The sequence below is a fragment of the Microbacterium sp. WCS2018Hpa-9 genome (assembly GCF_031843745.1).
Lineage (GTDB): Bacteria > Actinomycetota > Actinomycetes > Actinomycetales > Microbacteriaceae > Microbacterium.
Genome location: NZ_JAVTIY010000004.1, coordinates 281,327 through 338,030 on the forward strand (window position 1 = coordinate 281,327; position 56,704 = coordinate 338,030).

A 56,704-nucleotide genomic window follows, 5' to 3' on the forward strand; every position below is an offset into this window, starting at 1 on the left:
GGATGCGGGAGCCGACGGCCTGCTCGTGCTGCCCCCGTATCTCGTCAGCGGCACGCAGGCAGGGCTCTCGGCGTACGTCGAACAGATCGCCGACGCCGCCGGTCTGCCGGTGATCGTCTACCACCGCGGCAGCGCGCAGTACTCCGTCGAGACCGTCCGTCGTCTCGTCGCGAATCCGAGGGTCGTCGGCTTCAAAGACGGCACCGGCGACATCGGCGCGATGCAGCTGATCGTGCGCGCGGTCGCCGAGGAGGGGCGCGAGGACTTCGCCTTCTTCAACGGGCTGCTGACCGCCGAGCTCACGCAGGGGGCCTACCGCGGCATCGGCGTTCCGCTCTACTCGTCGGCGGCGTTCGCGATGGCACCGGACATCGCGAACGCCTACTACCGTGCCTACGCGAGCGAGGACGAAGACCGCCGGCTGGCTCTGCTCGACGGCTTCTATCGCCCCCTCGTCGCGCTGCGCGACGAGACCCCTGGCTTCGGCGTCTCCCTCATCAAGGCAGGGCTGCGCCTCTCCGGCTTCGCGGTCGGATCTGTTCGCCCACCGCTCGTCGACCCGACGCCCGCTCAGGAGGCGCGCCTCGCCGAGATCCTCGCGGCAGGACGCGCACTGCTGTGACCACCGTCCGGAGTCTCACGACGCGACTGCAGCGAGTGCCGCTGACGCGTCCGTGGGCTGCCGACGTCACCTCCGTCGGCGTGATCGCGACCCACGTCGTCCGCTCCGACGGAGGCGAGGGCTGGGGCTTCTCCTGGAGCCCGCAGATCGGCGCCCCTGCGGTTCAGGCGCTGCTCGAGCACGACATCGCCCCCGCATCCGTGGGCCGATCCGCAGTCCCCGGCGAGGCCTGGCAGGGCCTGTGGGAGCACCTGCACGAAGCGGGCGGTGGCGGCATCACGACGATCGCACTGGCAGGACTCGACCTCGCCCTGTGGGATGCCGAGGCGCGCGACGCCGACACCTCGGTGTCGCGCCTGATCGGCCGCCGCCGCGAGCGCGTGCGCGGCTATGGATCGGGCGTGAACCTGCACTACTCGCTCGACGACCTGCTCGCCCAGGTGCAGCGCTGGATCGACGCGGGGTTCGACGCCGTGAAGATCAAGGTGGGCAAGCCCGATCTCGCGGAGGACATCGAGCGCGTCGCCGCGGTGCGCGAGCTGCTCGGACCCGACCGCGGGCTGATGATCGACGCGAACCAGCGGTGGGGTCTCGACCGCGCGACGACGTCGATCGACGCACTGTCGCCCTTCGACCTCGCCTGGATCGAAGAGCCGCTGCGAGCCGACGACCTCGCCGGCCACACCGAGCTCGCCGATCGCATCGATGTGCCCATCGCGGTCGGCGAGAACCTGCACACGGTGCACCGGTTCGGAGACTTCCTCCGCGCAGGCGCCGCGCAGATCGTGCAGCCCAACATCGTGCGCGTCGGCGGAATCACCCCGTTCCTCCGCATCGCCGAGCTCGCCGCCTCGCACGGTGCCGCGCTGCACCCTCACCTGCTGCCCGAGCTCTCTGGCCAGCTCGCCCTGACGTTGCCCCAGACCGCCTCAGAACCACTGGTCGAGGATGTCGAGGATGCCGGATTCGGCGCGCTCGGAGCTCTCGCCGATCCCTCGCCGGTGACCATCGCCGGCGGCGTCCTCACCGAGAACGAGCACCACGGTCTCGGCATCCGCTTCGCCCCTCTTCTCGGAGCCGTGTCCGCGCTCCCCGCTGGAAAGGATCACTCGTGACCACCTCCCCCGAAGACCTCGACACGATCGTCCGTGACGCCGCCGATGCTGCCCCGGTCTGGCGTCGCTCGTCAGCCGCAGACCGGGCGGGCTGGTTGCGCGCCGCGGCCGATGCGCTCGACGCCCACGTCACCGAGCTCGTCGCGATCGCCGACGAGGAGACGAGGCTGGGCGCGGCCCGCCTCACCGGCGAGGTCGCCCGCACCAGCGGCCAGCTGCGGCTCTTCGCGACCGTCGTCGAGGAGGGCTCGTACCTCGAGCTCACGATCGACGACGCCGATGCGACGGCCACTCCCCCTCGCCCCGAGCTGCGCCGCATGCTCACCGCGCTGGGCCCCGTCGCCGTCTTCTCGGCCTCGAACTTCCCGTTCGCGTTCTCGGTCGCCGGCGGCGACACGGCGTCGGCACTCGCGGCCGGCAACCCCGTCGTCGTGAAGGCGCATTCGGGTCACCCTCGCCTGTCGGTCCGCACGGCCGAGCTGGTGGCCGCCGCCCTCGAAGAGGCCGGCGCTCCCGCAGGATCCCTCGCGCTCGTCGAGGGCCGGGAGGCGGGCAACGCGCTCGTGCAGCATCCGCTCATCCGCGCCGCCGGATTCACCGGTTCGGTGTCGGGTGGCCGTGCGCTGTTCGATCTCGCCTCCGGTCGCCCCGACCCGATTCCGTTCTACGGCGAACTCGGAAGCATCAACCCGGTCGTGATCACCGAAGCCGCTGCCGCCGCTCGCACCGAGTCGCTCGCCCAGGGGCTGGTCGGATCCTTCACCCTCGGGGTCGGCCAGTTCTGCACCAAGCCGGGCGTCGTCTTCGTGCCCGGCGGCACCGGCTTCGAGGACGCCGTGGCAGCTGCGGTCCCCTCGGCATCGGGCGGACCGCTGCTCACCGACCGCATCACCGAGGCCTTCCCGTCGGGTCTCGCCCACCTCGAGAACGACCCCTCGGTCTCTGTCATCGCTCAGGGCATCGAGGTCGACGGCGTGCGACCGGTCGCGCTGCTCACGGATGCCCGCGCGGTCGCCCAGAGGCCCGAGGTGCTCCTCGAGGAGTGCTTCGGACCCGTCACCCTCATCGTCAGGTACGACTCGGAGTCGGATCTGCACGCGGCGCTCGAGACCGTGCCGGGAAGCCTCACCGCGACCCTGCATGCCGAGCCCGGCGAGGATCCGACCGGGACGCTGGAGCTGCTGCAGGAGCGCGCCGGGCGAGTGCTGTTCGGCGGGTGGCCGACGGGCGTCGCCGTGACGTGGTCGCAGCAGCACGGCGGCCCGTGGCCTGCGACGACCTCGCTGCACACCTCGGTCGGCGCCTCCGCGATCCGCCGGTTCCTGCGCCCGCTGGCCTTCCAGGATGCTCCCGAGGCCCTGCTGCCGGAGGTCCTGCGCGACGCGACTCTCGCGGGCCTGCCTCATCGCCGCAACGGCGGGCTCGTGATTCCGGCCTGAGAGCCCCAAGCACGCGACACGATCGCCGCAGTCGAGAGCGCCCTCTCCGTCGCAGGATGGAGAGGGCGCTTCGGCGTTCAGCCGGCCGCGATCAGGCCTGCGTCAGCGCTCCCGCGTTCGCACCCTCGAGCAGCTGCTCGACCTGCTCGTGAGTGACGTCGACCCCGGGGAAGCCGATCAGTCGGCCGATCGGGAACGACGCCATCATCTTCTGCATCGCCTCGTCGTTCGGCATCATCGAGGCGGCCGACGAGTCCGCACCGGTCAGCTCTCCCAGGAATCCGCCGAGGGCGCCCATGACGATCGGGCCCGCAACGGGGTGGGCGAGGACATCGCCGATCGAGGAGTTCATGGTGAGGGGCAGCGAGACGACATCGCCCTCGACCTGCACGGTCGCGGAAGATCGGATGTCGCGGCTCGATGCCGCGACCTCGACCGTGTACTCGCCGCTCTCGACGATCCAGCGGTCGACGCGCACGTCCCAGTAGGCGAGGTCCTCTCGGCGCACGACGAGCTCGACGGTGCGGGTCTGCCCGGCGGCGAGTGCCACCGATGCGAAGGCCTTGAGCTCGCGAGGCGCGCGCTGCACGACCGAGGCGACCGGGGCCGCATACACCTGCACGATCTCGCGACCGTCGCGGGCTCCGGTGTTGGTCACATCGACCCGCACGACGATGTCGCCGTTCTCGCTCGCCGCGACCGACGCCTCGCCATACGAGAACGTCGTGTACGAGAGGCCGTGCCCGAAGGGGAACGTGACGTCGAGGCCCTTCGCGTCGTACCAGCGGTAGCCGACCAGCACGCCCTCGCCGTAGCGGACGTGCCCGAACTCGCCGGGGAAGCTGCCGAACGAGGGGTTGTCCTCCAGCCGCACCGGAACCGTCTCGGTGAGCTTTCCCGACGGGTTCACCGCGCCGTAGAGCACGTCGGCGACAGCGCCGCCGCCGGCCTGGCCGAGCAACCAGGTCTCGACGATCGCCGGCACGCGGTCGGCGAACGGCAGCGCGACGACGCCGCCGTTCGAGAGCACGACCACCGTGGTGGGGTTCGCCGCGATCACGGCGTCGAGCACCGCCAACTGAGCAGCGGGAAGATCGATGTGCTCGCGGTCGAAGCCCTCGGACTCCTCGGCGGCAGGCAGACCGAGGAACACGACGGCGACATCAGCGGCGGATGCGGCCGCGACGGCCTCGGCACGCAGCTCGTCGGCCGAGCGACCGGATGCCGCGACGTCGCCGCCCTCGACCGCGAAGCCGGCTGCGTACGTGACGTTGCCTCCGCCGACGGCACGCAGCTCGTCCAGCGCCTTGTCGACGCGGGTGGGGTTGATGAGCGAGGATCCGGCTCCCTGGAAGCGCGGCTCGGTCGCGAAGGCTCCGATCACGGCGATCTGCTGCTCGGCGGCGAGCGGCAGCACGTCGCCGTCGTTCTTCAGCAGCACGATCGAGCGTCCGGCCGCCTCTCTCGCGAGCGCATGGTGCGCGTCGACGTCGAGAGGGCCTGCGACGGCCGGGCGCCGCTGCGCCTTGCGCACGAGGTCGATCGCGCGGTCCGCTGCGGTGTCGAGCACGTTCTCGTCGAGCTCGCCTGCACGCACGGCGGCCACCAGCTGCGCATCGGTCCGTCCGCCCGACGACGGCATCTCGAGGTCGAGACCGGCGGCGACTCCCGCCACGCGGTCGTTCACGGCGCCCCAGTCAGAGACGACCACGCCGTCGAAGCCCCAGTCGTCGCGCAGCACCTGCGTGAGCAGCCACGGGTCCTCCGAGGCGTAGACCCCGTTGATGCGGTTGTACGAGCACATGACCGTCCACGGCGCGGCATCCTTGACCACGCGCTCGAAGCCGCGCAGGTAGATCTCGTGAAGCGGGCGCGGGTCGACGTCGGAGCTCGCGCGCATGCGGTCGAACTCCTGGTTGTTGGCAGCGAAGTGCTTGAGCGAGGTGCCGACGCCCTGCGACTGCACGCCGCGCACCGAGGCAGCGCCGAGAATCCCCGAGACGATCGGGTCTTCGGAGAAGTACTCGAAGTTGCGCCCGCACAGCGGCGACCGCTTGATGTTGATGCCGGGGCCCAGCACGATGGCGACGTCTTCGATGGCCGCCTCGACGCCGATGGCCGCGCCGACCCGCTCGATGATCTCGGGGTCGAACGACGAGCCGATGCCGACGGCGGGCGGGAAGCAGGTCGCCGGCACGCTGCTCGAGAGACCGAGGTGATCGGTGCCGCCGGCTTGCTTGCGCAGGCCGTGCGGGCCGTCGGTCATCATGATCGACGGCAGACCGACTCGGTCGATGGCTTTCGTGGTCCAGAAGTCCGCACCGCTCGTGAGCGACGCCTTCTCCTCGAGGGTGAGATCGGATGCCGATGTATCGGTCATGGTGTTCCTTTCGCGGCGACGGCGGTGTCTTGCGAAAACTATATGCCAGTAAGTATTGGATCTCAAACGTTGTTCAGGATTACTCTCGAAGGATGGCACGACGAGGTTCATACGCGAAGGGCGTCGCCAGACGCGAGGAGATCCTCGAGTGTGCTCTCGATGTGATCGGCCGCAAGGGCTACCAGAACGCCTCTCTCAAGCAGATCGCCGAACTGGTCGGCGTCACGCCCGCCGCGTTGCTGCACTACTTCGGCAGCAAAGAAGAGCTCTTCACCGAGGTGCTGCGCAAGCGCGACGAGCATGACGGAATGATGCCGCAGACGATGGATCACGCCGACGGCAAGTCCGCATTCATCGACGTCATCCGCCACAACACCGAGGTCCCCGGCGTCGTCGAGCTGTTCTCCCGCCTCTCGGTCGATGCCGTCGACCCCGCGCATCCGGCCCATCAGTACTTCCTCGAGCGCAGCGAACGACTCCGCGAGAGCATCACCCACAGCTTCGTCCAAGACGCCGCCCACCGGGCGACGCTCGATCCTGACACCATGGCGCGGGTGATCCAGGCGGTCGCCGACGGGCTGCAGCTGCAGTGGATGATCGACCGCTCGGTCGACATGCCTGGCATCATCGGCGCCCTCATGGACGTGCTCTACCCGCCGATCGATCAGCGCGAGACACCCGCGAGCTGAACGCGAAGAACCGCCCTCACCCTGCCTGGCAGGAGGGGCGGTTCTTCGAGAAGGTTCGTGCGGTCAGCGCACGTTTCCGTTCGAGCAGGTCTGCTGCGCGGCCGAGTTGCCCTTGATCGTGTCAGGCAGCGCCACCACGTTCTCGGGAGTGGCCGCGGGGTCAGGCGTCGCCGCCTCGGTGCCCGCGTCCGCGGGCGTCTGCGTCGCCGGATCGGTCACGACGACTCCGTCGTTCTCGGTGTTCTGATGCGTGACCTGCAGCTGGGCGTTCTCGTTGATCGCAGTCCACATGGCCTCGGCGGATTCCTTATCCGGCACGACGCGGTTGGGGTCGTCCGGGTCGGCGAACGTCGGGTACTGCAGGAAGACGATGTCCTCGAACGGCACGGACTTCACCGCGAGCGCGATCTGGACGATCTTCATCGGGTCGGCGAGCGAGGTGCTCGCCTCGACGTTGTCGAGACCGGTGGTGGCGAGCTTCAGCATCATCGGGACGTTGCCGAGCGTCTCGCCGCTGATCAGCGTGCGCGCAAGGCTCGACATGTACTGCTGCTGGTTGCCGATGCGTCCGAGGTCGCTGCCGTCGCCGACGCCGTGGCGGGTGCGCAGGAACTGCAGGGCCGTGATGCCCTCGATCACGTGATTTCCGGCGGCCAGATCGAGGCCCGTGTAGCGGTCTTTGATCGGAGAGGCGAGGCACACCTCGACGCCGCCGATCGCATTCGTGATCTCGATCACGCCGCCGAAGGTGACCGACGCCGCGAACTGGATCTCCTGACCGGTGAGGTCGGAGACGGTCTTCGCGACGCAGTTGAGGCCGCCGTCGGTGTACGCGGTGTTGATCTGCTGCTTGCTCATCGCGGAGTGCACGTCGCCCTCGGCGTCGTCGCACTCGGGGATCGGCACCATCATGTCTCGGGGCAGGCTGACGACGGTGATACGGCGGGGCTCCTCCGACACGTGCAGGAGAAGATTCACGTCATTGAGCGTGCCTTCGGAGTCCGCGCCGGTGCAGCGCTCTCCGAAGTACTGCGCATAGGCCTCTTCGCACGTGTCGACACCGGTGAGGAGCATATTGAATCCGCCCTTGTACTCACTGATGTCGGGCGGCAGCTCCTCGGTGCTGTCCAGCTCGACCGCATTGGCCGAGACGGTGCTCGAGAGGTCGTAGACGATGTAGGACGCGACGCCGAGCCCGCTCACCAGGACGACGGCGAGACCGATCGCGATGAACGTCAGCAGCTGGCTGACGGGGCCTGGCGAGTGGAGCTGCCCGTGTCGCGCGATGGTACGACGGCGTCGGGTGTGAGGACTCACTCGGGACCTTTCGGTTCAGCGTGCGGTGCGGGGGGACACCGTTCCCTGGATGCGGAGGGTGTGGGATTCGAACCCACGAGACATCTCTGCCCACTGGTTTTCAAGACCAGCTCCATCGGCCACTCGGACAACCCTCCCGACAGACGAATCTGCCGACAAGCCGTGAGTCTAGCCGAGTTCTATTCTCTCTCGCTGACCTGGGCAGCCGCTGGAAGCGTGTTCAGGGCCATCGCCAGGCCCCCGTCCTCGACGTCGCCGGTCACCTCACCCGCGGCATCCTTGACCTCTGCGGGCGCCTGCCCCATGGCCACAGCACGGCCGTCGAGCCCCAGCGCCCACCCGAACATGCCGATGTCGTTGCGTCCGTCGCCGGCCACGAAGACCTGTCCGCGCTCGAAGCCCAGCTCGGCGCGCACGCGCTCGAGCGCCGTGCCCTTGTCGACGCCCTGCGGCGCGATGTCGAGCCACGCCGTCCAGCCGATCGCATATGAGACCTCGTTGAGCCCAGCGTCAGCGACGAGGCGGTGGAAGTCCTCCTCGTCGTGCCCCGGCGACACGACGACGACACGAGAGACCGGCTCGGCGACCAGCTCTTCGAAGCCGACCTGTCGTCCGCCGTCGAGCGTCCAGTCGTCCAGATGCTCGGTGTAGAGCCGCAGCCCCGAGCCGAGCTCGACCATGTACCGAGCCTCGGGCAGGCGCTCGCGCAGCAGAGCGAGCACGGGAGACGGATCGAACGTCTCGATGTGCCACCGCTCCCACTCGTCACCCACCCGACGCATGGTCACCGCTCCGTTCGAGCACACCACGAACTGCGGGGTCAGCTCGAGCTGCTCGACCCAGCGACGCGTGGCCATCCAGCTGCGTCCGGTGGCGATCGTCACCTCATGACCGGCATCCCGCAGCCGTGCGACGGCCTCGGGCACGCCGGGGCTCATCGTCTCGTCCTGCAGGATGATCGTGCCGTCGACGTCTAGCCCGACGAGCCAGGGAGCCGTCACGCGGTGGGCTCCAAAACCTCGAGTCCGCCGAGGTACGGTCGCAGCACCTCGGGCACGCGCACAGAACCGTCGGCCTGCTGATGCGTCTCGAGCAGCGCGACGATCCATCGGGTCGTCGCGAGCGTGCCGTTGAGGGTCGCCACGGGCTGCGTCTTCGCGGTCTGGCCCTCGTGAGCCTCTGGCCGGTGTCGGATGTCGAGGCGACGCGCCTGATACGTCGTGCAGTTCGAGGTCGAGGTGAGCTCGCGGAAGGCACCCTGCGTCGGCACCCACGCCTCGATGTCGTACTTTCGCGCGGCGCTCGAGCCGAGGTCGCCCGCGGCGACGTCGATCACGCGGTAGGCGAGGCCGAGCGAGGTCAGCATCTCCTCCTGCAGGGCGACGAGGCGCAGGTGCTCCGCCTCGGCATCCTCGGGTTTCGTGTAGACGAACATCTCGAGCTTGTTGAACTGGTGCACCCGGATGATCCCGCGGGTGTCCTTGCCATGAGAGCCCGCTTCGCGGCGGTAGCAGGTCGACCAGCCGGCGTACCGCAGCGCGCCTTTGCCCAGGTCGAGGATCTCGTCCTTGTGGTAGCCGGCGAGGGCGACTTCGCTGGTACCCACGAGATACAGGTCGTCGTCCTTGTCGAGGTGGTAGACCTCGTCGGCGTGCTCCCCGAGGAATCCGGTGCCCTGCATGATCTCCGGCCGCACCAGGGTGGGCGTGATCAGCGGCACGAAGTCGTTCTGCAGCGCCTTGTCGAGCGCGAGGTTCATGAGGGCGATCTCGAGACGAGCGCCGATGCCGCGCAGGAAGTAGAAGCGAGCGCCAGACACCTTCGCGCCGCGCTCCATGTCGATCGCGCCGAGGATCTCACCGAGCTCGAGGTGGTCGCGGGGCTCGAAGTCGAACGCGGGCACCTCGCCGACTCGGCGCAGCTCGACGAAGTCGGCCTCGCCCCCGGCGGGGACGCCGTCGATGACGACGTTCTCGATGCGTGCGAGAGCAGCGGCCAGGGTCTCGGCGGCCTCGTTCGCCGCCTGCTGCGCCTGCTTGACGCGCTCGGCGAGGTCTTTGACCTGCGCGACGAGCGCCGCCTTCTCCTCCTTGGGAGCCTTCGCGACCTGCTTGCCGAACGCGTTCTGCTCGGCCCTCAGCTCTTCGAACGCGGCGAGCGCGGCCCGACGCGATCGGTCGGCCTCGAGCGCGGTGTCGACGGTGCCCTGGTCGTTGCCACGGGCGGCCTGAGAGCGGCGGACGATCTCCGGATTTTCGCGGAGGAGTGCGAGGTCGATCATCCACCAAGTCTATGGTGCGGCCCGGGCGCGTCCGCCGCGACCGGGTGGGTCGACGGCCGGGTTAGAGTAGCGCCATGACCAAGAGCGCCACCGGCCGACGCCAGGCAGCGCTCGTCTACAACCCGATCAAAGTCGACGAGAAGCATCTGCGGGCCCGAGTCCGAGCTCTCTCGAGCGAAGCCGGGTGGGAGCACCCGGCCTTCTATCCGACCACGATCGAAGACCCCGGTCAGGGTGCGACGGCGCAGGCTCTCGCCCGAGCTGTGGATGTCGTGCTCGTGGCCGGCGGAGACGGCACGGTGCGCGCGGTCTCCGAAGCCGTCGCGAACACCGGGGTGCCACTAGCGATCCTGCCGAGCGGCACCGGAAACCTGCTGGCGCGCAACCTCGGGCTCCCGCTCGCCGACCCTGACGAGATGATCCGCGCGGCGCTCGGAGAGTTCCGCCACGCGATCGACATCGGTTGGGCACGCCTCACCAGAGAGAACGGCACACACGAGGAGCACGCGTACGTCGTCCTCGCCGGGGTCGGGCTGGATGCCGACATGATCGCCAACACCCGCGCCGACCTGAAGAAGTCGGTCGGATGGATCGCCTACGTCGACGGAGCCGCGAGGTCGCTCGTGACCGCAGAGCCGTTCCGCTCGGTGTTCCAGATCGACGACGGACGCCTGCACTCGACCAAGGTGCACAGCATCCTGTTCGCCAACTGCGGCACTCTGCCTGCGGGTATCTCTCTGATCCCCGACGCCTCGATCACCGACGGCGTCCTCGACATCGCCGTGATCCAGCCCACCGGCATGTGGGGCTGGCTCGGTGTCTGGCGCAAGATCTGGTGGGACAACTCGGTGCTGCGGCGCTCGCGCGCCGGCCGCCGCGTGCTCGAACGCCGGGGCAGGGATGCCTCGGTGCACTACTTCCGCGGATCCGTCGCCGAGGCCGCCGTGACGTCGCCGACCCCGATCGAACTCGACGGCGATGGATTCGGGACCGCGGTGCGCATCACCTGCCGCGTGGACCCCGGGGCGCTCCTTCTGGCCCTTCCCGCCGACCATCCGGTCGCATCGTTCTGATCACTGCGGGTCGGGCGCCCTCCGACGGCTGCGTCAGCCTCGCACCTCGACCGTGCCGTCGAGGCCGCCGCCGACGAGCGTGAGAGTGAAGGCGTCGTCATCGACGGCGTCGTCGCCGAACTCGAGGATCGTCGCACGCGGCGCCATGTCCATGGTGCACACCTGATCGTCGTCGGTCGCGAAGGTCGCCGTGCCGGATGCACCCGAGCCCTCGAGCTCCTCGACCACGGGGGCGCAGCTCGACGAGCCCCAGGTGAGCAGCACCAGCGAGCCGTCGTCGAACCACCCGGCGGTCGGCGTGTACTCGGTCGGTGAGCCGGGCGTTCCGGTGAACGACGGGTCTCCGTCGAGATCGACGTCGTCGACGACATCCCCGTAGGTCACCTGCAGGGTGATCTCCTTCGTCGGGTCGACCCCCTCAGGCAGCGCACCGACGCTCGCGCGGGACGCCAGGTCGGCCGTGCACGCCTTCTCCCCCTCGGACTCCGGCTCGACGAGCGTCACCGAGACGGTCTGCCCTTCGGCCGACACCGTGTCGACCTGCGGAACACAGGTGGAGGATCCCCAGGTCACGACCGCGAACATGCGGCCGTCGTCGAGCAGCGTGCCTTCGACGTCGTCCGAGTCGTCGGTGCTCTGACCGGGCCCGCTCGAGGGGTTCGAGGTCGCCTGCGACCCGGTGGCCCCGGGACCGATGGTGCACCCCGCGATCAGCAGCACGGCGGCCAGGGACGAGAGTGCGGCGATGACACGCGATGGGGATTCCATGCACACAGGGTACCGGCAGGGGTCTCCCGAGGGCACCCCGTCTTGCCTCCCTATTGCAGCGCCGAGGTGAGGCGCGCGAGGTTGTCGAGAACGGTCGAGCGCAGAGGCTGCTGCATCCACTCTTCGAGTGTCAGCTCCCTGCTGAGCGAACGGTAGACGTCTTCGACGGCGCGCATCTCGGCGACGAACTCCTCGCCCCGCACCAGCATCGACACCTCGAGGTTCAGACCGAACGAGCGCATGTCCATGTTGCTCGAGCCGATCACGGCGACCTGGTCATCGATGGTGAGGCTCTTCGTGTGCAGGATGTACGGCTTGCGGTACATCCAGATCCGCACCCCCGCCTTGAGCAGCGCCTCGTAATAGCTGCGCTGCGCGTGATAGACCATCGCCTGGTCGCCCTCTTCGGAGACGAACAGCTCGACTGCCACGCCGCGGTCGACCGCGGCGGTGACCGCGAGCAGCAGCGCTTCATCCGGCACGAAGTACGGGCTGACGATCATGATCTTCTCTTTGGCCGCGTAGAGCAGCCCGAGGAAGAGACGCAGGTTGTTCTCGACCTCGAACCCCGGCCCCGACGGCACGACCTGGCAGTCGAGATCCCCCGACCCCGTCTCGGCGTGCGAGATGTCGATCTCCTGCAGCACCTCGTCGGTCTCGCTGTACCAGTCGCTGAGGAAGATGGCGTTCACGCTCAGCACGACGGGTCCGTCGATGCGGACCATGAGGTCGACCCAGTGCAGACCGCGCTTGATGTTCTTGGGGAGGTTGTAGGTCGAGTCCGTGACGTTCTGCGAGCCGAGGAACGCCACCTTGCCGTCGACGACGACGAGCTTGCGGTGATTGCGCAGGTCAGGCCGCTGCATGCGTCCCTTCAACGGCTGCACCGGGAGCATCAGATGCCAGTTCGCTCCCATCCGATTGAGCCGCTTGACGGTCTGCCGATACTTCGGCTTCCATCTGTTCGCCCAGTGGTCGAGAAGCACGCGGACGTGCACGCCGCGATCTGCGACCTCTTCCATCGCGCGGAAGAAGTTGTCCGTCGCGGCATCGGCCTGAAGGATGTAGAACTCGATGTGGACGTAGTCCTCGGCCTTGCGGATCTCATCGGCCATCGCGTCGAGCGAATCCTGATAGTCCGCGATCAGATGCGCGCCGTTGTCGCCTGAGATCGGCAGCGCTCCGAGCCTGTGGTTCATCTCGACGAGCGGGGGGAACCAGCTCGGGGCATCCGGTCGCAGGGTGCCGAAGTGCAGGTGCTCGCTCGTCTCGGCGATGTACTCGTTGATCTGATCCTGCTTGCGGCGCCGGGCCCGCGGCAGGCGCGGGTTTCCGATGAGCAGGAAGAGGAAGACGCCGATGAACGGGATGAAGAAGACCGCGAGCAGCCACGCCATCGCCGCGGTGGGACGCCGGTTGCGCGGGATCACGATGATCGCCGTGATGCGGATCGTCAGGTCGAGGGCGATCAGGAACGCCGCGGTCCACCAAGCCCAGATCTCGGGCGTCATCCCTCGTCCTCTCGGCCGGTCGGCACTGCGACGCCTGGCGCTTCAGTGGGCACCGACGACGGTGCGCTGGCTACACAGTAGCCGATGGTGCCGACGCCGCTCAGGAGCGCGGCGGCAGACCGCGAGCGGCCCGCTCCTCGGCCTCGATCCGTGCGTGCACCTTGCGTTCGGTGCGATCGAACCGCAGGATTCCGCGGAGCACGAAGAAGAACACGACGCTCACCCCGATGGTCGGGATGATCGACCATGCGGCTGCGAGCCAGAAGTTCTCCATGACTCCATGGTACGCGACCCACTACTCCTCCACACTCGGGGGCCTGAAGCGGATCGATGATCACTCCTGTGGAATCGGACCGCGACGGCGACCCTGCGATGAGACTCGCCGGATGACAACACTGCTCCGTGCTTCCGGCTCCGCTGAGTTCCTCAGCATCGTCCCCACCCTCGCAGGCTTCACCCCGACCGAGAGCCTCGTCCTGCTGCCGTTCCGAGGCACACGCACCTACGGTGCGATGAGACTCGACCTCCCGTGCGGCGACGTCGAGCTCGAGGACTACGTCGATGCCGCGGTCGGCCTGGTCTCGAGGGTCGAGCGAACGGATGCTGTCGCCGTCGTCGTCTACACCGATGACGCTGTGCAGCAGACGCGCGACGGGCTCGTCCTGCCTTTCGCCGTGGAGGTCGACGAACTCCTCGGGCGGGCGGAGGACGCCGGCCTGCGCATCGTCGACGCGCTCTGCGTGACCCCTGGCGGCTGGTCGAGCTACCTCGACGGCGACCCGCAGCTCCGCGCTCTCGATCGCGCGGCCCCCGAGGTGCCCGGCGTCGGCGACGTGTCGGGCGACCAGCTGTCCGGCGCCGTTCTTCCGGCGGCGGGATTCGCAGACAAGGAGCGAGTGGGGCGAGCGCTGCGTGACGTCGCCGACCTCCTCGAACGGGGCGGAACGCCAGGGCCCACAGGCATCGAGAACCCCCAGGCGATCGCTGCACTCGTGCTCCTCGAAGACATCCCGGCGTTCTTCGAAGCCGTACTCGCGTCGCCCGATGATCTGCCGCCCTTCGCCACCGCCGCGCTCCTGTGGTGCCTCGACCGGCCGCTGTTCAGAGATGTGGCGCTGACGCAGTGGGCCACCGATGTCCGCGGCGGCGAACGCACGCTCGAGGCGCAGCTCAGCTTCGCCGGCTCGGGTTCGACGGTGCCGGACGACCTCGGCGAGGTCTTCCTCGGTCGAGGGCCCACGCCCGATCCGGAGCGGCTCGGGGTCGCGCTCTCACTCGTCCGCACCGCCGCGGCGCTCGCGCCGCGAGCCACGAGACCCGCACCGCTCACTGCCGCAGCGTGGCTGTCGTGGGCACTCGGCCGCTCGAGTCACGCCGGGCAGTACCTCGATCTCGTGCGGGCGATCGATCCCGAATACGGCCTCGCCGCCCTGCTCGAGACGATGATCAACGCAGCCATGCTGCCGGAGTGGGCGTTCAGACGCGGCGCGACGCCCGCTACTTGACCAGCGGGAACAGGATGGTCTCGCGAATGCCGAGCCCCGTGATCGCCATCAGCAGGCGATCGATGCCCATGCCCATGCCTCCGGACGGCGGCATGCCGTGCTCGAGTGCCCGCAGGAACTCCTCATCGACGGGCATCGCCTCGACGTCGCCGCGAGCGGCGAGCTTCGCCTGCTCGACGAAGCGCTCGCGCTGGATGACGGGGTCGACGAGCTCGGAATATCCTGTCGCCAGCTCGAAGCCGCGGATGTACAGGTCCCACTTCTCCACCACACCCTCGATCGAGCGGTGCTCGCGCACGAGGGGCGAGGTGTCGACGGGGAAGTCCATCACGAAGGTCGGACGCACGAGGTCGCCCTTCACGAAGTGCTCCCACAGCTCTTCGACGAGCTTGCCGTGCGTCGCCTGAGCGGGCAGGTCGACACCGTTCTCCTCGGCGAAGGCGATCAGATCCTCGACCGAGTCGCTCGGAGTGACCGTGCGACCCGATGCCGCCGACAGCGACTCGTACATCGAGATGCGATCCCACTCGCCGCCGAGGTCGTACTCGGTGCCGTCGGCCCAGGTCACCGTCGTCGAACCGGCCACCGCGATCGCCGCCTGCTGCACCAGCTCCTGCGTGAGAGAAGCCATCTGGTTGTAGTCGCCGTAGGCCTGGTAGGCCTCGAGCATCGCGAACTCCGGGCTGTGCGTCGAGTCGGCACCCTCGTTGCGGAAGTTGCGGTTGATCTCGTACACCCGCTCGATGCCCCCGACGACCGCGCGCTTGAGATACAGCTCGGGCGCGATGCGCAGGTAGAGCTCGGTGTCGAAGGCGTTGGAGTGGGTGACGAACGGTCGAGCGGATGCTCCACCATGCTGCACCTGCAGCATGGGCGTCTCGACCTCGAGATAGTCGTGGCTGCCGAACGTCGCGCGAAGGCTCGCGTTGACCGCGGCGCGGGCGCGCACGGTCGCACGCGCCTGCTCGCGGACGATCAGATCGAGGTAGCGGCTGCGCACACGTCCCTCCTCGCTGAGCTCGGAGTATGCATTCGGCAGCGGCAGGATCGCCTTCGACGCGATAGTCCACGCGTCGGCCATGATCGACAGCTCGCCTCGGCGGCTGGAGATCACCTCGCCGTGCACGAACACGTGATCACCCAGGTCGACGTATTCCTTCCAATCGGCAAGCGACTCCTCGCCGACGTTCGCGAGCGAGATCATCGCCTGGATCCGCGAGCCGTCGCCGGCCTGCAGCGTCGCGAAGCACAGCTTGCCGGTGTTGCGGCTGAAGACCACACGGCCGGCGACGCCGACGCCGACGCCCGTCTCGGCGCCGGCTTCGAGTTCGCCGTACTCGGCGCGCAGCGCGGGGATCTGGTGGGTGACGGGCACGCTGACCGGGAAGGCTCCCCCGCCGGCATCCGCTCGGTTCGCGACCAGACGCTCGCGCTTGGCCAGGCGCACGGCCTTCTGCTCGTGCACGTCTTCTTCGGTGGCGGCGGTGGTCGTGTCGGGCGCGGCAGACGCGTCAGTCATTCGGGGCTCCTTGAAAGTCGTGTCCAGTTTACCGAGGTCGCGTCCCTCACCCCGCGGTCGAGTCTGGGTAGCCTCGAAGCATGGCAGCCAACAGACTCGCCCGCACTCTCGCCACGATCGGTCTCGCCGCCGCCGCGACGCTCGCGTCAGCGGTGCCCGCCGTCGCAGCAGCGCTGCCCGCAGCCCCCGCGGCCGGTGCGACGGCGGTCCGCGCAGATGTCGACGACTTCTCCTACGCGTCGTGGGACGCGCGCTACCAGGTGGGACTCGACGACGACGGTCGCGCCCGCATGCACGTCACGGAGACCCTCACGGCACGCTTCCCCGACATCGACCAGAACAAGGGGATCGTCCGCGGGCTGCCGACGAGCTACGAGAATGCGTGGCTCGACCCGCGTGTGCTGTCCGTGACCGACGAGACGGGGGCCGACGTGCCCTACGAGACCGAGCAAGAGGACGGGCTGTTACTGATCCTCACCGGCGACGACGACTACGTGCGCGGACTCACGACCTACGTCATCGAATACGAGATGCGCGACGTGATCCTCGCGGCCGACTCCGGCGTCGACGAGTTCTACTGGGACCTGCTCCCGCTCGACAGCACGCAGCCGATCGAGGACTTCCACGCCGAGGTCGCGTTCGACGAGACGATGACCGATCGGATGACCGGCGACGCCCGTTGCTATGCCGGCTACCAGGGCTCGACAGACGAGTGCGACCTGACCGCATCCTCCGACGGCTCGCAGCTCAGCGTCGAGGCGAGCGAGCTGTCGCCCGGCGAGGGCATCACGATCGCCGTCGGATTCGAGTCGGGCACCGCCGCGCAGCCCTCGGCTCGGCAGCCCAACCCCGTGTCAGACACCGTGCCCGCGATCGCCGCGCTCGGCGGGCTCGGGCTCTCGATCGCCAGCTGGTTCGCCGTCGCGGCCTTCAAGAGGAGCCGGCGCACGGCGAGCGGCATCATCGTCGCCCAGTACGACGTGCCGGACTCCCTGCCGCCGCTGCTGGCCGCCGCGATCGTCCCCGGAGCCAAAGACCCGATCCCCGCTGAGATCATCCACCTGGCCGTGCGCGGCACGCTCCGCATCGAAGAGGGGGCAGACGCCGAACAGCCACGGCTGCGACGCCTTCCGGGCGGCCGGATCCCCGACCAGCTCGATGTCGAGGCGCTGGACGCTCTGTTCGCGGGCGCGGACTCCGACGGCGTCGCCGAGCTCCCCGGCTCGAGCGAGGAGTTCGCCGCGCGCATGAAGACCCTGTCGCAGCACGGCATCGAGGCGGCGGTCTCGCGCGGGCTCACCGCGAAGGCGCGCAGCAGGGGCGCGATGATCTTGCAGTGGTGCGCGATCGCCATCGTGCTGGTCGGCTTCGGCCTGGGCATGTGGGGGATCATCTCAGGGAGGGTCACGGCGATTCCCGCATTCGTGGCGATCGCCTTCGGCGCGCTCCTGGTCTTCCTGTCGTCCTTCTACAGCTTCTCGAGGCACACGGTGCTCTCGGCCGAGGGCGCTCGGCAGTACGAGTACCTCATGGGTGTGCGGGAGTTCATCCGCGTCGCCGAAGCCGATCGGCTGCAGATGCTGCAGTCATACTCCGGTGCCGAGCGGCGGCAAGACGGCAGTGCGAACGTGATCGTCGTCTACGAGCGCCTTCTCCCCTACGCGATGCTGTTCGGCATGGAGAACGAGTGGGGGGCCCTGCTCGAGCACGTGTACGCCTTCGAGCAGCGTGGGGCGACGTGGATCGGCGACCCCAGCAGGCCGTTCGTCCACGCTCAGCTCATCGCGTTCGCCGCTTCTTCTCAGGCTTCCGCGACGTACTCGGCGCCGAGCGCCAGCAGCTCGTCGAGCGCCGGCGGATCATTCGGCGGCGGCTTCTCCGGCGGCGGCGGGGGCGGCGGCTTCTCAGGCGGCCGCTGACCTCAGAGGAGCGGCTGCGGCCCGGATGCGTCTCGGAGCGCCCGCTCGACGGTCGACTGCACCAGAGCGGAGAGATATCCGCCCGGGTTCTCGATGCCGAGCTCGCCGAGGCGCGAGGTGGACTGCGCGATGATCGAGCGAGAGAACTCGGTGACGGTCTGGATCGCGTCGGCATAGGCCTCACGATCCGCCTCGGAGATCACCACCGGCTCGCACCCCATCTCGACGGCCAGCGCCTGCGCGATGGGCAGCACTGCCGCCGGAGCAGTGACCGCCGCATAGCTCGCCTGCAGTTGACGCAGATCGACCGAGGTGCCCGTGAAGGCGATCGCCGGATGCACGGCAAGCGGGATTGCTCCGTTCGCGGCCGCCGGACGCAGCACCTCGATGCCGTGACCGGGGTCGGTGTGCAGCACGAGCTGGCCGAGCTGCCAGCCTCCGACCTCCGCGATGCCCGTGATCAGAGCGGGAAGCTGGTCGTGCGGCACGGCCACCACGACGAGCTCACTGCGACGCACGACCTCGAGTGCATCGAGGATCGGCACGTCCGGCAGCACTGCTGACGCTCGGTCGTCGTCCGAGCCGCTCGTGATCCCGGTGATCGCGTGGCCCGCTCCGGCGAGAGCCGCGCCGATGACCGGGCCGACGCGCCCGGCGCCGATGATGCCCACCCCGAGGCGGCCATCACGGCGCAACGGATCACTCACCGTTCGGAGCCGGCGGCGCCAGCGGTGGCGACACTGGACGCGCGGGAGGCGGAGACACCGGCGCTGCAGGCGGCGGCACCGGCGCTGCAGGCGGCGGCACCGCAGGCGGCGCAGGCGGCGGAGCCACAGGCGGCGCAGGCGGCGGAGCCACAGGCGGCGCAGGTGCAGCCGGAGCGGCCGGAGGCACAGGCGGGGCAGTCGGAAGATCAGGCGCCCCGAGAGCCGGCGCGGCGTTGTCCGCCCCGGCACCCGGGTACCCGGGAACCTGCGCACCCTCGGCATCCGTCACGTACTCGCCCCATCGGTGCGTGTGATCCCGCGCTGCGGCGGCGACCGCTGCCGGGCTCACGCCGTCGAGCAGGTACAGAGCGTCGTCGCGCTCGAGACCCGACAGATACCCCGTGATGAGGCCCTGCACGGAGTGCACCTGCGCACCCGACACACGCTGCGCGCGGTCGATGGGCCCCTGCGAGAGCGACACGCCCTGCAGCCGTGCGAGCGGGAAGATGGCCAGCTTGCGCCAGACGACTCCGCGCCTGAGCAGCAGTCCGAACTCGGTCAGCGCGAAGCCGTGCCGCTTCCACGACACCGGTCGGCGCCACCATGCGCGCCGCGGCATCGTCCGATAGGGATCGCCCTCGATCGGACCCAGGATGCCGTGCTCCCAGACGAGCGGGATGTCGGCGACCGGCGCATCCGGCAGGATCAGCGCGAGCACCCGTTCGACGTCGGCGCGCTTGCCGACCGGCAGCACGACGTTGAACTGCTGCGCGGAGCCTGACGACTGCTGCGCGGCGCTCTTGCCGCTCATGCGGTTGATCCTGATGGTCCACCAGCCGAACGGACGCCAGAGCAGTGACTGCGTGACCTCGACGGCGAAGATGCGGCCCGGAGGCAGCGTCTCGGTCACGGTCGTGAGCAGACCGTAGGTGATGCGCACGCCGTCGGGCGTCGGAGCGATCGAATAGCGCAGCGACTTCGAGATCTGCGCCCAGGTGATTCCGACGATCGCAATGATCATCGGGATCCCGATGCCCAGCGTGATGCCGAGACCGAGGAAACCGCCCATCGGATCACCGTCGATCAGGGAGCCGATCGCGATGCCGCCGACCGCCACACCGAAGATGATCCCGAAGAAGACGAACCAGAGCACGCTCGAGATCAGCTGCGATCCGACCAGGCGACCCGTCGGGATCTTGACCACGCTCTCGGGCTCGACATCGGCCAGGTCGACGCCGCTGATCAGATCATTGACCCCGGCGTTCACCGACCCGACGATCTGCGCTCGCGCCGAACCAGTCCCTCCGGCGACGGGGCCTGCGGCATCCGAGGGCCGCACTCCGGCTGCGGCATCCGCGGCTGTCAGTCTGGCCGCGCGCGCACCCGAGGCCAGGCGCAGGATGTCGGTTCGCACCGCCTCTGCGCGCGGAGTCGCGAGGTACTCGAGCTCGACGTTGGAGTCGGTGCCCGCGCCGACGACCTCGAGCTTCGCGAGTCCGATGATGCGCGCGGGGAACGGACGAGTGAGGTTGACGCCCTGAACCCGATCGAGCGGCGCACGCCGGTGCGAGCGGAAGACGATGCCCTTGCGCACCTCGACGTGATCGCCGGTGATCCGGAACTGCTGGAACCGCCACACGAACCAGAAGACGAGCACGAGCACGGCGACGAGCGCCAGCACACTGAGCAGCACGACGATGAGCAGGTTGTTCTCGAACACCCAGTCGACGGGATCGCCGCCCGTGTAGTCGTCGTAGTGCACCTCTTCGGGCGTGAAGATCTCGACGAACCAGGCGATGAGCCGATCGCGCAGGTTGGCGATCGCGATGCCCGCGATGATGATCAGCGCCAGCCCGCCCTTGAACAGCGGGGTGAGCGGGTGCATCCGGTGCCACTCGCCGTCGGCGAGCGTGGCCGCCCGCGCCGGGGATTCGGCCGCCGTCGGGGGCGACGGGAAAGGCTGCTCGCTCACAGGCCCGTCCGGCGGGTCTCGGCGACGGCGATCAGGGTGTCGCGCAGCGCCTCTGCGGCAGCCTGTGCGAGTCCGGGGATCTGCACGCCCGTGGTCGCGGCAGCGGTGACCATCTTGAGCTGGGAGACGCCGAAGGCACGATCGAGGGGCCCCTGCGTGATGTCGACGAGCTGCATGCGGCCGTAGGGCACGGCGATCATGCGCTGCCAGAGGATGCCCTTGCGGAAGACGATGTCGTCGTCGCGGAGCATGTATCCGATGGCCTTGGCCTGCCGGGGAAGGATCACCAGCGTGATCAGCGTGATCAGCACGATGACGCCGGCCGGGATCCACACCCAGGTCTGGTCGAGCACCAGCGCCAGCACGAGGGCCGCAGCCAGCACGAACGCGACGAAGATCAGATTCTGGAGCACCTGCGAGACCACGTAGCGCGGCGAGATCTGATGCCAGGTGCCGTCGAGCTCCAGCCTCGCCTCGTTGCGCGCGGTGCGCAGCTGCGAGTACGTGCCCTGGTCGAGGGCCGCGAGGTCGGTGACCTCCGCCGAACTAAGCGGTGCCGGGGTCCCCGGCTCGATCTCTGGGTTCTGAGTCATCAGGATCCTTCGGCAGGGTGCAGAACTGTTCGGCGGTGAGCGCGACGACCGCGAGCACGATCGCGCTTCCGATCAGTGCCACCATCGCCACAGTCGACCCTACCGGGGGATCGATCGGCCGGGAGAGAAGGAAGGCCAGAAGCCCCGCGCCGAACCCGGCCATGATCGCCCCGACCAGGCTCGACGCGCGGGCGAGGGTCACCGCACGGGTCGCGCGGAACGGGTCGATGCGGATGCCGTTGCGAACGCTCGCACGCACCGGCCAGGCGACGCCCAGCGAGGCCGCGGCGATGAGCAGCAGCAGCACGGGCAGCAGCAGTGACGGGGTGAACGTCGTTCGCCCCATCGTGGTCAGCACGTGGTCGAGGACGAAACCCCCGGCGGCCGCGAGGACGGCGAGGACGACCAGAAGTCCGAGCGAGGTGCGCTTCATGAGTGCTCCCGGCGGCGCAGGTCGGCGACGAGCTCGGCGACGCGCCCCTTGCCAGGAAGCACGGCGTCACCGTCGAGCTCGAGCCACGGCTCGAGCACGAACAGTCGTTCGAAGGCCCGGGGATGCGGCAGCTGCATGCCGTCGCCGTCGGCCGACTCCTCGCCGTATGCGATCAGGTCGAGGTCGAGGGTCCGATCACCCCAGCGCACATGACGCTCACGTCCGTGCTCGTCCTCGATCGCGTGCAGCATGCCGAGCAGGATCGACGGGGCGAGGCGCGTGGTGACCAGCGCGACCGCGTTCACGTATCCCGGGGCCTCCGGATCCGGCCCGTCGAGCCGCAGCGCCACCGTCTCGAACAGTGACGACAGACGCACGTCTCTGACCAGCGGCAGCCGTGAGATGCGCTCGGCTGCGGCGCGGATCGTGTCTTCGCGATCGCCGAGGTTCGCGCCGAAGGCGACGACGGCGACGGCTTCCTCCCGGCCGGGTCTGGGGCCGGGAAGGCTCGGCGGGGTGGCCAGGTTGCGACTCATCGCGATGCCTCCTCGGCGGATCGCTGCCGCGCCCGATGCACCGTGACGGCGACGTCAGAGAACGTGAGCGAGATCGGGGCGTGCGGCTTGTGCACGGTGACGGTGACGGCGTGCACCCGAGGGTCGGCGAGCGCGACGTCGGCGATGCGCTCTGCAAGCGTCTCGATGAGGTTCGCCGGCTCGCCAGCGACGACCTCGGCGACCTTCTCGGCGAGCTCTCCGTAATGCACGGTGTCGGCGACATCGTCCGATGCGGCGGCGTCGTTGAGCGGCATCCTGAGGCGGAGATCGATCGTGAACTCCTGGCCGTTCTCGCGCTCGTGGTCGTAGACGCCGTGCCGACCGAACACGGTCAGTCCTGTCAGGACGATCTCGTCGAGGACATCCATGGTCTAACCCTCCCAGGCGTGCACGATGGCCAGAGCATCGCGGGTGGCGCCGACATCGTGCACCCTGACGGCCCAGACCCCGGCGCGAGCGGCGAGCGCACTCGTGACGGCGGTGGCGAGGTCGCGTCGCGCTTCTGAGACCGCCATCGGGTCGGCGCCGATGGTCTCCGCGAGGAACCTCTTGCGAGAGGTGCCGACGAGCACGCGGGGTCCGAGGGCGACGATCTCGTCGATTCCGCGCAGCACACCCCAGTTCTGGTCGCCCTTCTTCGAGAACCCGATGCCCGGATCGACGATCAGTCGCGACGGCGCGATGCCGGATGCCGCGGCCGCGCCCATGCGCTCTTGCAGCTCGCCCGCGACCTCGCGGGCGGCACGACGGTATTCGGCGTGCGCGTACATGTCGGAGGAGAAGCCGCGCCAGTGCCCGATCGCATAGTCCGCGCCGGATTCTGCGACCGCGGCGAGCATGTCGGCGTCGGCCAGCCCGCCGGAGACGTCGTTGACGATCCGCGCTCCTGCCCGCACTGCTGCCGCGGCGGTCGATGCGTTGATGGTGTCGATGCTCACGGGCGCACCCGCGGCGACGAGGCGCTCGATGACCGGCAGCACGCGCTCCTGCTCGACCTCGGCTCCCACCCGCTCGGCACCTGGCCTGGTCGACTCGCCGCCGACGTCGAGCACGGTGGCTCCCTCGGCCCGCAGCCGCAGGCCGTGCTCGACGGCCCGATCGACGTCGAGGTACCGGCCGCCGTCGCTGAACGAGTCTGGCGTGACGTTGACGATTCCCCAGATGCCTGTCATCCGTGAGCCATCCCCGAGCCCGAAGACCCGATCAGCGCGATGAGCTCGGCCCGGGCGATCGGCTCGGTGTATTCGCCGCGGGCGGCGATGGTGAGCGTCGAGGCCTCCGGCTGTCGTCCCCCGCGCATGGTCACGCAGCCGTGGCTCGCATCGAGCACGACGAGCACGCCACGGGTGTCGAGGTGCTCCGCGATCGTGTCGGCGATCTGCTCGCCGAGGCGCTCCTGCACCTGGGGGCGACCGGCGAGGATCTCGACCACGCGCACGAGCGCTCCGAGTCCGACGACCTGCTCCCCCGGCAGGTACGCGATGTGCGCTCGTCCCGCGAACGGCAGCAGGTGGTGCTCGCACACCGACCGGAAGCGGATGTCCCTCAGCAGCACAGCACCCGACGGAAGCGTGTCGGGAGCTGGGCCTCGAGCGACGCTGATCGTGTGCGCGAGAGGAGCCGCTGCATCCTCGCCGACGCCCGCGAAGAACTCCGCATAGAGATCGCCCATGCGCGTCGGCGTCTGCTTCAGCCCCGGACGATCAGGGTCTTCTCCGATCGCCTCGAGCAGTTCCCTGGTGAGCCGCTCGACACGCGCGCGGTCGACAGACACGGGTCAGGCCGTCGCTGGTCGAGCCTGGCCGGCTCCCGCCGATCCGGGCTGCGTGCGCGGAGCCGACGCCGGCGCTTCGACCGACGCGACCAGCGAGACGTCCTTCTTCGGCACCTCGATCGGAGGCCGCTCCGACACGGGGCGGTCCTCGCTCGAGAGCCACAGCGGACGCTCGGGGAGCTTCTTCACCTCGGTGAAGATCTCGGCGATCTGGTTGTGGTCGAGGGTCTCCTCCTCGAGCAGCGACAGGGCGAGGCGATCGAGGATGTCACGGTTGGCGCTGATGACCTCGTACGCCTCGTTGTGAGCCTGCTCGATGAGCGCCCGCACCTCGGCGTCCACCCGCTCGGCGACCTTCTCGGAGTACTCGCGTCCCCGGCCCATGTCGCGACCGGCGAAGGGCTCGCCGCCCTCGCTGCCGAGCTTGACCGGACCGACCTGTGTGGTCATGCCGTACTCGATGACCATCTTGCGGGCGATCGAGGTCGCCTTCTCGATGTCGTTCGAGGCGCCGGTCGTCGGGTCGTGGAACACGATCTCCTCAGCGACGCGACCGCCCATGGCGTAGGTCAGCTGGTCCTGCAGCTCGTTGCGGGTGATGGAGTACTTGTCATCGAGCGGCAGCACCATCGTGTAGCCGAGAGCCTTGCCTCGGGGCAGGATCGTGATCTTCGTGACGGGGTCGGTGTAGTTCATCGCCGCAGCCGCGAGAGCGTGGCCGCCCTCGTGGTACGCGGTGATGAGCTTCTCTTTGTCCCTCATCACGCGGGTGCGGCGCTGCGGGCCGGCGATCACACGGTCGATGGCCTCATCGAGTGCGCGGTTGTCGACCAGCTGCGCGTTCGACCTCGCGGTCAGCAGCGCGGCCTCGTTCAGGACGTTGGCGAGATCGGCACCCGTGAAGCCGGGGGTCTTGCGGGCGACGACTTCGAGGTCGACGCTCTTGGCCAGCGGCTTGCCCTTGCTGTGCACCTCGAGGATCTTCTGACGACCGCGCAGGTCGGGGGCGTCGACGCCGATCTGACGGTCGAAACGACCGGGACGAAGGAGTGCCGGGTCGAGGATGTCGGGGCGGTTCGTCGCCGCGATCACGATGACGTTCGCGTTCGGGTCGAAGCCGTCCATCTCGACGAGCATCTGGTTGAGCGTCTGCTCGCGCTCGTCGTTTCCGCCGCCCATGCCGGCGCCGCGGTGGCGGCCGACGGCGTCGATCTCGTCGATGAAGATGATCGCGGGCGCGTTCTCCTTGGCCTGGTTGAACAGGTCACGGACGCGCGATGCGCCGACACCGACGAACATCTCGACGAAGTCAGAACCCGAGATCGAGTAGAAGGGGGCCCCCGCCTCGCCGGCGACGGCACGGGCGAGCAGCGTCTTTCCGGTTCCTGGAGGGCCGTACAGCAGCACGCCCTTCGGGATGCGGGCGCCGATGGCCTGGAACTTGGCAGGGTCCTGCAGGAACTCCTTGATCTCGTGGAGCTCCTCGATCGCCTCGTCGGCACCGGCGACGTCGGCGAAGGTGACCGTCGGGCTCTCCTTGTTGACGAGCTTCGCCTTGGACTTGCCGAACTGCATGACCTTGCTGCCGCCACCCTGCATCGACGAGAGCAGCCACCAGAACAGCAGGCCGAGCAGCACGAGCGGAAGAAGAAGAGAGAGGATGCCGTCGAACCACGTCGCGCGAGGAACGGCGTCGTTGAAGCCGTCCTTCGGGTCGGCGGCGTTGATCGCCGTGACGACCTCTTCGGCGCGGGCGTCGACGTAGTAGAACTGCACGTTCTCTGCGCCCTCGAACGCCTTCGACAGGGTCATGTCGACGCGCTGGTCTCCGTCGGTGTTCACGACCTCGGTGACCGTCTTGCCCGAGAGCAGTTCCAGACCCTCCTGGGTCGTGATCTGCTTGGGCGCGCCGAGGTTCGAGATCAGCAGGAAGCCGCCGAACAGCAGCAGACCGATCAGAGCGACGTAGATCAGCGGATTCCGAGTGAGCTTCTTGACATCCATGGTCGGATCAGCGTATCGCGCGGGCCCTAGGTGGCCGCTGTGCGTTCACCCACGGCGTAGAGGTGCGCTCGGGCGCCCGATCAGCTGTACACGTGCGGAGCGAGCACCGCGACATCGCGGAGGTTGCGGTAGCGCTCGTCGTAGTCGAGGCCGTAGCCGACGACGAAGTCGGTGGGGATGTCGAAGCCGACGTACTTGCAGTCGATGACGACCTTCGCGGCCTCGGGCTTGCGCAGCAGTGCGAGTACCTCGATCGACTCCGCACCGCGCGACTCGAAGTTCTCGAGCAGCCAGCTGAGGGTGAGGCCCGAGTCGATGATGTCCTCGACGATCAGCACGTGCTTGCCGTTCAGGTCGGTGTCGAGGTCCTTGCGGATCTGCACGACGCCGCTCGACTTGGTGCTCGCGCCGTAGCTCGAGACCGCCATCCAGTCCATCGGGGCGTGGAAGGGAAGAGCACGTGCGAAGTCGGCCATGACCATGACCGCGCCCTTGAGCACGCCGACGAGGATGATCTCCTTGCCCGCGTAGTCGGCCGCGACCTGGGTCGCGAGCTCATCGAGCTTGGCGATGATCTCCTCCTCTGTGACGAGGATCTGAGCAAGGTCGTCCTGGATCTCCGCGGCGCGCATGGATCGATTTTAGGTGACGCACCGGCATGGTCCCGCACAGGATCCGCAGATCGTCCACCAGAATTCCGGATGCGGGTCCGGCATCCGCACTACTCTGGCGCTTGAACGGGCGTGCGCCCGCAGACGGAAGGATTCACCCATGGCACTCGACGACATCCTCACGCAGGTCCCGATCGACGACATCGCCGCGAAGCTCGGAGTCTCCCCCGACGTCGCCAAAGAGGCGGTCGAACAGGGCGGCGCCGTGCTCCTCGGCGGCCTCGCCAAGAACGCGTCCACCACTGAGGGCTCTGCGGCGATCGAGAACGCGCTCAAGCGCCACGAGGGCAGGACCGGCGCCGCGAAGGTCGACGACATCGATCAGGCCGACGGCGGCAAGATCGTCTCGCACATCCTCGGCGACGACGAGCAGAAGGTCACCCAGAAGCTCACCGAGTCGAAGGAGACCGCCGGGATCGACTTCGGCAAGCTCCTCCCGATCCTCGCTCCGATCGTGATGGGCCTGATCGCCAACGCCACCAAGGACAAGTCCGCGAAGCCCGGGACTGCAGAGTCGCAGTCGGGCGGCGGCGGCATCGGCGATGTGATCGGCGGCCTGCTCGGCGGCGGCAGCTCGTCGGGCGGCGGCGGCATCGGAGACCTGCTCGGCGGCATCCTCGGCGGCGGAAAGTCTTCGGGCGGTGGAGGCATCGGAGACCTGCTCGGCGGCATCCTCGGCGGCAAGAAGTAGGACGCGACGACCAGCACCTCCCAGGTCGGTGAGCGACGACGACGAAGTCGACGGGGACGAAACGTCGTGAGCCGACCTGGCGCGCGCTTCGTCTCGCTCAGCGCGCGGTGAAGACGATGCGCCCGCCCAGTCGGGCCGCAGAGCATGAGGGCAGGTCGATGGGCCCCTGACCCGACCAGTCGGTGGCGAGCCTCGCGACCTCGAGAGTCTGCAGGCGCGTGAGGCTCGCGCCGAACTCGCTGTCGACCACGAGCCGGATGATCCGGTTGCGAAGCGCGGCCGGATTGGCGGCGAGAGCAGCGACGCTCACCGAGATCCCTGCCTCGGCATGCTCGACGATGTCCTCGATGGTCTCGTGGATCATCTCGTCGAACGCCTCTGCGTCCTCACGCAGCTGTTCGGCTGTGCGCGCCAGCGCCTCCGCGATGCCGGGGCCGAGTTCCGCTTCGAGCACGGGAAGCACGCGGTCGCGCACACGCACCCGCGCGAAGCGATGCTCTGCGTTGTGCGGGTCGTCCCAGATCTCGAGGTCGGATGCCGTGCAGAACGCGCGCGTGGTCTCCCGCCGCACCGTGAGCAGCGGCCGCACCCAGCGCAGCCCGTCATCGTCTTCGCGCACCGGTGCCATCCCCTGCAGGCTCGCCGCCCCGGATCCGCGGGCGAGGCCGAGCAGCACCGTCTCGGCCTGGTCGTCGAGTGTGTGTCCGAGCAGCACGGCTGAGGCGCCGGCATCCGCTGCGGCATCTTTCAAGACCCGGTACCGCGCGTCGCGGGCCGCAGCCTCGGGACCGCCCTCCTCGCCCACCTCGACCCGGGCGATGAGCGCGTCGAGCCCCAGGGCCGCCGCCGTGCGCGCGGCACGTGCAGCGACAGCATCCGAGCCGTCCTGAAGGCCGTGATCGACCGTGAGCGTGCCCACCCGGATTCCGAGCTTCGGGGCTTCGAACGCGGTCGCCGCGGCGAGCGCGAGCGAGTCGGCTCCTCCGGAGAGAGCGACGACGACGGCCGATCCCTCGGGCAGGTCGGCGAGCGCGGTGCGCACGGCGAGGCGGATCTCGGCGATGGCGGGTGAGAGCGACGGCACAGTCCCACGGTAGATCACGAGCCGGGATCGTCGCGCACGGGTCGCGCTCGAAGGGGTGATGGCCCTAACCTGGCGCCGTGGCAGATCGATTGGGCGGGCAGCAGTACAGCACCGAACGGTTCACGACCTTCGTCGACGCGGTCGTCGCGATCGCGATGACACTTCTCATCCTGCCGTTGCTCGAATCAGTGTCGGACGCAGGTGCCGCCGACCTGAGCACGGCTGAGTTCCTCGAGGAGCACCACGGACAGCTCCTGAGCTTCGCCCTGAGCTTCGTTCTGATCGCGTCGTTCTGGCTCGAGCATCATCGGCTGTACGCCGGGGTGAAGGGCATGACGGGTGGGCTGTTGTGGATCAACATCGCCTGGATGGTCACGATCGTGTGGCTTCCTGTGCCTACCGCCATGCTCGGCCAGATGGATGAGGACCCCCTGCAGACGGCGGTCTACATCGGGACCTTGATCCTCACCCAGGTGACGACACTCGCCGCGAAGGTCTACCTCCGACGGCATCCTGCTCTCACCGATCTCCCCTCCGATGTGCTGCGGCGTGGTGTCCTCGGAGACGTCGCTGCGATCGTCCTGTTCCTGATCGCTCTCCCGATTGCGGCGTGGGTGCACCCGATCGGCTATGCGGCGCTGCTGCTTGTCATCCTGTCCGGCCCTCTCGAACGCCTGCTGGATCACGCCTCCACCCGAGGCGGGCGAGGGCGTGGCATGAATGATGCGCGCAACGACTCAGATCACTGAAAGGTAGGCTGGTCGGCGGCATCCAACCGAACTTTTCCTGAGGAGCACACGCATGGGCGCACACGACGCCGTCATCGAGATCCCGCGCGGCAGCCGCGTGAAGTACGAGGTCGACCACGAGACCGGACGAGTGCACCTCGACCGCGTGCTCTACACGACCTTCGGGTACCCCGCCGACTACGGCTACTTCGACAACACCCTCGGCGAGGACGGCGACCCGCTCGACGTGCTCGTGCTTCTCGACCACGCCATCTACCCCGGCGTCGTCGTCGAGGTGCGCCCGGTCGCCGTGCTCAAGATGAGCGACGAGGCCGGCGGGGACGACAAGCTCGTCGCCGTGCTGTCGAAGGACCCCCGTTGGGCGCACATCCAGGACATCGGCGATGTCGCCGAGTTCACCAAGAAGGAGATCGAGCACTTCTTCGAGCACTACAAGGACCTCGAGCCCAACAAGTGGGTCAAGGTCGACGCGTGGGGCGACGCCGCAGAGGCGCAGCGCATCCTCGACGAGGCGATCGTCCGCTTCGGCGAGCAGGGTCACTGACCCCTCGCCGCAACGGAGAAGACCCCCGGATCCGCACAGCGGCCGGGGGTCTTCGTCGTCGCCGACGCGGATCTCAGACCGAGACGCCGCGATCTGCGAGGAAGGTGATCGGGTTGGTGTACGCGCCGTTGATGTACACCTCGAAGTGCAGGTGGCAGCCGACGGATGCTCCGGTGTTGCCCGCGTAGGCGATGACCTGACCGGAGTTCACCCAGGCGCCGCTGCGCACGGCGAATCCACCGTCCCTGATGTGGGCATAACCGGACGAGACTCCGCCGCCGTGCTGGATGCGGATGTAGTTGCCGTAGTTGCCCCGGGGGCCGGCGTAGTCGACGGTGCCCGACTGCGCTGCATAGATCGCCGCACCGCAGCCGTTCGCGAGGTCGACGCCGTAGTGGTAGCCCGAGCAGGCGGCGCAGGGCTTGGGGCGAGAGCCGAATCCGGCGCTCCGGTAGCCGCCGTGCGGTCGGACCCAGCCGCCGGCACCGGGTGATCCGCCGACACCTCCGCCTCCGCCGCCGCCTCCGCCGCCATTGCCAGCGGCAGCAGCAGCAGCCTCGGCCGCTTCGCGGCGCTTGCGCTCCTCTTCCGCGACGCGCACGCCCTCCTGGTAGCCGGCCACGGTCGTCGCCGTCGCGTCCTTGAGGGCTGCGAGCTGTGCCTGCATCGTCGCGAGGTTGGCCGACTGCTCGTCGAGTGCGGCCTGAGCAGCATCGGCCGCGGCCTGCGCCTCGATCATCTTCTGCTCGGCGACCTGCTGCAGGCGGTCGCGCTCGGTGCGGGCGACGACGGCCTGATCGGTGAGGGCCTGGGCCGAGTTGCGTGCGGCGACCGCGTTGTCGTGCACCGTCTGGTTGTACTGGTAGACCTTGTCCATCGTCCCGAGACGAGAGAGCAGCTGGTCGGCGTTGTCGGCCGAGCCGGCGAAGAAGAGTTCGAGGGCGGTGTCATCGCCTCCGTTGCGATAGAGCTGAGCGGCGAGCTGGGCGGCCTTCTTGGTCGCGTCGTCGGCGACGAGCGCCTGCTCGTCGGCCTTCGACTGGAGCTCATCTGCGACGGCGATGGCGTCGAAGTACGCCAGCTGGGCGGCGTTGTACTCCTCGCCGGCGAGGACGGCCTTGGCCTGCGCGTCTGCCACCCGCTGCTTGAGCGACTGGATGAGCCCCTCGATGCGCGTGACCTCGCCTGCCTTCGCGGCCTCGTTGTTCATGGCGTTCTGGACGTCGTCCCAGCTGGGATACGTCGCCGCGTACGCGGCGGTCACCCCGTTGGAGACGCCGAAGGCGCTGAGGGCGGCGACGCTGAGCGCGCCGAGAGTGAGGGCGCCGCGACGGGTGACCGAGCGGTCCTTCCAGAACGCACGGCTCTCTGCGGGCGTCGGCGCGCAGCCGCAGTCGTCGGATGCCGCCGCAGCAGCATTCGTCGTGGAGTCCTTGTCGTTCACTCGGCCCCTTCCGCCGGTTTCACAAATGCCACACTAACAACTTCTTTCACATACGCACCAGGAGGCGGACAGCGCGAGAGGACACAGCGATACAAGTCCATCGTCCTCCTGAACACGCCCGGGCGACAGCAGGCTCGCCCTCGATTCGCGTTTTGCTCAGATCTTCCCTTATGCTTGAGCGTCGGCAAGGAAGTCCCCCGGGACAGACTTCGGCCCCATCGTTTAGCGGCCTAGGACGCCGCCCTTTCACGGCGGTAGCACGGGTTCGAATCCCGTTGGGGTCACTCCTTCCGGTACAATTGAAAACAAGTATGGCCCTGTAGCGCAGTTGGTTAGCGTGCCGCCCTGTCACGGCGGAGGTCGCGGGTTCAAGTCCCGTCAGGGTCGCTCTAAGCGACGGGCCTTTCTCTTCGAGAAGGGCCCTTTCGTCTAGATGCGACAGGTCTAGCCAGTCGCACGGCTCTGTAGCTCAGTTGGTAGAGCGCACGACTGAAAATCGTGAGGTCACGGGATCGACGCCCGTCGGAGCCACAGGGTGATCGTTACAATCACCTCAGAAACCCCCACCTAGCTTCTAACATGGTGGGGGTTTTGCTTTGCCCTGATCGAGGGAGAACCCCTCGATCAGGCTGGCCGATGGCCGGCATGATCTGAACGAGGCGATCAGCGTCGTAGCCGAGGACCACGCCCCGGTCACCGCGCGTCTCTGCGTCCGCGGTTCTGGCGGATGCGTTATTCGAGTGCAAGACGCGCACGTCAACACGCATCGCGTCTCGCGCCCGTCACGAGCCCCACCCGACCTATGCGCAGTAATATATCGATATGGGACCTGACCTGCCTGTTGTGCCTGGGGCCCAGCGAAACCTGGGAGCCGAAGAGCTCTTCCGTCGACTAGCGACGTCGATCGCTGACGGAACCTATGCGCCCGGCGCGAAGCTGAGCGACAAGGCGATCGCCGACGACCTCGGGGTCACCCGCACTCCGGTTCGTGAGGCCGTGCAGCGACTCGCGCGAGCGGGGCTGATGGAAGTCCACGCGAATCGCTATTCGATGGTCACCGACATCACCGACGAACGCTCTCGCATCACCCGCGAGTTCGCGGCGTCTCAGGGCGGCGAGATCATCCGCGAGGCCGCACTCGCGCTGTCCGATTCAGACCTCGCCATGGCGTGCGAGCTGATCGGCGAGGCCATCGAGTCGGTCGAGTCCGGTGACGGATGGATCGAGGCGCATGTCGAGCTCTTCGAGTTCCTGACCGACCGCGCACTCAACGATCTCTATCGACTGATGCTGAGCGACTTCTGGTACCTCGTGTTCCGCGATCTCTACCTCGTTGAACCGCGAGTGAACACGAGGGAGTCTCTCGAGGAGCTCGAGTCCGCGATGCGCGCCCGCAGTGCGAATGCCGGCGTGAGCGCCGTGCAGAGGATGCTCCGACTGAAGTAGCGGATCGACTCCGAGGAGTTGGTTCCGGTCCCCCGCGCCCGAACGGGGGGACCGGATCAGCCGATGAGAAGGTCCGCATGCGCACCCACCCCCATGTGGGCGCTCAAGACCGAGAGACTCGAGGCACGTCTGGTTCGACCGACGGAGAGCAACAGAATGCGGCTCGTCGTCCTGCCAGAGTATGGGCGAGGGGCGCCCTGACGCGGATCGGGGCCCGACCGTTGACGTGGAGACTCTCGAACTGCTATGCCGAGATCTCGTACGGGTTCCGCCGGTGGCGACGGGCCGTCTCCGGCCTGGATACGCTCGAACCATGCTCGAGACGTTCACCGGATTCGCGGTCGTGGGGGTCGCGATCGCGCTCGGCTACCTGCTCGGGCGCATCGATCTGCTCGGCCCGCACGCGCGGCATGTGCTCGGCCGTCTGATCTTCTTCGTGCTGTCGCCGTTCCTGCTCTTCACCGTGCTCGCCCATGCCGATGCGAAGATGCTCTTCTCCTCGCTGCTGCCCGTCTCGGCGATAGCGGCCGTCGCGATCATCGCGATCTACACGCTGGTGGCGCGGCTCTGGTGGAAGCGCCCCGTCGGAGAGACGCTGATCGGCGCCCTGTCGGCCGGGCAGGTCAACTCGAACAACATCGGCATCCCGCTGTCGCTCTACCTGCTCGGCAGCGCCGCCTATCCCGCGCCCGTGGTGCTCATGCAGCTGCTGGTCTTCACGCCGGTCTCGCTGACGATCCTCGACGCCGTCACGAGCGACCGGGTCTCGCTGCGCAAGACCCTGGTGCGCACCGCGACCAACCCGATCATCATCGCCTCACTCCTCGGAACCCTGGTCTCGGTGCTGGGCATCACGGTTCCACCCATCGTCATGGAGCCCGCGCAGCTGATCGCCGACGCGGCCGTGCCGGTGCTGCTGATCAGCTACGGCATCTCACTGCACGGCCAGCGCGTGCTCGGAGCCCCCGGACACCGCCGAGACATCATCTTCGCGACATCGCTCAAGCTCATCGCAATGCCTCTGATCGCCTGGGTCGTGGCCGAGTTCGTCTTCGGGCTCTCGTCGGCCGAGGTGTTGATCGTCGTCATCCTCGCGGCGCTTCCGACGGCCCAGAACGTCTTCAACTACTCGCAGCGCTACGACATCGGCGAGACCATCTCGCGTGACACCGTGTTCCTGACCACGCTCGGCTGCCTGCCCGTGCTGATCCTCATCATGTTCCTGCTGGGCTGAGCATCGCCGCATCCTGCCTGCGCCCATGCCCGTAGGTTGTATCCGTGGACACCGCGCTCATCTACGTCGCCGTGATCGCCGCGATCCTCGTGCTGGCGATCTTCCTCCCCCGCTGGGTTCGCCGATCGACGGACGCTGCCGGAGGAAGAGAAGGGCGGCGCTATGCGACGACCCGCCTCACCGGGATCCTCGACGAACTGGGCACCACGTTGGTGCTGCACGCGCCCGAAGCGACGGCACGCGAGGTCGTCGACGGCGTCGTGCTGCAGCAGCCGCGCAAGTTCACCCGGCTCGAAGGCGGCGGCTACGGCATCCGATTCATCGAGCCCGACGACGCCATCGTGCGGCTCGTCGACGATGAGGACGGAACCCGGGTGCAGATCGAGAGGATCCGCGAGTACCTGGGTGTGCCGAACACCTCGGAGTTCTGGGCAGACCTGCGCTCGGGCGTCTCCACGGCCGCGCTCGCCAGCGGCATCGATGTCTCCCCGGGACAGCCGATCCACCATCGGCGCGACGAGGCGACCGGAACATGGATACCGGTCTAGACCGACAGCGCGTCGCGTATCGGAACATCGGGTGCATCTCACAGCCGCCGCAACTAGGCTGAGGTATTGCTGATGACGCACCGGCCCCACCGCAGTCGGCCCTGCGACAGCACCATTTCTCATCACAGCTCTCAGTCCCTCTGTGACCTGCGCCGGAAAGGCCGACCAATGAGTGAATCCCCCAATAACGACCGGACTCCCGACTTCTTCGACAAGCTGATCGAAGAGACGCCGCGTGAGCAGTCCGGCTTCACCGCCTCGTTCCGCGGCTACGACAAGGCCGAGGTCGACTCGGCTCTGAGCACGCTGCGCAACCAGCTGCAGCAGGCGAAGGCCGACCTCGCCGCCACCGAGGCGCGCCACGAAGACGCCGTCGAGGCGCTGCGCGAAGAAGAGCGCATCGCCCGCGAAGAACTCGAGGCCGAGCTTCTCGCCACCAAGGCGAAGGCCGCGGAGACCGAGCAGCAGGTCGCCACCCTGACCAACGAGCTCGTCGACACCCCGCGTGCGGACGGCCAGGAGGCACCCTCGCGTGAGCAGTTCGAGGCGATCCTCCGCGTCGCGGAGGAGCAGGCGAACGTGCTCATCCAGAACGCCGCGGTGCAGGCCGACCGCCTGATGGCCGCAGCTCGCGAAGAGGTGACCACGCAGCGTGCGGAGGCGGATGCCGATGTCACCCGCATCATCGCCCACGCGCAGCACGACGCCGACCAGGTGCGCCTGAAGATCGACACCGAATACACCGCGCACCAGGCGACGCTCGAGCGCGAGGCCGCGCATGCCGCCGAGCGGGTGCACCAGGCGACGCAGGAGGCCACGGCGATCCGCACCGAGGCCGAGAAGGGCGCTGCGGCGCTCCGCTCCCTCGTCACTCGCGAGACGACCCAGCTGCGCGCCGAGGCGGAGCGCGAGGTGCGAGAGATGAACGCCCGCGTCCTCGAGTTCGAAGAGACGCTCACCCGACGCCAGGACGACGCCCAGCAGGAGTTCCTCGTGCTGCACAACCAGGCCGTCGCCCACGCCGAGCGCATCACGACCGATGCCAACGAGCAGGTCGCCGCATCGCTCGATCACGCACAGCGCATCTCTGCGAAGGCCGACGACTACGAGCGCCTGATGCGCTCGCAGGCGCAGACCATCGAGGCCGATGCCCAGGTGCGCGCCCGCGACACGCTCGACCGTGCACGCGTGAAGTCGCAGAAGATCGTCGACTCGGTGACGGGCCACACCTCCGCGGTGCTGCGGGATGCCGAAGACCAGGCTCGTCAGCTGCGCTGGCAGCAGCAGCAGCTCGCCAGCTTCATGGCCGAGGTGCGCGAGCTGATCCGCCCGGAGGGCATCTTCAGCGATCGGCAGTCGGACGACGCCGTCGCCACGGTGGCGGACGCCGACGATGACGATGACGCCGTCGACACGTTCGACGCTGAGATCCTCGAAGACGACCAGGACGAGACCGCAGAGCCCGCCACGGAGTTCCGCGGAGACGAAGCCCTCGACGACGAGATCCTCGACGACGACGCCGAGACCATCGACGGCAAGATCACCATCGAGGTCGTCGAGACCGACGAGAAGGCCTCGCGCTGACATCCATCTCCTGACGAACAGGGGCGTGGGCGGACATTCCGCTCATGCCCCTGTTCTGTCTGCGGCGGGCATCCACCGATCGGTGGATGCCCGAGTCCGTCGTTTCACGGCTACCGCGCGAGCCCGTCTGCGGGCACGCTGGGAACATGACAGACAGCGTGATCGAGGTACGGGACCTCCGCAAGGACTACGGCGGATCGGCCGCCGTCGACGGCATCAGCTTCGACATCCGCCGGGGCGAGACGTTCGCTCTGCTCGGTCCGAACGGTGCGGGAAAGTCGACGACCATCGAGATCCTCGAGGGATATCGGCACCGCACGTCCGGCGAGGTGCGCGTGCTCGGCGTCGATCCGCAGCGCGGCGGCCTCGACTGGAAGGCACGCCTGGGCATCGTGCTGCAGTCGACCGGCGAAGCGGGCAACTTCACCGTGCGCGAGCTGCTCACCGAGTTCGCCGGGTACTACCCGCGCCGTCGCGACATCGACGAGGTGATCGCCGCGGTGGGCCTCGAGCAGAAACAGCGCTCCCGCGCAGGAAAACTGTCGGGCGGCCAGCAACGCCGCCTCGACGTCGCACTGGGGATCATCGGTCGACCCGAGATGCTGTTCCTCGACGAACCGACCACGGGCTTCGATCCCGAGGCGCGACGCCAGTTCTGGGGCCTCATCCGCTCACTCAAAGCCGAGGGAACCAGCATCCTGCTGACCACTCACTACCTCGATGAGGCGGCTCAGCTCGGTGACCGCGCCGCGGTCATCACCGCGGGGCGGATCGCAGCGATCGGGCCGATCGACGAGATCGGCGGCCCTGACGCACGCACGCCGGTGGTCCGCTGGCGCGATGCGACGGGCACCCGTCGTGAGCAGCGGACATCGACCCCCGGGGCGTTCGTCTCGGAGCTGCAGAGGACGGCGGGCGAGCCCGACACCCTGGAGGTCGTGCGTCCGACCCTCGAGGACATCTATCTCGGCCTGATCCGGCAGCACGACGCCGCGTCCGCAGCCGAGCCCACGACAGACGACAGCCGCACCGACCTGAAGGAGCCGGCATGAGCACCACGACCGCACCGACGCGCTTCGGCATGCCCCGCACGATCCGGCTCGGCGTGCGTCGCATCGGCTTCGAGCTGCGGCAGTACTTCCGCGCCGGCGATCAGGTCTTCTTCACGTTCCTGTTCCCCACCGTGATGTATCTGATCTTCGCGACGATCTTCACCGGCGACATCGGCGAGGGCGCCGACAAGGTCAGCATGGCGACCTATTACCTCCCGGGACTCATCGCGGGTGGCATCTTCCTCTCGGGAGTGCAGGGACTGTCGATCGAGATCGCTGTGGAGAAGAGTGACGGCACGCTGAAGCGCCTCGGCAGCACCCCGATCTCGCCCGCCACGTACTTCATCGGCAAGATCGGCGAGGTGTTCGTGACAGCGATCCTGCAGATGGCGCTGCTCCTCACCGTCGCGGTCGTGCTCTACAAGGTGCAGCTGCCCTCGGATGCCGAATCGTGGGGCCTGTTCGCCTGGGTGTTCGTGCTCGGTCTGCTCTCATGCACGCTGCTCGGCATCGCCCTGTCGGCGCTCCCCCGTTCGGGCAAGACCGCATCGGCGGTGGTGATCCCGGTCGTGTTGCTGCTGCAGTTCATCTCGGGCGTCTACATCGCCTTCTCGGCCCTGCCCGAGTGGCTGCAGAACGTCGCCGCCGTGTTCCCGCTCAAGTGGATCGCTCAGGGGATGCGCGCGGCGATCCTGCCCGACTCGTTCAAAGTCGCAGAGCCGGGCGGCGAATGGAACCTCGGTCTCGTCGCGATCATGCTGACGATCTGGCTCATCGCAGGCTTCATCCTCAGCCGCGCGACCTTCCGCTGGATCCGACAGAGCGGATGACACCGGCATCGCTGTCGCCCGGGCACACGGTTCGAGGTCTTCCTGGCCTCGGGCCGTGCGTCGGGGCATGCCGAACAGTGGAAGAGTGGTGCGCATGAGCCGCGTGATCCACCGAGAGCGCCTGGGGTGGGACATCGCCGCGACCGCGCTCCTCCTCACGGTGGCCGGGCTCTCCCTCACCCTCCCGCAGAACTTCGCCGGGTCACGCTGGGTGCTCGTCGCCATCACCATCGGAATCTTCCTCATCTACGCGTTCGGCGCCCGCGCCTATCTGGGCATTCACGAAGGCGTCGAAGACCCCGCCCCCGCTGTCTCGGCGCTGCTGCAGGTCGGGATGATCTCGCTTCTCGCAGTGGGCGTCGCGATCGAGCCGAACATGCTGCTGCTGCAGACCCTCGTGCTGCCGCTCATCTGGATGACGTCACGATCGACCCTGCAGGCCGTTCTGGTCACGGTGGGCAACGGCATCATCCTCGGCCTCGCCTACGGATACTGGGGCGGCTTCACCGCCGACGCTCTCAGCACCGGTTTCGTCTCGTCGGGGCTGTCGACCGCGTTCAGCCTCGCGCTCGGCCTCTGGATCACCCGCATCGCCGAGTGGGGCGTGCAGCGCCAGCATCTGCTGGCGGATCTGACCGCTGCCCAGGCGGGCCTCGAGACGGCCAGTCGAGAGGCCGGGGCGATCGAGGAGCGCGCTCGTCTCGCCCGCGACGTCCACGACACGATCGCGCAGAGCCTGGCGAGCATCGTCATGCTCGCCGAACGTGCGCGCCTCGACGGCTCCCCCGCTGCGATCGAGCTGATCGAGAGCGCGGCGCGGGAGGCCCTCGTCGAGGCCAGGGCTCTGGTGGCCGTGACCTCGCCCGCGCCATCCGCCGACTCGCTCGGCGACGCGCTCCGCCGCCTCGGAGACCGGTTCACGAGGGAGACCGGCATGCGCGTCGACGTGTCGGCATCGGATGCCGTGCTGGCGCGAGACGTCCAGGTCGTGCTGCTGCGCTGCGCGCAGGAGGGCCTCGCCAACGTGCGCAAGCACGCCGGCGCCGCGTCCACTCAGGTCACGCTCGCGATCTCCGATTCCGCCGAGCTCCGCATCTGCGATGACGGCCGCGGACTCGGCGGCGTCTCGATCGACGACGACCGCGGATTCGGTCTTGCGGGGATGCGGGAGCGGGTCTCACTCGTCGGCGGCACCCTGACCGTGGCAGACGGAGTGCGGGTCGGCACGGACCTGACCGTGCGCATCCCGCTGCACGCCGAGGCCGACGCAGCAAAGGAGACGACGCCATGATCCGCGTCATCGTCGCCGACGACCATCCGATCGTGCGTTCCGGCATCGTGGGGCTCATCGCCCTCGATCCGGGGCTCGAAGTCGTCGGGCAGGCGGCGAACGGCGCCGAGGCAGTCGACCTGGCCGCTCGGCTGCGCCCCGATGTCGTGCTGATGGATCTCCGGATGCCAGGCAACTCCGGCATCGAGGCGACGTCGCGCATCGCTGCAGAGCTGCCCGAGGTGCGCGTGCTCGTTCTGACGACGTACGAGACCGACGACGACATCCTCGGCGCGATCGAGGCGGGGGCGAGCGGGTATCTGCTCAAGGCTGCGCCGCAGGAGGAGATCGTCGCGGGGATCCGCTCCGTCGCCGGAGGGCACACCGTGCTCGCACCGACGATCGCCGCCACGCTCGTCACACGGATGCGCGGCGAGCGACCAGGCAGACCTCAGCTGAGCCCGCGGGAACGCGAGGTGCTGCGGCTCGTCGCGGCTGGCCGCAGCAATCCGGAGATCGCCCGAGAGCTGTTCATCGGCGAGGCCACGGTGAAGACGCACCTGATCCACGTCTTCGAGAAGCTCGAGGTCTCTGACCGCACGCGCGCCGTGACCCTCGCGCTGGAGCTCGGGCTGCTGTAGGACGCAGTCGGCCGGCACGTGCGACCGAGGCCTCGGTCGCGATGCGAGGGCCTCACCACCCCCTGCCGACGCGAACGGCCCCATCCCGAGGGATGGGGCCGTTCGATGCGCCAGCCGGCTGCGAAGCCGTGAGCGGGTTACGCCCGGACGAACTGCGTGGCTGCGGGGCAGTCGAACGGGTCAGCACCGGCGGCGAGGCCGACGCGGTTGAGGTACTCGATGACGATCGCGTACGAGCGCAGAAGGCTCGTCTCGGTGTACGGCACGTCGTTCGTGATGCAGTAGTCGCGGACGATCTCGCGAGCCTTGGAGAGGTGCGGGCGCGGCATGTTCGGGAACAGGTGGTGCTCGACCTGGTAGTTGAGACCGCCCATGAGCCAGGTGGCCCACCATCCGCCGCGGATGTTGCGCGAGGTGCGCACCTGCTTCGAGAAGAAGTCGAGGCGGGCATTCGGGTCGATGATCGGCATTCCCTTGTGGTTCGGGGCGAACGACGCCCCCATGTAGACGCCGAAGACGGCGAGCTGCACGCCCATGAAGGCGAATGCCATGCCGAGCGGGAGCATCAGGAAGACCGGGATCAGAACGATCGCGAATCGGAGGGCGATCAGGCCCAGCTCGATCCAGCGGCCCTTGGCCTTCTTGCTGGTCACCAGGTGCTTGACGCCGAGGTAGTGGAGGTTGAGCCCCTCGAGCGTCAGCAGCGGGAAGAACAGCCATCCCTGCTTGCGCGTGATGAGGCGGACGATGCCTCGCGACTGCGCGGCATCCGTCTCGAGGAACGAGATCGTGTCGACCTCGATGTCGGGATCCTTTCCGACCTGGTTCGGGTTTCCGTGGTGCTTGGTGTGCTTGGAGTCCCACCACGAGTAGCTGATGCCGACGACGCCGGCGGCCAGGATGCGAGCGAGGCGGAAGTTCGCCGGGCCCGAGGTGAGGATCTGGCGGTGCGCCGCTTCATGGGCGAGGAAAGCCACCTGCGTGAGGACGAGGCCGAGGCCAGCGGCGATCAGCAACTGGAACCAGCTGTCGCCGAGCAGGATGAAGCCGGTGATGAGTCCGCCGAGGGCGACGGCGAGGCCAGCGGCGACGAAGATGTAGAACCATCCGGCGCGCTGCAGAAGGCCGGTCTCCCGGACGACCTGCGACACCTGCTTGTAGGCGTGCGTCATCGGGGGGATGTCTGCGTTTCCGGAATACGTCTGGCGTACCGGTCCGAGCGTGGCTGCGGTCTTTTCGACCTGTGAAATGGAGATGTTGCTCTCCCGTCGATTGGAGCCCTTGAGCTGTGGTAAGCCCAAGGCAGATCGCCCAACGCTTAACTCAACCTAACCCCCCGCACATGCGCCGCGGGGAATACATCGGCACCCCTTGACGATTCACAGGTCCTGTGAATGAAACGGTCAGGCGCGGGCCCGTCGCGGACGCCTTCTCAGCGCGCGCGGGAGCGCGAACGAGAACGTGCGCGCACGGCGCTTCGAGGCGCTGGCGGCCTCGAGTGCCTCGCGCGCGTCGTCGAGAGAGGCGAAGGCACCGAGCTCCGTGCCGCGCTGATCGCGGGCGAGATGCGTCGTGCCGTCGAACTCGACGAATCCGGCGAACTCGCCGGATCGGGTCGCGACATGCACGTCTGCGTCGGCCTGTTTCCAGGTCAATGGGTCAGAAGGAGGAAAAGTGGTCATGCTCATGGTCATACTCATTGCTGTGTGACGGGCGCGCGATGTCGCGACCCGCAAGATGTGAGATCAAAGGCGGATACCGCGCGCATCGATGCACGTGGTCCGTAATGGCCCTGATCAGTGGCTCCGTGGACGGCCTAGATAGGGCCAGAACACACGGTGCTTCATCAGTCTAGCAGGTCGGCATCGCCGGCGCTCGATTCAGCTCTCGGACGCGACCCACACACGCCGCGGGTGACCCGACGACCCTGCCATGACCCAGGCACCCGCGGGTTCTGGTTCGGGTGGCGTGTCAGCGCCAGCATCCGTCGTCGCGGCATCCGCCGTCGCGGCATCCGCCGTCGCGGCATCCGCCGTCGCGGCATCCGCCGTCTCGATCGGCATCCCCCCACTTGCCTCCGCGCTCTCCCCCGCCGCCCAGGCGTCGCGGATGATCCGCCGCGGATCGTACTGCCGAGGATCCAACGCGGTCCACTCCTGGCGGATGCGCGCCACTCCGGCCTCCTGCTCGGCTCGCCGCGCCGCATCGCCTGCGAGCAGCGTGATCCGACGGACGACGGCCGCGAGGCGGCCCGCGTACTCCGGCAGCCGTCGAGGGCCGATGATCACCGCCGCGATCAGCGCGACCAGGAACATCTTCTCGATGGTGAGTCCGAACATCGTCATCCCTCCGTTGCGCCGGCAGCCCTCAGGGTCACCCTGCGGTCATGGAGCGAGGCGATGAGCAACGCCACCAGGAACAGCACGGTCATGGGAACCGCGATCAGGAACATCGACAGCACGTCGGCCGCCGGGGTCACGATCGCGCTGAACAGCACGATCGCGACGACGACGATCCGCCAGCTCTTCGCGATCGCTCGGGCCGAGACCACGCCCAGAAGATTGAGCATCACGAGGAACACGGGAAGAACGAAGGCGACGCCGGTGGCGAGCACGATCTTGAGGATGAAGTCGACGTAGTAAGACGCCTGCAGCAGGGTGCTGTCCTCGGTCGAGGCGAAGCTCGCGAGCAGTTCGACCATGTGGGGGAAGAGCAGGAGACCCGCCAGGCATCCGCCGACGAACAGGGGGACGGATGCCGCGAGGAACCCGAACGTGTACCTCTTCTCTCTCGTGTTGAGGCCGGGAGCGAGGAAGGCGAACAGCTCGTACATCCACACGGGACTCGACAGAGCGAATCCCGCGAAGAGCGCGATCTTGAGTTTGAGGTCGAAGGCCCCGGTGATGCTGTCGTAGTTCAGGCTCGCGTCGCGCGACTCCGCGAGCACGGCGATGGGCGCACGAACGACCTCGAGGATCTGGTCTGAGAGGAGATACCCGGCGGCCACCCCGACCAGAAGCGCCGCCGCCGCGCGGAACGAGCGCGTGCGCGCTTCCCGCAGGTGCGACGACAGCGGCATCCTGGTCGGAGCGGGCGAGGTGCTCGCCTCGACGGCGTCAGCGACGAGCGCGAACACGTTCTACTCCGCGGCCCGCAGAGCAGGCCTCATGCCCTCGGCGGAGTCCCGAGCGTCAGCGGGGTCGCCGACGCTCGGGACCCGCTCGACCCGCGCCTCGCTGGAGGTCTCCGCGACCTCGGACTTGAGGATGCGCATGGACTGGCCGACGCTCTTGGCGAGGGCCGGGAGCTTCGCGGCGCCGAAGACGAGGACGACGATCGCGAGGATGATCAGGGCGTGCCACCCTGTGAGGTTCTGAAGCATGTCTTCCTTCTCTCTTGCGTGGGGCGCGTGGTTCGTGGTTCGTGATCAGTCGGACGGCGGCTCACCACCGCCCGGGCCACCCTCGCCGGCCGACGGCGCGGAGCCTGCGCTCGGCGTCGTGGTCGTGTCGACGCCGACCACGAGCGTCGCGGAGTACCCGCTGCCGGCGTCACCGGTGACCGTGGCCAGTTGAAGCGCTGCGGAGTCGTCGCCGAAGACGTTGTCTGCCGAGAGGCTCGTCTGCGCGAGGTTCTCCGTGGACCCGGGATAACGGGAGTCCGCGTAGACGGTGGCGCAGACGTCCTCCGGCAGCGCCAGCTGTGAGGTGGCGATGGCGTTGGCGGAGTCGGTGATGGAGTCGACGTCCGGATAGACCTCGAAGTGGATGTGCGGCCAGCGGCCCGAATAGCAACCGGGGAATATCGACGTGAACGAGACCTTGCCGTCGGCATCCGCGACCTGCACTCCTCGGAGGTAGGTGACGTCTTCGAGGCCCGAGGAGTACATCGAGTACTCGCCATCAGCCGTGCAGTGCCATGCATAGACCGCGACTCCCTCGAAGGGGACGCTGCCGTTCGCGAGGTCGACGACCTGCAGCTCGAACGTCAGGGGTATGCCGTCTGCGGTCGCCGACCCGTCGATCGAGGTCGTGATGTCCTGACGCACGATGCCCGATTCCTCGAGGACATCCGGTCCGTTCGATCCGTCGCCGGGGTACGGCCCGGCTGTCTCGTCCGGAATCTCCCCCGCCGCCGTCGTGGCCGTCGATGCGGACGAGCCACCCGTGTCGGTCGTCGACGTCGGATCGCTCGTGCTCGACGTGCTGCTCTCCGACGGCGCGCATGCGGCGAGGACCATCGCGCCCACACCGAGCCCGGCGAGCCCCAGGACGCCGCGGCGGGTCACGAGGGTGCGGATGTCGAAGGCGGCGCCCTGATCGACGACCTCCTCATCGGCGCGGTCGAGCAGTCGACCCTCGTAGGTCGGGCCCTCAGGGGTCTGTACGGGTTCGGGGATGCGGCTCATGATCGTGCTCCTCTCGGTGTGGATGGGGGTCGATGTACCCATGGTCACGGAGGAGCCGATCAGCGAGCTATGCCTCGCCTATGCGATGACTATGACTCCCGACGAACCGGCGGGTGCAGGACGAGCACGACCACGATCACGACGAGGACGGCGGCGGTGATCACCACCGGGATCGGCAGGATCGAGTCGAGCAGCACCACGGCCGCACCGAGCGGGATGACCGTGTTCACCACCCCGTCGGCGTTCTCGCGGATCGCGATCCACCAGATGCCGAGCAGGAAGATCGCGATCGGGACGGCCACCGTGAGCGACGCGACGGTCTGGGAGAGATGACTCTCGCCGGTCAGGACGTCGATCTCGACCTCGATTCCCGCGGAGAACGCCGCGGCCGCGCCGAAGACGAAGTAGTGCGTGTATCCGTAGCGGAGCGAACGACCGAAGGTCGTGATGGCCCTGTGGTGCGGCGCCCAGAAGTAGATCCACCAGAGCGAAGCGGTGACGACCAGCGTCAGAACCGAGATCGCGATGAGTGGGACGAAGGAATCGAGCTCGTTCTTCGCGTCGATGATCGCGTTGGCGGAGGCGAGAAGGCTCTCGCCGAGCACGATCAGCGTGAAGAGGCCGTAGCGCTCGGTGATATGGTGCGGATGCCACGGCGTCTGCCTGCGGTACTCGGCGAACACCGGCACGCTTACCTCGACGAGCGCGAAGACCACGAACGCCACGAGCTGGAGGGGACCTGCGGGAACGAGCAGGAACAGCACCCACAGCACCTGCACGCCGGCGATGCCGAAGGCGTACCGCCGAGTGGTGGCTTTCAGCTCCCCCGCGCCTTGGGACGCACGCAGCCACTGGACGATCATCGCCACCCGCATCACGATGTAGCCGATGACGGGGAGGGTGAAGTCGCCGTTCTCGGACGCCGCGGGAATACCGGCCGCCAGCACGAGCACTCCGCCCATCTGCACGATCGTGGTGACGCGGTAGAGCCAGTCGTCGGTGTCGAAAGAGGTGGCAAACCAGGTGAAGTTCATCCATGCCCACCACACCGCGAAGAACACCAGCGCGTACGAGGTGATGCCCTGAACGAAGTCGCCGTGGCTCAGCGCATGGTGCAGCTGGGCCGAGGCGATGCTGACCGCGACGACGAAGACGAGATCGAAGAACAGCTCGAGTGAGCTGGCGGTGCGATGGGGTTGCGCCGGATCCCTGGGCAGCATGCGGCTGAGGTGGAATCGAGGCGCTGAGGTAGTCGTCACGCGGTCAGAATACCCGTGCCGTTTGCCGCACGAGCGTGTGTATCGGAGAGCCGGTTGGTCCACTCGCGTGAATTACCTTCCGCTGGCCGCTTCGTTCCGCTAGAGTGAACGAAGTCTGCAGTGCCTGCTGCCAGCAACACCGTGTGGGACGGTGACCGCAACTCGTGATTTGGGATCACGAATGCAGCAGGACCCGAGGGGTCGGGACGCAGACGATGCCATGGACGTGGGGTCCGTGGTTGGGGAATATCTGGGGATAACTATGGCGCGCTGGGGAATTCTGCGTACATTCAGGGCTCAAGGGGTCTCGGCATGACTTCCGTCGAGGATGCGGTGAGCATCACTCGCGCGGGTTCGGTCTTCACGCCGGTCTCGGCTCCGCGAGCCGCGAGGTCGGTGCCGCACACGGTGGTCACACCGCGCGTGTCCGCGACCCTGGAGCGACGCCGCCAGTGGGAACGGCGATATCGGATGCGACTGCGGATCACGGATGCCGGGGTCATCCTGTTCGCCGTCGGAATCACAGCAGCGGTCCAGGTGGTGACCGGTGTCGCAGGGGAAGAGGCCCTGCGCAACGGCATTCTGCTGGCCACGCTCTGGTATCTGATGCTCGGCGCGCTGCACACCCGTGACGCAGCGCTGTTCCGCGCCAGCGCCACCGAGTACCGCGGTGTGGCGCACGCCAGCGGGCTGGCGTTCGGGATCATCGCCATGCTCAGCGTCGTGCTCGGCTGGCAGACCATGCAGCTCGTGCTGCTCGTCGGCCTGCCGCTCGGTGTCCTCACGATGCTCGTCACCCGCTGGGCGTGGCGGCACTGGCTGACGGCGCAGCGTGCGCGAGGGCGTTTCGCCTCGCGCACGCTCGTCGTCGGCAACCGCGACGACGTCGAGTACGTCATCCGCACCCTGCACCCGATCGGCGCCTCCGGGTACAAGGTCGTGGGCGCGACGCTGCTCGACGGCAACGCGCGCGAGGTCGAAGCCCGCGGCGAGCTGTTCCCCGTGCTCGGCAACGTCAACTCCGTCTCCACGGTGGCCGCCGAGCTGGGCGCAGACACGATCATCGTGGCGAGCCGTCCCGATGGCGAGCCCGACTTCGTGAAGCACCTCAGCTGGCAGCTCGAGGGCACCGCCGCCGAGCTCGTGCTCTCCAGCCGTCTCACCGATGTCGCCGGCCCGCGCATCTCCTTCGCACCGGTCGAGGGCCTTCCGTTGATCCAGGTGCAGATCCCCTCGTACGAGGGCGGTCAGCACGTGCTGAAGCGCGCGCTCGACATCGCCGTCGCGTCGGTCGCGCTCATCCCGATCGCGCTGATCACGCCGTTCCTGGCGCTTCTCGTGAAGCTGGATTCTCCGGGGCCTCTGTTCTTCTCCCAGGAGCGCGTCGGTCGAGATGGCCGCACCTTCAAGATCATGAAGTTCCGCTCGATGAAGACCGATGCCGAGCAGCAGCTCGCGACGCTCAAAGAGCAGAACCAGGGAGCCGGCCTGCTGTTCAAGATGAAGGACGACCCGCGTGTCACTCGAGTCGGCCGGATCCTGCGCAAGCTGTCGCTCGACGAGCTGCCGCAGTTCTGGAACGTCCTCGTCGGCGACATGAGCGTCGTGGGTCCGCGACCCCCGCTGCCCAGCGAGGTCACCGCCTACGACGGAACCGTGTTCCGTCGTCTCTACATCAAGCCGGGCATCACCGGTCTGTGGCAGGTTTCCGGCCGCAGCGACCTGTCGTGGGACGAGAGCGTTCGTCTCGACCTGCGCTACGTCGAGAACTGGTCGGTCATGAACGACCTGCAGATCATGTGGCGCACAGCCAAGGTCATGGTGCAGCCCAGCGGGGCATACTGAGTACATGATCAAGGGGAAGGCCCTCACCATCGCAATGGTGGGGACACGAGGGGTGCCCGCGGCATACGGGGGATTCGAGACGGCAGTAGAAGAGGTCGGTCGGCGACTCGCAGAACGGGGCCACGACGTCGTCGTCTACACACGAGGCTCGAAGAGCCGCGAGAAGCAGTATCTCGGGATGCGGGTGGTGCATCTTCCGGCGATCCCTGTGAAGCAGATCGAGACGCTGAGCCACACCGCATTCTCCGCACTGCATCTGATCTTTCGGCGGCGCCCGGACGCGGCATTCGTGTTCAACGCCGCCAACTCGCCGTTCGTGCCACTGCTCCGCCTGCGGCGGGTGCCCACTGCCCTGCACATGGACGGGCTCGAGTGGCGGCGATCCAAATGGGGCCCGCGTGGCAAGGCCTACTACCGATGGGCTGAGCAGTTCGGCGTGCGGACGAGCGACGCGCTGATCGCGGATGCGCCCGGGATCGCCGACTACTACACCCATCAATTCGACGTTCCGACCGAGATGATCCGCTACGGAGCTCCGATCCTCGACGCGGTCGCCGACGCCCGCCTCGACGAACTCGAGCTGCGTCCCGGCGGCTATCACCTGATCGTCGCCCGTTTCGAACCCGAGAACCACGTCCTCGAGATCGTGGAGGGCTACCGCCGGAGCTCCGCGACCCTGCCCCTCGTCGTCGTGGGCGCCGCCCCGTACAGCAACAAGTACACCGAGCAGATCCAGCAGGCCGCCGAAGGCGACGAACGCATCCGTCTCGTCGGCGGCGTGTACGACCAGGAGCTCCTCGACGCGCTGTACTTCCACGCCCTCACCTACGACCACGGTCATTCCGTCGGCGGCACGAACCCGTCGCTGCTGCGGGCAATGGGTGCCGGAACGGCGACGATCGCCTTCGACGTGCCGTTCAACCGCGAGGTGCTCGACGGCGACGGATGGTTCTTCACGACACCCGAAGAGGCCGCACGCGCGTTCGAGAGCTCGGAATCAGAGCCTGAGCGAACGCGAGCGCTGGGGGACCGCGCACGGGTCCGCGCGAGTTCGGCCTTCAGGTGGGACGACGTCGCCGACGCCTACGAGGGGCTCGCGCGAAAGCTCGCCTCGGGCGTGAGCGTGCACCCGATCGCCCGGAGGGCGGAGCGGCGGCGCACCGAATGGGAGCCCCTGGCTGCACCGGAATCGACGGCGAAGTGACGGGCGACGCGCGCCGCACGGTGCTCTTCGTGCATCCCGGAGCTGAGCTTTTCGGATCCGACCGGATGCTTCTCGAGAGTGCGATCGGACTGATCGCCACCGGAACCCGAGTGGTAGTGGCGCTGCCCGACCGTGGCCTGCTGGACGCCGCGCTCCGCGAGGCCGGTGCCGAGGTCGTCGTCGTCCCCATGCTGGTGCTCCGCAAGATGCTGCTCACTCCTCGTGGGCTGCCGATCCTCGTACGCGACGGGCTCCGCGGGCTCGGCGCGGCCTGGCGGCTCATCGGGCGGGTGCGTCCTAGCGCCGTCTACGTGTCGACCATCATCATTCCGCAGTGGCCCCTCGTCGCGCGGTTGAGGAAAGTGCCAGCGATCAGTCACGTTCACGAGGCCGAGGCGTCGGGCAATCGGATCGTCAACCGCCTCCTCTACCTCCCGCACCTGGCATCCCACCGCACTCTCGTCAACAGCCGATTCAGCTTGGAGACGATCCGCTCGGTCCTCCCCTCTCTCGCACGGCGTTCGACTGTGATCTACAACGGCGTCGCGTCGCCGGACGCTCCCGCAGCACCCCGCGAGACCCTCGATGCTCCGATGCGGATCCTGTACGTAGGCCGCCTCTCCCCTCGCAAGGGACCGGATCTCGTCATCGAGGCGGCGGCCCGCCTGCGTGAACGTGGTCGCGAGGTGACCGTGACGCTGCTCGGCGCCGTGTTCTCGGGATACGAGTGGTACGAGGAGCAGCTGCGCGCACAGGCCGTCGATGCGGGCGTCGAGGTCACCTTCGCTGGATTCCACCCTGAGATCTGGCCTTTTCTTGCGGACTCCGACGTCCTCGTCGTTCCATCACGGGTCGATGAGCCGTTCGGCAACACCGCGGTCGAGGGTGTACTCGCCAGACGTCCCGTCGTGGCGAGCGACAGCAGCGGGCTGAGGGAGGCCGCTGGTGGTTACGCGTCGTCTCGCCTCGTGCCGACAGACGACGCAGATGCTGTCGCCACGGCGATCGAAGAACTGGCCGACAACTGGCAGGACATCACCCGAAAGACCGCGGAGAGCCGCGCTGAGGCTCTGCGGCGTCACGCCCCCGCCGCCTATCGCTCGGAGATCGCGTCCGCCGTGCTTCAGGCGTGACCGCCCACCACGGCGTTCGCCCGGTCTCGGGCCGCGAGGAACATGCCGACAGCTTCGGATACGGTGCGATAGACCTCATCATGGCGACGAGCGTCGCCGATGTGTGCGTCAGGAATCGCAATGCCGTAGCTCGGCTTGCGGAGGGAGAACCGGGCTCGATGGACCTGCGGCAGATCCACCATTCCCCGCTGCGCGTGCATGCTCGCGGCCAGAGTGCGCAGCGACGTGTCGTGAAGGGGCTGAGCGAGAGAGCGCGCGCTGTGCGCGGCTTCGACGAGGGTGAACGTCTTCGTCCGTGCCGACGGGACCAGCACGGCCACCGCAGAACGCTCGACCTCGGACGCGGTGAGAATGAGATCAGCCTCGTCGATGGCGGCTGCGTCGAGCCGCGTCGCCGAGTGGCTCTCGGCGAAATCCTCCCCCTCCGGGAACGTGAGGATCTGCTCGCGGGTGAAGCCGCAGAGTGGATCACCGGTGCGGGCGGTGACCCCGACGCTGCTGACGATCGCGTCGGGCAGGCCCTTCGCCAGCAGGAACGCCGCGAACGGCGACCGGCAGACGTTCGCCGCGCACACGATCAGCAGATCGCCATCGACTCCTACAGACACTGCTGCGACTCCAACTCGGCTAGACTTTTCGCTAGGGGACAAGGGGCCATCATAGTCGGCCCGCTTTGGAGGGGTTATGACGGTCGGTGACTACCTGCGTGCCATCGGCCGCAGCTGGCTGGTCGTCGTGATACTGGCAGCGCTCGGCGCAGCAGGTGGCTTCGGGTACGCGAAGCTGACTCCGGACACCTATCGTTCGACCGGGTCGCTGCTCGTGACGAGCGACCGCGGTGAGAGCACCTCCGAGCTCGTGCAGGGCAGCGCCTATGTGCAGAACCTCGTGGCCACCTACGTGCTCCTCGCCCGCTCCGAGCTGGTGCTCCAGCCCGTGATCGACGAGCTCGACCTCGATACGACCCCTCGGGCTCTCGCCAGCACGATCAGCGCCTCCTCCCCTCTCAACTCCGTCGTGATCGAGGTGAGCGCAACCAGCGCATCGCCACGTCTCGCCGCGAAGATCACCGAGGCCGTCATGGACAGCCTGGCCACCGTCGTCTCTCGAGACGTGGCACCGCAGGCCGACGGCCAGCCGACCGTTCGGCTCACGGTGATCCAGGGCGCCGACGAACCCCGGTTCCCCTTCGCCCCGAGCACACGAAACTTCGTGCTTCTCGGCGGCGTCATCGGGCTCGCGCTGGGCGTCGCTTTCAGCGTCTTGCGCGCCTTCGCGTGGCAGACCGTCCGCAGCAGGGCCGACGTCGGCCGCCTGACCAGCATCCCCGTTCTCGGCGAGGTCGTAGAGACGCGACGAGGCGTGCAGTTGCCCGCCGTCGTGCTCCGGGATCGCCTCGGCATCGAGGCCGAATCCGTGCGAGCGGTCGCGGCGAACCTGAACTTCTTGAAGGTCGACGGCGGCATGAAGTCGCTCGTCGTCACCTCTGCCGCCTCGGGAGAGGCGAAGAGCTCGCTCGTGATCGCCCTCGGCATCATGATCGCCGAGTCCTCCCGCAGCGTCCTCCTCATCGACGCAGATCTGCGCAGCCCCTCGCTGGCCGAGTACACGCAGCTCGACGGAGGTGTCGGTCTCACCAACGTCCTGATCGGAGAGACCACGCTCGCCGAAGCAGCGCAGGACTGGGGTGCTGACGGGCTCCGCGTTCTGACCAGCGGTGCCGACGCACCGAACCCGAGCCAGCTGCTGACAAGCCAGCGCATGACCGATCTGCTCGAAGAAGCCCGCGGAGAGTTCGATTTCATCATCGTCGACTGCGCTCCTCTGCTGGCGGTGACCGACGCCACCTGGCTCGGCAATCAGACAGACGGCGCGTTGCTCGCGGTCCTCTACGACAAGACCCGCGCCCACAATCTCGAGAAGGTCGTCAACACGGCAGCGGTGGGCGGTCTGAACCTCCTGGGTGCAGTCCTCACCCGGGTTCCTCGACGCGGGGTGAGCCGCTACGGCGTCGGCAATTACGGCGCCCGCGCCACCACTCAGGCTGACGGCCTGAGGAGCAAGATCCGCCTTCGAGGACGCTCACGCGACAATCGCTGATATATCTCTTCTGTTCAGGCAACACCCAGGGTATGTTGAGCCGACACCCAGGAAGCTTCGCCGGGCAGGATGCTAGGTTCGGTCGCGGCAGGGGGACCCGATCTGGAACTGCTCAGGAATTTTATGCTTTCTTCTACCCATACGAATCCCCTTTTTCGACCCGTCACACGAATCATCACCGCAACCGCCCTCGCGTTAGCCGTCTGCGTAAGCGGAACCTTCGTCTCGGCAGCTCCGGCTCAGGCAGCGTCCGGAGCCTTGGCCGAGGATCAATTCGAACGCGCCACCACGGGCAGCTGGGGCTCGGCGCCGACCGGCGGCGCCTGGTCAAGCAACAACAGCCCGCTGCTCAGTGCCTCCTCGGGGACGGGAGCCTTCAGGCTCAAGCCCTCGTCGTACGCGGTCAACACCCTCGTCGCTGCGTCCGAACGCGATTCGACAGTGAAATTCTCGTTCTGGCCCTCAGCGCTCCCCCAGGCGGGCAACGGAGTGACCACCTCGGCCGTGCTCCGCGCGGCGGACGGGCACTCGTACCAGGCGAGGGCGCGCATCGCCCCTTCCGGCCGGGTCTCCATGACGATCAGCCGGTATGACGGCAGCACCGCCAAAGAGACGGTCCTCGTCGCCGACACCGTCGTGATCCGCGACGCGACGGCATCCGATCGCTTCACGATCGAGTTCACTGCGACGGGTGACGCGGAGGTCGCTCTGGCCGCCCGTGCCTGGAAAGTCGGCACCACCACGCCGGACTGGCAGCTGAAGCAGACCGACCGCACGGCACAGAGGATCACCAGCGCCGGTGCCGCCGGTGTGGGTGCATATCTCTCGTCGGGCACGGCCGCACTCGACCTCCGAGTCGACGACTTCACAGCCGTTCGAGCGACAACGCCCGCTCCCGCACCTGCCCCGGCACCTGCTCCGGCACCCGCGCCCGCTCCGGCACCCGCGCCCGCTCCGGCACCCGCGCCCGCTCCGGCACCCGCACCCGCTCCGGCACCCGCACCCGCTCCGGCACCCGCACCCGCGCCTGCTCCGGCACCTGCATCGGCGTCGGCGGGATCCGCGGCTGTGGGAACGACGAAGTACACGGTCCCCAGCAACGCGCTCTACGTGAAACCCTCCGGATCGACGACAGGAACCGGCACGGCCAACGCTCCCTTCGGCAGCCTGGCTCACGCGATTGCGAAGGCTCCGTCCGGATCGACGCTGGTGCTCCGCGCCGGCAACTATCACGAGACGGTCACCATTCCTCTCAACAAGAAGCTGACCGTCCAGCCGTATCCGGGCGAGGCTGTCTGGCTGGACGGAAGCTCGAGCGTGACCGGGTGGCAGAAGTCGGGCGCGACCTGGGCAGTCAGCGGCTGGAACCACATGTTCGACAAGCGGGTATCCTTCAGCAAGGGCAAGGACGAGACGTCCCGATGGACCGACTCGACCAACCCCTACGCGGGGTATCCCGATCAGGTGTGGATCAATGGCGCCGCCCAGCGTCAGGTCGGCAGCGCCGCACAGGTGTCGGCCGGCACCTTCTTCGTCGATACCGCCCAGAAGCGGCTGATCCTCGGGTCCGACCCGACGGGCAAGACCGTGCGGGCGAGCACGCTGCAGAAGGCGATGACCATCGCCGGCACCGGGTCGACGGTGCGCGGCATCGGCGTCCGCAACTACGCCACGTCGGTGTACCAGATGGGCGCCGTCACTGCTGAGGTCCCCAAGATCACGCTCGAGAACCTCGTCATCACCCAGAACTCCTCGGTCGGCCTCTACGCCTGGGCTGCGGACCATCAGTTCCGCAACCTCACGGTCACCCGCAACGGCCTGATGGGCATCGGCGCGAACAAGGCCGACCGCCTGTCCGTGAAGAAGTCGCTCATCACCGAGAACAACACGGAGCGCTTCAAGCCCGCGCCCGTGTCTGGTGGCATGAAGATCACGGCGTCCGCCGATGTGGTCATCGAGGACAACTCGATCTCCGACAACGCGACCTCCGGGCTGTGGTTCGACATGTCGGCGTACAACACCACCATCGTCGGCAACAAGATCTCCGGCAACGGACGCTACGGACTTCTGTACGAGGCCAGCGACAAGGCCGTGATCGCGGACAACACCTTCACGAATGCCGGTCACACGGCGCTCATGATCTACAACGCGGGAAACGTGCAGGTGTGGAACAACACCTTCTCGGCGAATGCACGCAGCATCTGGTTCATGCAGGATGAGCGCCGCCAGACGGACTCTTCACTGGTCAGCCGGATTCCGTGGGTCGTGAAGAACATCACCGTCAAGAACAACGTGATCTCGTATGGCGGAGGGTCATGTCCGATCCTCAGCCAGGACACCACTGAACGCTGGTTCGGAAACGACTTCAAGGTCACGATGGACTCCAACATCTACCACCGTGCGAGTGCGACGGCACCGAGCAACTTCGCCTGCTGGGCGAACGGCAGCGCGGGAACGCGCAGCTTCAAGACGCTCGACGAGTTCCGTGCCCACACGGGCGGTGACGCGAAGTCCGTGCTGATGCAGGGAACGAGCCCTTTGTCGTCGTCGCTGCAGCTCACCTCGTCGGCGCTCGCCGTCGCCACGAAGATCGCCACCCCGGTCCCGTCGACCATCGCCACGACGATCGGGGCCGTCGTCGGACTTCCCATCGGAAGGATCGTTGCGGTCGGCTGACCGAGCGCCGCGGTCCTCGGCCGCGGTTGATAGGCTTCATTGGCCACGCACACCGCGTGGGACTGCTGGGGCGGTGGGAGGTCGGTACCGGTGTCGTCTGCACCCGTCTCACTTCCTTCCCCCCGGCTCGTCCTGCGCAACGAGATGAAGTCACCCGCGGCCCAGGCACTGGCGATGGGGGTGACCGTCCTCATCGCGATGCGCGTCGATCTGCAGTTCGCGCTCACCGCCGGAGGTGCCGCGGCAGCAGCGCTCTCCCCGCTGTGGTTCGGCTCAGCTCTGCGGAGCCGGTGGATCAGGGTGATCGGAGGACTGACGATCATCGCCGCCCTGAGCGGCGCCGTGCTCACGATGGTCAGCTCCGTCGATCACACGCAGCTGAGTTACGACCTGGCTTCCCGCACGGTAGCCATCGTCCAGCTGGCAGCGGTCGTCGGATTTCTCGTGTGGGCCCATCGGGTGACCTCCCTCGCCAAGACCTCGGTCGCCTTCGCGCTCGGCCTCGCGGCGTCGATACCGCTGCACGTCAGCGATGATCCGAACTTCTGGCGGTTCACGCTGTCCATCCCGCTCGGCGTGCTCGTCCTGACGCTCTGCTCCCTCACCGACCGGCTCATCCTCACTCTCTCCGTGATCGGCGCCCTCGCCGTGGTCGGCCTTCTCAACGACTCACGATCGAACTCCGCGTTCCTGCTCCTCACCGCAGTCGTGCTCATCTGGCAGCGACTGTCGGTGGTCGGCTCCCGACGAGCGCGGGGCTGGGGCGGCGTGATCTCCCTGGCGGCGGCGGGCGCAGCCATCGCGATGCTCCTGCAGGCCGCGATCCTCGAGGGGTATTTCGGCGAAGTGACGCAAGCGCGCACCGCCGAGCAGATCGAACGCGGCGGAAGCGTGGTGGTGGGAGGACGACCCGAGCTCGCGGCGAGCATGGCCCTCATAGCCCGCTACCCGTGGGGTCTCGGCTCTGGCATCAAAGCGAGCTACGACGACGTCCAGACAGCGAAGTCCGCGATGGCGGGCATCGGCTACGACCCGAACAACGGCTACGTCGAGCGGTTCATGTTCGGGACAGGCATCGAGGTCCACTCCGTGATCGGCGACTTCTGGATCTGGTTCGGCCTCGCCGGCACGGCTCTAGTGGTCGCGATCCTCATCCTGCTCGGCACAGCGATCAAGCGCGGTTACGTGGCGGGCGCGCTCACGCCGGTGCTCGTGTACCTCGTGCTCCGCGCATTGTGGGATCTGCCCTTCAGCCCGTTCGACTCGGCTCTGCGCCTGTGGCCGCTGACGCTGTCGCTCGGGATCGCATACGCGAGCTACTCCTTCACTCGAGCGCGTGCGGACCTGAACGTCATAGTCCCGTTCACCGCCACTGCCACCGCCACCAGGCGAGAGGTCGTCGCCCCATGAATCAGAGCGTGAAGCCACGAATCGACTGGGTCGACTCGGGGAGAGGCCTCGCCATCGCCCTCGTCGTTCTCTTCCACTCCACGAACTGGCTGGGCGAGGCAGGATTCGGCGTCGCCGGCTGGGACTTCTTCGACGAGACGATCGCATCGATCCGCCTGCCTCTCTTCTTCACGATGTCGGGACTCTTCGCGGTGAAGTGGATGCGCGCGAGCTGGCGCGACCTGTGGCGCTCGAAGGTCTCCCTGTTCGTCTGGGTCTTCGCTATCTGGAGTGTCATCGCCACGTTCTCCTTCATGCTGGGGCTCAACCTCCAGGGCGCCGAGGGCAACTACCTCGGCCAACTCAAGGACATCCTCTGGGCGCCTTTCCTGCCCCGCTTCGAGCTGTGGTTCATCTGGGCGCTGGCCATCTTCTTCGTCGTCGCGAAACTGATCCACAGGCTGCCCGCACCGGTCCAGCTCGGTGTGAGCGGTGTCCTCTCCTTCATCGCACTGTCTGACCTCTTCGTCGGGAATGCCGGATGGGTGGGCAGCGCCAAGTACTTCTTCTTCTTCCTCGGCGGCATCCTCCTGCGCGACCACATCATCAGGTGGAGCACCTCCGCACGCCCCGCGATCCTCGCATCGGTCTTCGTCGTCTGGAGCATGCTGGCCCTCGCCGGCACCGCTCTGGGGTTCAGGGCGTTTCCCGGGTACTACTTCCT

53 protein-coding genes and 4 tRNA genes (2 of these 57 cut by a window edge) are annotated in these 56,704 nt (G+C 67.9%); 28 read left to right on the top strand and 29 right to left on the bottom strand.

The features are described from left to right. The 3 genes in view from RQG82_RS10665 to RQG82_RS10675 are tightly spaced (each overlapping or abutting the next) and all read left to right on the top strand, a layout consistent with a single transcriptional unit that may run on beyond the window. On the top strand, positions 1–622 hold the 3' portion of the coding sequence (locus RQG82_RS10665) for a 5-dehydro-4-deoxyglucarate dehydratase (protein ID WP_311259062.1). The gene continues 278 nt to the left of window position 1, outside the view; only the last 622 of its 900 coding nucleotides appear in the window; its start codon lies beyond the left edge, outside the window; its stop codon occupies positions 620–622. Further along, a complete protein-coding gene (locus RQG82_RS10670) occupies positions 619–1,737 on the top strand; it encodes a mandelate racemase/muconate lactonizing enzyme family protein (protein WP_311259063.1) in 1,119 nt (372 codons plus the stop codon). Before RQG82_RS10665 ends, RQG82_RS10670 begins: the two co-directional genes overlap by 4 nt. Next, positions 1,734–3,176 (top strand): aldehyde dehydrogenase (NADP(+)), encoded by a 1,443-nt coding sequence (locus RQG82_RS10675; protein WP_311259064.1) that lies wholly within the window; start codon positions 1,734–1,736, stop codon positions 3,174–3,176. The genes RQG82_RS10670 and RQG82_RS10675 overlap by 4 nt, the downstream gene beginning before the upstream one ends. 91 nt (positions 3,177–3,267) lie before the next feature. Here RQG82_RS10675 and RQG82_RS10680 read toward each other — a convergent pair whose 3' ends face one another. Beyond that, entirely contained in the window at positions 3,268–5,556 is a 2,289-nt protein-coding gene (locus RQG82_RS10680; protein ID WP_311259065.1) for a glycoside hydrolase family 3 C-terminal domain-containing protein, read from the bottom strand. A gap of 92 nt (positions 5,557–5,648) precedes the next feature. On the opposite strand from RQG82_RS10680, the gene RQG82_RS10685 reads away from it, so the two are divergent. After that, positions 5,649–6,245, top strand: coding sequence for a TetR/AcrR family transcriptional regulator (locus RQG82_RS10685; RefSeq protein WP_311259066.1), 597 nt, complete (start codon positions 5,649–5,651; stop codon positions 6,243–6,245). 63 nt (positions 6,246–6,308) lie between these two features. Here RQG82_RS10685 and RQG82_RS10690 read toward each other — a convergent pair whose 3' ends face one another. The 4 genes from RQG82_RS10690 to serS all read right to left on the bottom strand — a co-directional run bounded on the left by RQG82_RS10690 (position 6,309) and on the right by serS (position 9,843). Next, complete coding sequence (locus RQG82_RS10690) at positions 6,309–7,562, bottom strand: LCP family protein (protein WP_311259067.1); 1,254 nt, start codon at positions 7,560–7,562, stop codon at positions 6,309–6,311. 52 nt (positions 7,563–7,614) lie between these two features. After that, positions 7,615–7,699, bottom strand: a tRNA-Ser gene (locus RQG82_RS10695). 42 nt (positions 7,700–7,741) lie between these two features. Next, a complete protein-coding gene (locus RQG82_RS10700; RefSeq protein ID WP_311259068.1) occupies positions 7,742–8,563 on the bottom strand; it encodes an HAD family hydrolase in 822 nt (273 codons plus the stop codon). Next, positions 8,560–9,843 (bottom strand): serine--tRNA ligase, encoded by a 1,284-nt coding sequence (gene serS, locus RQG82_RS10705; RefSeq protein WP_311259069.1) that lies wholly within the window; start codon positions 9,841–9,843, stop codon positions 8,560–8,562. The genes RQG82_RS10700 and serS overlap by 4 nt, the downstream gene beginning before the upstream one ends. A gap of 74 nt (positions 9,844–9,917) precedes the next feature. Here serS and RQG82_RS10710 point away from each other — a divergent pair, with 74 nt between their 5' ends. Continuing rightward, positions 9,918–10,916 carry a diacylglycerol kinase family protein gene (locus RQG82_RS10710; protein ID WP_311259070.1) on the top strand — a complete coding sequence of 333 codons (999 nt, stop codon included), beginning with the start codon at positions 9,918–9,920 and terminating at the stop codon, positions 10,914–10,916. A gap of 33 nt (positions 10,917–10,949) precedes the next feature. On the opposite strand, the gene RQG82_RS10715 is transcribed toward RQG82_RS10710, so the two are convergent. The 3 genes from RQG82_RS10715 to RQG82_RS10725 all read right to left on the bottom strand — a co-directional run bounded on the left by RQG82_RS10715 (position 10,950) and on the right by RQG82_RS10725 (position 13,469). Further along, positions 10,950–11,684, bottom strand: a complete 735-nt coding sequence (locus RQG82_RS10715) for a hypothetical protein (RefSeq protein WP_311259071.1) — start codon at positions 11,682–11,684, stop codon at positions 10,950–10,952. A 50-nt stretch (positions 11,685–11,734) separates the two neighbouring features. Next, positions 11,735–13,195, bottom strand: a complete 1,461-nt coding sequence (gene cls / locus RQG82_RS10720; protein ID WP_311259072.1) for a cardiolipin synthase — start codon at positions 13,193–13,195, stop codon at positions 11,735–11,737. A 100-nt stretch (positions 13,196–13,295) separates the two neighbouring features. Continuing rightward, entirely contained in the window at positions 13,296–13,469 is a 174-nt protein-coding gene (locus tag RQG82_RS10725) for a hypothetical protein (protein ID WP_164481682.1), read from the bottom strand. Positions 13,470–13,581: 112 nt separating this feature from the next. Here RQG82_RS10725 and RQG82_RS10730 point away from each other — a divergent pair, with 112 nt between their 5' ends. Then, positions 13,582–14,700, top strand: a complete 1,119-nt coding sequence (locus RQG82_RS10730; RefSeq protein WP_311259073.1) for a DUF4192 family protein — start codon at positions 13,582–13,584, stop codon at positions 14,698–14,700. Here the strand turns inward: RQG82_RS10730 and lysS are convergent. After that, the gene (gene lysS / locus RQG82_RS10735) at positions 14,693–16,219 is read right to left on the bottom strand and encodes a lysine--tRNA ligase (RefSeq protein WP_311259074.1); all 1,527 of its coding nucleotides are present in this window, start codon (positions 16,217–16,219) and stop codon (positions 14,693–14,695) included. The genes RQG82_RS10730 and lysS overlap by 8 nt on opposite strands. Before the next feature lie 80 nt (positions 16,220–16,299). On the opposite strand from lysS, the gene RQG82_RS10740 reads away from it, so the two are divergent. After that, on the top strand, positions 16,300–18,138 hold the full coding sequence (locus tag RQG82_RS10740) for a DUF2207 domain-containing protein (protein WP_311259075.1): 1,839 nt from the start codon (positions 16,300–16,302) through the stop codon (positions 18,136–18,138). 2 nt (positions 18,139–18,140) lie between these two features. Here the strand turns inward: RQG82_RS10740 and RQG82_RS10745 are convergent, their stop codons facing one another. From RQG82_RS10745 to hpt, 10 genes are all read right to left on the bottom strand, one after another. Further along, positions 18,141–18,845: a DUF2520 domain-containing protein gene (locus RQG82_RS10745; RefSeq protein ID WP_311259076.1), complete on the bottom strand. Its 705-nt coding sequence runs from the start codon at positions 18,843–18,845 to the stop codon at positions 18,141–18,143. Beyond that, the gene (locus RQG82_RS10750) at positions 18,838–20,817 is read right to left on the bottom strand and encodes a PH domain-containing protein (RefSeq protein WP_311259077.1); all 1,980 of its coding nucleotides are present in this window, start codon (positions 20,815–20,817) and stop codon (positions 18,838–18,840) included. The genes RQG82_RS10745 and RQG82_RS10750 overlap by 8 nt, the downstream gene beginning before the upstream one ends. Beyond that, entirely contained in the window at positions 20,814–21,410 is a 597-nt protein-coding gene (locus tag RQG82_RS10755; RefSeq protein WP_311259078.1) for a PH domain-containing protein, read from the bottom strand. The genes RQG82_RS10750 and RQG82_RS10755 overlap by 4 nt, the downstream gene beginning before the upstream one ends. Then, positions 21,364–21,843 (bottom strand): DUF3180 domain-containing protein, encoded by a 480-nt coding sequence (locus RQG82_RS10760; RefSeq protein WP_311259079.1) that lies wholly within the window; start codon positions 21,841–21,843, stop codon positions 21,364–21,366. The genes RQG82_RS10755 and RQG82_RS10760 overlap by 47 nt, the downstream gene beginning before the upstream one ends. Further along, positions 21,840–22,379, bottom strand: coding sequence for a 2-amino-4-hydroxy-6-hydroxymethyldihydropteridine diphosphokinase (folK, locus tag RQG82_RS10765; RefSeq protein WP_311259080.1), 540 nt, complete (start codon positions 22,377–22,379; stop codon positions 21,840–21,842). Before folK ends, RQG82_RS10760 begins: the two co-directional genes overlap by 4 nt. Beyond that, positions 22,376–22,768, bottom strand: a complete 393-nt coding sequence (gene folB, locus RQG82_RS10770; protein WP_311259081.1) for a dihydroneopterin aldolase — start codon at positions 22,766–22,768, stop codon at positions 22,376–22,378. Before folB ends, folK begins: the two co-directional genes overlap by 4 nt. Positions 22,769–22,771: 3 nt before the next feature. Continuing rightward, positions 22,772–23,572 carry a dihydropteroate synthase gene (gene folP / locus RQG82_RS10775; RefSeq protein WP_311259082.1) on the bottom strand — a complete coding sequence of 267 codons (801 nt, stop codon included), beginning with the start codon at positions 23,570–23,572 and terminating at the stop codon, positions 22,772–22,774. Continuing rightward, positions 23,569–24,174 (bottom strand): GTP cyclohydrolase I, encoded by a 606-nt coding sequence (gene folE / locus RQG82_RS10780; RefSeq protein WP_311259083.1) that lies wholly within the window; start codon positions 24,172–24,174, stop codon positions 23,569–23,571. Before folE ends, folP begins: the two co-directional genes overlap by 4 nt. Before the next feature lie 3 nt (positions 24,175–24,177). Next, positions 24,178–26,178, bottom strand: a complete 2,001-nt coding sequence (gene ftsH / locus RQG82_RS10785) for an ATP-dependent zinc metalloprotease FtsH (RefSeq protein ID WP_311259084.1) — start codon at positions 26,176–26,178, stop codon at positions 24,178–24,180. Between the two features lie 80 nt (positions 26,179–26,258). Continuing rightward, complete coding sequence (gene hpt / locus RQG82_RS10790; RefSeq protein ID WP_311259085.1) at positions 26,259–26,810, bottom strand: hypoxanthine phosphoribosyltransferase; 552 nt, start codon at positions 26,808–26,810, stop codon at positions 26,259–26,261. 139 nt (positions 26,811–26,949) lie between these two features. Here hpt and RQG82_RS10795 point away from each other — a divergent pair, with 139 nt between their 5' ends. Further along, on the top strand, positions 26,950–27,540 hold the full coding sequence (locus RQG82_RS10795; protein WP_311259086.1) for a DUF937 domain-containing protein: 591 nt from the start codon (positions 26,950–26,952) through the stop codon (positions 27,538–27,540). Between the two features lie 97 nt (positions 27,541–27,637). On the opposite strand, the gene tilS is transcribed toward RQG82_RS10795, so the two are convergent. Next, positions 27,638–28,624, bottom strand: a complete 987-nt coding sequence (gene tilS / locus RQG82_RS10800; protein ID WP_311259087.1) for a tRNA lysidine(34) synthetase TilS — start codon at positions 28,622–28,624, stop codon at positions 27,638–27,640. 77 nt (positions 28,625–28,701) lie between these two features. Here tilS and RQG82_RS10805 point away from each other — a divergent pair, with 77 nt between their 5' ends. Next, complete coding sequence (locus RQG82_RS10805) at positions 28,702–29,373, top strand: TMEM175 family protein (protein WP_311259088.1); 672 nt, start codon at positions 28,702–28,704, stop codon at positions 29,371–29,373. 52 nt (positions 29,374–29,425) lie between these two features. Further along, complete coding sequence (locus RQG82_RS10810) at positions 29,426–29,917, top strand: inorganic diphosphatase (RefSeq protein ID WP_042536967.1); 492 nt, start codon at positions 29,426–29,428, stop codon at positions 29,915–29,917. 73 nt (positions 29,918–29,990) lie between these two features. Here RQG82_RS10810 and RQG82_RS10815 read toward each other — a convergent pair whose 3' ends face one another. After that, positions 29,991–31,361, bottom strand: coding sequence for a peptidoglycan DD-metalloendopeptidase family protein (locus tag RQG82_RS10815; protein ID WP_311259089.1), 1,371 nt, complete (start codon positions 31,359–31,361; stop codon positions 29,991–29,993). A 211-nt stretch (positions 31,362–31,572) separates the two neighbouring features. On the opposite strand from RQG82_RS10815, the gene RQG82_RS10820 reads away from it, so the two are divergent. The 11 genes from RQG82_RS10820 (at position 31,573) to RQG82_RS10870 (ending at position 39,966) form a co-directional block, all read left to right on the top strand. Next, positions 31,573–31,645, top strand: a tRNA-Glu gene (locus tag RQG82_RS10820). A 29-nt stretch (positions 31,646–31,674) separates the two neighbouring features. Then, positions 31,675–31,748: transfer RNA gene (locus tag RQG82_RS10825), tRNA-Asp, on the top strand. Between the two features lie 71 nt (positions 31,749–31,819). Beyond that, positions 31,820–31,892 (top strand) — tRNA-Phe (locus RQG82_RS10830). A gap of 291 nt (positions 31,893–32,183) precedes the next feature. Next, complete coding sequence (locus RQG82_RS10835) at positions 32,184–32,807, top strand: GntR family transcriptional regulator (protein WP_311259090.1); 624 nt, start codon at positions 32,184–32,186, stop codon at positions 32,805–32,807. 313 nt (positions 32,808–33,120) lie between these two features. Further along, positions 33,121–34,041: an AEC family transporter gene (locus RQG82_RS10840; RefSeq protein ID WP_311259091.1), complete on the top strand. Its 921-nt coding sequence runs from the start codon at positions 33,121–33,123 to the stop codon at positions 34,039–34,041. A 44-nt stretch (positions 34,042–34,085) separates the two neighbouring features. After that, the gene (locus RQG82_RS10845) at positions 34,086–34,589 is read left to right on the top strand and encodes a hypothetical protein (protein WP_311259092.1); all 504 of its coding nucleotides are present in this window, start codon (positions 34,086–34,088) and stop codon (positions 34,587–34,589) included. Positions 34,590–34,757: 168 nt separating this feature from the next. Next, positions 34,758–36,173 carry a cell division initiation protein gene (locus RQG82_RS10850; RefSeq protein ID WP_311259093.1) on the top strand — a complete coding sequence of 472 codons (1,416 nt, stop codon included), beginning with the start codon at positions 34,758–34,760 and terminating at the stop codon, positions 36,171–36,173. A 146-nt stretch (positions 36,174–36,319) separates the two neighbouring features. After that, positions 36,320–37,225, top strand: coding sequence for an ABC transporter ATP-binding protein (locus RQG82_RS10855; protein WP_311259094.1), 906 nt, complete (start codon positions 36,320–36,322; stop codon positions 37,223–37,225). Then, complete coding sequence (locus tag RQG82_RS10860; protein ID WP_311259095.1) at positions 37,222–38,055, top strand: ABC transporter permease; 834 nt, start codon at positions 37,222–37,224, stop codon at positions 38,053–38,055. Before RQG82_RS10855 ends, RQG82_RS10860 begins: the two co-directional genes overlap by 4 nt. A 94-nt stretch (positions 38,056–38,149) precedes the next feature. Further along, positions 38,150–39,346: a histidine kinase gene (locus tag RQG82_RS10865; RefSeq protein WP_311259096.1), complete on the top strand. Its 1,197-nt coding sequence runs from the start codon at positions 38,150–38,152 to the stop codon at positions 39,344–39,346. After that, complete coding sequence (locus RQG82_RS10870; RefSeq protein ID WP_311259097.1) at positions 39,343–39,966, top strand: response regulator transcription factor; 624 nt, start codon at positions 39,343–39,345, stop codon at positions 39,964–39,966. Before RQG82_RS10865 ends, RQG82_RS10870 begins: the two co-directional genes overlap by 4 nt. A 137-nt stretch (positions 39,967–40,103) precedes the next feature. On the opposite strand, the gene RQG82_RS10875 is transcribed toward RQG82_RS10870, so the two are convergent. The 7 genes from RQG82_RS10875 to RQG82_RS10905 form a co-directional block, all read right to left on the bottom strand. Next, positions 40,104–41,222: an acyl-CoA desaturase gene (locus RQG82_RS10875; protein WP_311259159.1), complete on the bottom strand. Its 1,119-nt coding sequence runs from the start codon at positions 41,220–41,222 to the stop codon at positions 40,104–40,106. Between the two features lie 147 nt (positions 41,223–41,369). Further along, positions 41,370–41,648, bottom strand: coding sequence for a hypothetical protein (locus RQG82_RS10880; RefSeq protein WP_311259098.1), 279 nt, complete (start codon positions 41,646–41,648; stop codon positions 41,370–41,372). A 198-nt stretch (positions 41,649–41,846) separates the two neighbouring features. After that, a complete protein-coding gene (locus RQG82_RS10885; protein ID WP_311259099.1) occupies positions 41,847–42,305 on the bottom strand; it encodes a Sec-independent protein translocase TatB in 459 nt (152 codons plus the stop codon). 2 nt (positions 42,306–42,307) lie between these two features. Next, positions 42,308–43,102 carry a twin-arginine translocase subunit TatC gene (tatC, locus tag RQG82_RS10890; protein ID WP_311259100.1) on the bottom strand — a complete coding sequence of 265 codons (795 nt, stop codon included), beginning with the start codon at positions 43,100–43,102 and terminating at the stop codon, positions 42,308–42,310. A gap of 3 nt (positions 43,103–43,105) precedes the next feature. Beyond that, a complete protein-coding gene (tatA, locus tag RQG82_RS10895; protein WP_311259101.1) occupies positions 43,106–43,348 on the bottom strand; it encodes a twin-arginine translocase TatA/TatE family subunit in 243 nt (80 codons plus the stop codon). Positions 43,349–43,393: 45 nt separating this feature from the next. Next, positions 43,394–44,374 carry an intradiol ring-cleavage dioxygenase gene (locus RQG82_RS10900; RefSeq protein WP_311259102.1) on the bottom strand — a complete coding sequence of 327 codons (981 nt, stop codon included), beginning with the start codon at positions 44,372–44,374 and terminating at the stop codon, positions 43,394–43,396. Between the two features lie 89 nt (positions 44,375–44,463). Continuing rightward, positions 44,464–45,594: a low temperature requirement protein A gene (locus tag RQG82_RS10905; protein WP_396653605.1), complete on the bottom strand. Its 1,131-nt coding sequence runs from the start codon at positions 45,592–45,594 to the stop codon at positions 44,464–44,466. A 351-nt stretch (positions 45,595–45,945) separates the two neighbouring features. Here RQG82_RS10905 and RQG82_RS10910 point away from each other — a divergent pair, with 351 nt between their 5' ends. Genes RQG82_RS10910 through RQG82_RS10920 form a run of 3 tightly spaced genes read left to right on the top strand, consistent with a single transcriptional unit; the run spans position 45,946 to position 49,815 of the window. Then, complete coding sequence (locus RQG82_RS10910) at positions 45,946–47,478, top strand: sugar transferase (protein WP_311259104.1); 1,533 nt, start codon at positions 45,946–45,948, stop codon at positions 47,476–47,478. Between the two features lie 4 nt (positions 47,479–47,482). Continuing rightward, a complete protein-coding gene (locus RQG82_RS10915) occupies positions 47,483–48,682 on the top strand; it encodes a glycosyltransferase (RefSeq protein WP_311259105.1) in 1,200 nt (399 codons plus the stop codon). Beyond that, complete coding sequence (locus tag RQG82_RS10920) at positions 48,643–49,815, top strand: glycosyltransferase (RefSeq protein WP_311259106.1); 1,173 nt, start codon at positions 48,643–48,645, stop codon at positions 49,813–49,815. Before RQG82_RS10915 ends, RQG82_RS10920 begins: the two co-directional genes overlap by 40 nt. On the opposite strand, the gene RQG82_RS10925 is transcribed toward RQG82_RS10920, so the two are convergent. Then, a complete protein-coding gene (locus RQG82_RS10925) occupies positions 49,806–50,423 on the bottom strand; it encodes a hypothetical protein (protein ID WP_311259107.1) in 618 nt (205 codons plus the stop codon). The genes RQG82_RS10920 and RQG82_RS10925 overlap by 10 nt on opposite strands. Positions 50,424–50,499: 76 nt before the next feature. On the opposite strand from RQG82_RS10925, the gene RQG82_RS10930 reads away from it, so the two are divergent. The 4 genes from RQG82_RS10930 to RQG82_RS10945 all read left to right on the top strand — a co-directional run. Then, positions 50,500–51,915: a polysaccharide biosynthesis tyrosine autokinase gene (locus RQG82_RS10930; RefSeq protein WP_311259108.1), complete on the top strand. Its 1,416-nt coding sequence runs from the start codon at positions 50,500–50,502 to the stop codon at positions 51,913–51,915. 258 nt (positions 51,916–52,173) lie between these two features. Next, a complete protein-coding gene (locus RQG82_RS10935) occupies positions 52,174–54,591 on the top strand; it encodes a right-handed parallel beta-helix repeat-containing protein (protein ID WP_311259109.1) in 2,418 nt (805 codons plus the stop codon). A 144-nt stretch (positions 54,592–54,735) separates the two neighbouring features. Next, positions 54,736–56,001, top strand: coding sequence for a hypothetical protein (locus tag RQG82_RS10940; protein ID WP_311259110.1), 1,266 nt, complete (start codon positions 54,736–54,738; stop codon positions 55,999–56,001). An 8-nt stretch (positions 56,002–56,009) separates the two neighbouring features. Beyond that, positions 56,010–56,704, top strand: the 5' portion of a protein-coding gene (locus tag RQG82_RS10945) for an acyltransferase family protein (protein ID WP_311259111.1). Its footprint extends 331 nt past the window's final position; only the first 695 of its 1,026 coding nucleotides appear in the window; it begins with the start codon at positions 56,010–56,012; its stop codon lies beyond the right edge, outside the window.

What these genes read in the sequence shown, in the direction of transcription:
- RQG82_RS10850 (WP_311259093.1), top strand. Translation starts at nt 34,758, where the DNA reads ATGAGTGAATCCCCCAATAACGACCGGACTCCCGACTTCTTCGACAAG.
- RQG82_RS10915 (WP_311259105.1), top strand. Translation starts at nt 47,483, where the DNA reads ATGATCAAGGGGAAGGCCCTCACCATCGCAATGGTGGGGACACGAGGG.
- RQG82_RS10795 (WP_311259086.1), top strand. Translation starts at nt 26,950, where the DNA reads ATGGCACTCGACGACATCCTCACGCAGGTCCCGATCGACGACATCGCC.
- RQG82_RS10910 (WP_311259104.1), top strand. Translation starts at nt 45,946, where the DNA reads ATGACTTCCGTCGAGGATGCGGTGAGCATCACTCGCGCGGGTTCGGTC.
- ftsH (WP_311259084.1), bottom strand. Translation starts at nt 26,178, where the DNA reads ATGGATGTCAAGAAGCTCACTCGGAATCCGCTGATCTACGTCGCTCTG.
- RQG82_RS10920 (WP_311259106.1), top strand. Translation starts at nt 48,643, where the DNA reads ATGGGAGCCCCTGGCTGCACCGGAATCGACGGCGAAGTGACGGGCGAC.
- RQG82_RS10930 (WP_311259108.1), top strand. Translation starts at nt 50,500, where the DNA reads ATGACGGTCGGTGACTACCTGCGTGCCATCGGCCGCAGCTGGCTGGTC.
- RQG82_RS10900 (WP_311259102.1), bottom strand. Translation starts at nt 44,374, where the DNA reads ATGAGCCGCATCCCCGAACCCGTACAGACCCCTGAGGGCCCGACCTAC.
- hpt (WP_311259085.1), bottom strand. Translation starts at nt 26,810, where the DNA reads ATGCGCGCCGCGGAGATCCAGGACGACCTTGCTCAGATCCTCGTCACA.
- RQG82_RS10940 (WP_311259110.1), top strand. Translation starts at nt 54,736, where the DNA reads ATGAAGTCACCCGCGGCCCAGGCACTGGCGATGGGGGTGACCGTCCTC.
- RQG82_RS10725 (WP_164481682.1), bottom strand. Translation starts at nt 13,469, where the DNA reads ATGGAGAACTTCTGGCTCGCAGCCGCATGGTCGATCATCCCGACCATC.
- RQG82_RS10880 (WP_311259098.1), bottom strand. Translation starts at nt 41,648, where the DNA reads ATGACCACTTTTCCTCCTTCTGACCCATTGACCTGGAAACAGGCCGAC.
- RQG82_RS10755 (WP_311259078.1), bottom strand. Translation starts at nt 21,410, where the DNA reads ATGACTCAGAACCCAGAGATCGAGCCGGGGACCCCGGCACCGCTTAGT.
- RQG82_RS10885 (WP_311259099.1), bottom strand. Translation starts at nt 42,305, where the DNA reads ATGTTCGGACTCACCATCGAGAAGATGTTCCTGGTCGCGCTGATCGCG.
- cls (WP_311259072.1), bottom strand. Translation starts at nt 13,195, where the DNA reads ATGACGCCCGAGATCTGGGCTTGGTGGACCGCGGCGTTCCTGATCGCC.
- folB (WP_311259081.1), bottom strand. Translation starts at nt 22,768, where the DNA reads ATGGATGTCCTCGACGAGATCGTCCTGACAGGACTGACCGTGTTCGGT.
- RQG82_RS10680 (WP_311259065.1), bottom strand. Translation starts at nt 5,556, where the DNA reads ATGACCGATACATCGGCATCCGATCTCACCCTCGAGGAGAAGGCGTCG.
- RQG82_RS10740 (WP_311259075.1), top strand. Translation starts at nt 16,300, where the DNA reads ATGGCAGCCAACAGACTCGCCCGCACTCTCGCCACGATCGGTCTCGCC.
- folK (WP_311259080.1), bottom strand. Translation starts at nt 22,379, where the DNA reads ATGAGTCGCAACCTGGCCACCCCGCCGAGCCTTCCCGGCCCCAGACCC.
- RQG82_RS10840 (WP_311259091.1), top strand. Translation starts at nt 33,121, where the DNA reads ATGCTCGAGACGTTCACCGGATTCGCGGTCGTGGGGGTCGCGATCGCG.
- RQG82_RS10685 (WP_311259066.1), top strand. Translation starts at nt 5,649, where the DNA reads ATGGCACGACGAGGTTCATACGCGAAGGGCGTCGCCAGACGCGAGGAG.
- RQG82_RS10860 (WP_311259095.1), top strand. Translation starts at nt 37,222, where the DNA reads ATGAGCACCACGACCGCACCGACGCGCTTCGGCATGCCCCGCACGATC.
- RQG82_RS10865 (WP_311259096.1), top strand. Translation starts at nt 38,150, where the DNA reads ATGAGCCGCGTGATCCACCGAGAGCGCCTGGGGTGGGACATCGCCGCG.
- RQG82_RS10905 (WP_396653605.1), bottom strand. Translation starts at nt 45,594, where the DNA reads ATGCTGCCCAGGGATCCGGCGCAACCCCATCGCACCGCCAGCTCACTC.
- RQG82_RS10730 (WP_311259073.1), top strand. Translation starts at nt 13,582, where the DNA reads ATGACAACACTGCTCCGTGCTTCCGGCTCCGCTGAGTTCCTCAGCATC.
- RQG82_RS10835 (WP_311259090.1), top strand. Translation starts at nt 32,184, where the DNA reads ATGGGACCTGACCTGCCTGTTGTGCCTGGGGCCCAGCGAAACCTGGGA.
- serS (WP_311259069.1), bottom strand. Translation starts at nt 9,843, where the DNA reads ATGATCGACCTCGCACTCCTCCGCGAAAATCCGGAGATCGTCCGCCGC.
- RQG82_RS10760 (WP_311259079.1), bottom strand. Translation starts at nt 21,843, where the DNA reads ATGAAGCGCACCTCGCTCGGACTTCTGGTCGTCCTCGCCGTCCTCGCG.
- RQG82_RS10710 (WP_311259070.1), top strand. Translation starts at nt 9,918, where the DNA reads ATGACCAAGAGCGCCACCGGCCGACGCCAGGCAGCGCTCGTCTACAAC.
- RQG82_RS10870 (WP_311259097.1), top strand. Translation starts at nt 39,343, where the DNA reads ATGATCCGCGTCATCGTCGCCGACGACCATCCGATCGTGCGTTCCGGC.
- RQG82_RS10715 (WP_311259071.1), bottom strand. Translation starts at nt 11,684, where the DNA reads ATGGAATCCCCATCGCGTGTCATCGCCGCACTCTCGTCCCTGGCCGCC.
- RQG82_RS10810 (WP_042536967.1), top strand. Translation starts at nt 29,426, where the DNA reads ATGGGCGCACACGACGCCGTCATCGAGATCCCGCGCGGCAGCCGCGTG.
- tatA (WP_311259101.1), bottom strand. Translation starts at nt 43,348, where the DNA reads ATGCTTCAGAACCTCACAGGGTGGCACGCCCTGATCATCCTCGCGATC.
- RQG82_RS10855 (WP_311259094.1), top strand. Translation starts at nt 36,320, where the DNA reads ATGACAGACAGCGTGATCGAGGTACGGGACCTCCGCAAGGACTACGGC.
- folP (WP_311259082.1), bottom strand. Translation starts at nt 23,572, where the DNA reads ATGACAGGCATCTGGGGAATCGTCAACGTCACGCCAGACTCGTTCAGC.
- lysS (WP_311259074.1), bottom strand. Translation starts at nt 16,219, where the DNA reads ATGACTGACGCGTCTGCCGCGCCCGACACGACCACCGCCGCCACCGAA.